This window comes from uncultured Neptuniibacter sp., assembly GCF_947498015.1.
Classification (GTDB): Bacteria; Pseudomonadota; Gammaproteobacteria; order Pseudomonadales; family Balneatricaceae; genus Neptuniibacter.
The window spans coordinates 286,621-344,291 of record NZ_CANMIR010000003.1; the positions used below are offsets into that span (position 1 = coordinate 286,621).

The 57,671-nt window shown below is 47.5% G+C and carries 57 protein-coding genes (1 of these 57 running past the window's edge); 16 read left to right on the forward strand and 41 right to left on the reverse strand.

Going from position 1 to position 57,671, the window contains the following annotated elements:
* From pedF to Q0882_RS05640, 6 genes are all read right to left on the reverse strand, one after another.
* A protein-coding gene (gene pedF / locus Q0882_RS05615) for a cytochrome c-550 PedF (RefSeq protein ID WP_299178947.1) crosses the window boundary here: on the reverse strand, positions 1–278 show its 5' portion. 166 nt of this gene lie to the left of the window's left edge; the window shows 278 of its 444 coding nt (coding positions 1–278); it begins with the start codon at positions 276–278; the stop codon falls past the left edge of the window.
* A 399-nt stretch (positions 279–677) separates the two neighbouring features.
* The gene (locus tag Q0882_RS05620) at positions 678–1,088 is read right to left on the reverse strand and encodes a hypothetical protein (RefSeq protein WP_299178949.1); all 411 of its coding nucleotides are present in this window, start codon (positions 1,086–1,088) and stop codon (positions 678–680) included.
* 135 nt (positions 1,089–1,223) lie between these two features.
* Positions 1,224–1,889, reverse strand: a complete 666-nt coding sequence (locus Q0882_RS05625; RefSeq protein WP_299178951.1) for a response regulator transcription factor — start codon at positions 1,887–1,889, stop codon at positions 1,224–1,226.
* Positions 1,886–3,190: a histidine kinase gene (locus tag Q0882_RS05630; protein ID WP_299178953.1), complete on the reverse strand. Its 1,305-nt coding sequence runs from the start codon at positions 3,188–3,190 to the stop codon at positions 1,886–1,888. The genes Q0882_RS05625 and Q0882_RS05630 overlap by 4 nt, the downstream gene beginning before the upstream one ends.
* Positions 3,191–3,312: 122 nt before the next feature.
* Positions 3,313–3,960 carry a response regulator transcription factor gene (locus tag Q0882_RS05635; protein WP_299178955.1) on the reverse strand — a complete coding sequence of 216 codons (648 nt, stop codon included), beginning with the start codon at positions 3,958–3,960 and terminating at the stop codon, positions 3,313–3,315.
* A gap of 174 nt (positions 3,961–4,134) precedes the next feature.
* A complete protein-coding gene (locus Q0882_RS05640; RefSeq protein ID WP_299178957.1) occupies positions 4,135–4,572 on the reverse strand; it encodes a copper-binding protein in 438 nt (145 codons plus the stop codon).
* 169 nt (positions 4,573–4,741) lie between these two features.
* Between Q0882_RS05640 and Q0882_RS05645 the strand changes: the two genes are divergently transcribed.
* From Q0882_RS05645 to Q0882_RS05665, 5 genes are all read left to right on the forward strand, one after another.
* On the forward strand, positions 4,742–5,917 hold the full coding sequence (locus Q0882_RS05645; protein WP_299178959.1) for an ABC transporter substrate-binding protein: 1,176 nt from the start codon (positions 4,742–4,744) through the stop codon (positions 5,915–5,917).
* A 14-nt stretch (positions 5,918–5,931) separates the two neighbouring features.
* Positions 5,932–6,903, forward strand: a complete 972-nt coding sequence (locus Q0882_RS05650) for a YVTN family beta-propeller repeat protein (protein WP_299178961.1) — start codon at positions 5,932–5,934, stop codon at positions 6,901–6,903.
* 48 nt (positions 6,904–6,951) lie between these two features.
* Positions 6,952–7,689 (forward strand): ABC transporter ATP-binding protein, encoded by a 738-nt coding sequence (locus tag Q0882_RS05655; protein WP_299178963.1) that lies wholly within the window; start codon positions 6,952–6,954, stop codon positions 7,687–7,689.
* Positions 7,686–8,471 carry an ABC transporter permease gene (locus Q0882_RS05660; RefSeq protein WP_299178965.1) on the forward strand — a complete coding sequence of 262 codons (786 nt, stop codon included), beginning with the start codon at positions 7,686–7,688 and terminating at the stop codon, positions 8,469–8,471. The genes Q0882_RS05655 and Q0882_RS05660 overlap by 4 nt, the downstream gene beginning before the upstream one ends.
* Before the next feature lie 145 nt (positions 8,472–8,616).
* Positions 8,617–10,188 carry a BCCT family transporter gene (locus Q0882_RS05665; RefSeq protein WP_299178967.1) on the forward strand — a complete coding sequence of 524 codons (1,572 nt, stop codon included), beginning with the start codon at positions 8,617–8,619 and terminating at the stop codon, positions 10,186–10,188.
* 76 nt (positions 10,189–10,264) lie between these two features.
* On the opposite strand, the gene Q0882_RS05670 is transcribed toward Q0882_RS05665, so the two are convergent.
* The 6 genes from Q0882_RS05670 to Q0882_RS05695 all read right to left on the reverse strand — a co-directional run bounded on the left by Q0882_RS05670 (position 10,265) and on the right by Q0882_RS05695 (position 15,830).
* Positions 10,265–11,158: a tetratricopeptide repeat protein gene (locus Q0882_RS05670; RefSeq protein WP_299178969.1), complete on the reverse strand. Its 894-nt coding sequence runs from the start codon at positions 11,156–11,158 to the stop codon at positions 10,265–10,267.
* Positions 11,159–11,382: 224 nt separating this feature from the next.
* Positions 11,383–12,108: a DUF5610 domain-containing protein gene (locus Q0882_RS05675; RefSeq protein ID WP_299178971.1), complete on the reverse strand. Its 726-nt coding sequence runs from the start codon at positions 12,106–12,108 to the stop codon at positions 11,383–11,385.
* A 133-nt stretch (positions 12,109–12,241) separates the two neighbouring features.
* Positions 12,242–13,420: an MFS transporter gene (locus Q0882_RS05680; protein ID WP_299178973.1), complete on the reverse strand. Its 1,179-nt coding sequence runs from the start codon at positions 13,418–13,420 to the stop codon at positions 12,242–12,244.
* A gap of 43 nt (positions 13,421–13,463) precedes the next feature.
* The gene (locus Q0882_RS05685) at positions 13,464–14,102 is read right to left on the reverse strand and encodes an ABC transporter ATP-binding protein (protein ID WP_299178975.1); all 639 of its coding nucleotides are present in this window, start codon (positions 14,100–14,102) and stop codon (positions 13,464–13,466) included.
* Positions 14,095–14,868 (reverse strand): ABC transporter permease, encoded by a 774-nt coding sequence (locus tag Q0882_RS05690; RefSeq protein WP_299178977.1) that lies wholly within the window; start codon positions 14,866–14,868, stop codon positions 14,095–14,097. The genes Q0882_RS05685 and Q0882_RS05690 overlap by 8 nt, the downstream gene beginning before the upstream one ends.
* Positions 14,865–15,830 carry an ABC transporter substrate-binding protein gene (locus Q0882_RS05695; protein WP_299178979.1) on the reverse strand — a complete coding sequence of 322 codons (966 nt, stop codon included), beginning with the start codon at positions 15,828–15,830 and terminating at the stop codon, positions 14,865–14,867. Before Q0882_RS05695 ends, Q0882_RS05690 begins: the two co-directional genes overlap by 4 nt.
* A 258-nt stretch (positions 15,831–16,088) precedes the next feature.
* Between Q0882_RS05695 and Q0882_RS05700 the strand changes: the two genes are divergently transcribed.
* Both Q0882_RS05700 and Q0882_RS05705 read left to right on the forward strand, forming a co-directional pair.
* On the forward strand, positions 16,089–16,577 hold the full coding sequence (locus Q0882_RS05700; RefSeq protein WP_299178981.1) for a rhodanese-like domain-containing protein: 489 nt from the start codon (positions 16,089–16,091) through the stop codon (positions 16,575–16,577).
* A 115-nt stretch (positions 16,578–16,692) separates the two neighbouring features.
* Positions 16,693–17,361: a response regulator transcription factor gene (locus Q0882_RS05705; RefSeq protein WP_299178983.1), complete on the forward strand. Its 669-nt coding sequence runs from the start codon at positions 16,693–16,695 to the stop codon at positions 17,359–17,361.
* Between the two features lie 123 nt (positions 17,362–17,484).
* Here the strand turns inward: Q0882_RS05705 and Q0882_RS05710 are convergent, their stop codons facing one another.
* From Q0882_RS05710 to ercA, 6 genes are all read right to left on the reverse strand, one after another.
* Positions 17,485–17,889: a GFA family protein gene (locus tag Q0882_RS05710; RefSeq protein ID WP_299178985.1), complete on the reverse strand. Its 405-nt coding sequence runs from the start codon at positions 17,887–17,889 to the stop codon at positions 17,485–17,487.
* 185 nt (positions 17,890–18,074) lie between these two features.
* Positions 18,075–19,070, reverse strand: a complete 996-nt coding sequence (locus Q0882_RS05715) for a metal-dependent hydrolase (RefSeq protein ID WP_299178987.1) — start codon at positions 19,068–19,070, stop codon at positions 18,075–18,077.
* 114 nt (positions 19,071–19,184) lie between these two features.
* Complete coding sequence (locus Q0882_RS05720; protein ID WP_299178989.1) at positions 19,185–21,773, reverse strand: PAS domain-containing hybrid sensor histidine kinase/response regulator; 2,589 nt, start codon at positions 21,771–21,773, stop codon at positions 19,185–19,187.
* Positions 21,766–22,914: a nitric oxide-sensing protein NosP gene (gene nosP / locus Q0882_RS05725; RefSeq protein WP_299178991.1), complete on the reverse strand. Its 1,149-nt coding sequence runs from the start codon at positions 22,912–22,914 to the stop codon at positions 21,766–21,768. The genes Q0882_RS05720 and nosP overlap by 8 nt, the downstream gene beginning before the upstream one ends.
* 174 nt (positions 22,915–23,088) lie before the next feature.
* A complete protein-coding gene (locus Q0882_RS05730) occupies positions 23,089–24,822 on the reverse strand; it encodes a NahK/ErcS family hybrid sensor histidine kinase/response regulator (RefSeq protein WP_299178993.1) in 1,734 nt (577 codons plus the stop codon).
* Positions 24,806–25,972 (reverse strand): alcohol dehydrogenase-like regulatory protein ErcA, encoded by a 1,167-nt coding sequence (gene ercA, locus Q0882_RS05735; RefSeq protein ID WP_299178995.1) that lies wholly within the window; start codon positions 25,970–25,972, stop codon positions 24,806–24,808. Before ercA ends, Q0882_RS05730 begins: the two co-directional genes overlap by 17 nt.
* A 375-nt stretch (positions 25,973–26,347) precedes the next feature.
* Here ercA and Q0882_RS05740 point away from each other — a divergent pair, with 375 nt between their 5' ends.
* Positions 26,348–27,406: a porin gene (locus Q0882_RS05740; protein WP_299178998.1), complete on the forward strand. Its 1,059-nt coding sequence runs from the start codon at positions 26,348–26,350 to the stop codon at positions 27,404–27,406.
* Positions 27,407–27,579: 173 nt separating this feature from the next.
* Here the strand turns inward: Q0882_RS05740 and Q0882_RS05745 are convergent, their stop codons facing one another.
* The 11 genes from Q0882_RS05745 to pqqA form a co-directional block, all read right to left on the reverse strand.
* Complete coding sequence (locus Q0882_RS05745) at positions 27,580–28,470, reverse strand: LysR substrate-binding domain-containing protein (protein WP_299179000.1); 891 nt, start codon at positions 28,468–28,470, stop codon at positions 27,580–27,582.
* A gap of 26 nt (positions 28,471–28,496) precedes the next feature.
* Positions 28,497–28,937, reverse strand: coding sequence for a phosphate-starvation-inducible PsiE family protein (locus Q0882_RS05750; protein ID WP_299179002.1), 441 nt, complete (start codon positions 28,935–28,937; stop codon positions 28,497–28,499).
* A 99-nt stretch (positions 28,938–29,036) separates the two neighbouring features.
* Positions 29,037–29,966 carry a universal stress protein gene (locus Q0882_RS05755; protein WP_299179004.1) on the reverse strand — a complete coding sequence of 310 codons (930 nt, stop codon included), beginning with the start codon at positions 29,964–29,966 and terminating at the stop codon, positions 29,037–29,039.
* A gap of 504 nt (positions 29,967–30,470) precedes the next feature.
* Positions 30,471–31,169: an energy transducer TonB gene (locus Q0882_RS05760; RefSeq protein ID WP_299179007.1), complete on the reverse strand. Its 699-nt coding sequence runs from the start codon at positions 31,167–31,169 to the stop codon at positions 30,471–30,473.
* Between the two features lie 63 nt (positions 31,170–31,232).
* Positions 31,233–33,611, reverse strand: coding sequence for a TonB-dependent receptor (locus tag Q0882_RS05765; RefSeq protein WP_299179009.1), 2,379 nt, complete (start codon positions 33,609–33,611; stop codon positions 31,233–31,235).
* A 156-nt stretch (positions 33,612–33,767) separates the two neighbouring features.
* Positions 33,768–35,639, reverse strand: coding sequence for a prolyl oligopeptidase family serine peptidase (locus tag Q0882_RS05770; protein ID WP_299179011.1), 1,872 nt, complete (start codon positions 35,637–35,639; stop codon positions 33,768–33,770).
* A gap of 8 nt (positions 35,640–35,647) precedes the next feature.
* Positions 35,648–36,826, reverse strand: a complete 1,179-nt coding sequence (gene pqqE / locus Q0882_RS05775; protein WP_299179013.1) for a pyrroloquinoline quinone biosynthesis protein PqqE — start codon at positions 36,824–36,826, stop codon at positions 35,648–35,650.
* Positions 36,827–36,947: 121 nt separating this feature from the next.
* Positions 36,948–37,232 (reverse strand): pyrroloquinoline quinone biosynthesis peptide chaperone PqqD, encoded by a 285-nt coding sequence (gene pqqD / locus Q0882_RS05780; RefSeq protein ID WP_299179014.1) that lies wholly within the window; start codon positions 37,230–37,232, stop codon positions 36,948–36,950.
* Entirely contained in the window at positions 37,225–37,995 is a 771-nt protein-coding gene (pqqC, locus tag Q0882_RS05785) for a pyrroloquinoline-quinone synthase PqqC (RefSeq protein WP_299179016.1), read from the reverse strand. The genes pqqD and pqqC overlap by 8 nt, the downstream gene beginning before the upstream one ends.
* Before the next feature lie 32 nt (positions 37,996–38,027).
* Positions 38,028–38,948, reverse strand: a complete 921-nt coding sequence (gene pqqB, locus Q0882_RS05790; RefSeq protein ID WP_299179018.1) for a pyrroloquinoline quinone biosynthesis protein PqqB — start codon at positions 38,946–38,948, stop codon at positions 38,028–38,030.
* A gap of 173 nt (positions 38,949–39,121) precedes the next feature.
* A complete protein-coding gene (gene pqqA, locus Q0882_RS05795; RefSeq protein ID WP_003243383.1) occupies positions 39,122–39,193 on the reverse strand; it encodes a pyrroloquinoline quinone precursor peptide PqqA in 72 nt (23 codons plus the stop codon).
* Between the two features lie 243 nt (positions 39,194–39,436).
* On the opposite strand from pqqA, the gene Q0882_RS05800 reads away from it, so the two are divergent.
* Positions 39,437–40,285: an SDR family oxidoreductase gene (locus tag Q0882_RS05800; protein WP_299179020.1), complete on the forward strand. Its 849-nt coding sequence runs from the start codon at positions 39,437–39,439 to the stop codon at positions 40,283–40,285.
* Between the two features lie 77 nt (positions 40,286–40,362).
* The gene (locus tag Q0882_RS05805) at positions 40,363–41,142 is read left to right on the forward strand and encodes an enoyl-CoA hydratase (protein ID WP_299179022.1); all 780 of its coding nucleotides are present in this window, start codon (positions 40,363–40,365) and stop codon (positions 41,140–41,142) included.
* Between the two features lie 138 nt (positions 41,143–41,280).
* Here the strand turns inward: Q0882_RS05805 and Q0882_RS05810 are convergent, their stop codons facing one another.
* The 9 genes from Q0882_RS05810 to Q0882_RS05850 form a co-directional block, all read right to left on the reverse strand.
* On the reverse strand, positions 41,281–43,173 hold the full coding sequence (locus tag Q0882_RS05810) for a propionyl-CoA synthetase (RefSeq protein WP_299179024.1): 1,893 nt from the start codon (positions 43,171–43,173) through the stop codon (positions 41,281–41,283).
* Between the two features lie 370 nt (positions 43,174–43,543).
* Positions 43,544–44,572, reverse strand: a complete 1,029-nt coding sequence (gene murB / locus Q0882_RS05815; RefSeq protein ID WP_299179026.1) for a UDP-N-acetylmuramate dehydrogenase — start codon at positions 44,570–44,572, stop codon at positions 43,544–43,546.
* 2 nt (positions 44,573–44,574) lie between these two features.
* Complete coding sequence (locus Q0882_RS05820; RefSeq protein ID WP_299179118.1) at positions 44,575–45,042, reverse strand: low molecular weight protein-tyrosine-phosphatase; 468 nt, start codon at positions 45,040–45,042, stop codon at positions 44,575–44,577.
* Positions 45,043–45,047: 5 nt separating this feature from the next.
* Positions 45,048–45,818, reverse strand: coding sequence for a 3-deoxy-manno-octulosonate cytidylyltransferase (kdsB, locus tag Q0882_RS05825; protein WP_299179028.1), 771 nt, complete (start codon positions 45,816–45,818; stop codon positions 45,048–45,050).
* Positions 45,819–45,827: 9 nt separating this feature from the next.
* Entirely contained in the window at positions 45,828–46,013 is a 186-nt protein-coding gene (locus tag Q0882_RS05830; RefSeq protein WP_299179030.1) for a Trm112 family protein, read from the reverse strand.
* Positions 46,006–47,019: a tetraacyldisaccharide 4'-kinase gene (gene lpxK, locus Q0882_RS05835; protein ID WP_299179032.1), complete on the reverse strand. Its 1,014-nt coding sequence runs from the start codon at positions 47,017–47,019 to the stop codon at positions 46,006–46,008. Before lpxK ends, Q0882_RS05830 begins: the two co-directional genes overlap by 8 nt.
* Positions 47,016–47,435: a biopolymer transporter ExbD gene (locus Q0882_RS05840; RefSeq protein ID WP_299179034.1), complete on the reverse strand. Its 420-nt coding sequence runs from the start codon at positions 47,433–47,435 to the stop codon at positions 47,016–47,018. The genes lpxK and Q0882_RS05840 overlap by 4 nt, the downstream gene beginning before the upstream one ends.
* Positions 47,436–47,447: 12 nt before the next feature.
* Complete coding sequence (locus tag Q0882_RS05845; protein ID WP_299179036.1) at positions 47,448–48,068, reverse strand: MotA/TolQ/ExbB proton channel family protein; 621 nt, start codon at positions 48,066–48,068, stop codon at positions 47,448–47,450.
* 32 nt (positions 48,069–48,100) lie between these two features.
* Positions 48,101–50,365 carry a DNA internalization-related competence protein ComEC/Rec2 gene (locus Q0882_RS05850; RefSeq protein ID WP_299179038.1) on the reverse strand — a complete coding sequence of 755 codons (2,265 nt, stop codon included), beginning with the start codon at positions 50,363–50,365 and terminating at the stop codon, positions 48,101–48,103.
* A gap of 85 nt (positions 50,366–50,450) precedes the next feature.
* Between Q0882_RS05850 and Q0882_RS05855 the strand changes: the two genes are divergently transcribed.
* Positions 50,451–50,969, forward strand: coding sequence for a DUF2062 domain-containing protein (locus tag Q0882_RS05855; RefSeq protein WP_299179040.1), 519 nt, complete (start codon positions 50,451–50,453; stop codon positions 50,967–50,969).
* A gap of 10 nt (positions 50,970–50,979) precedes the next feature.
* On the opposite strand, the gene Q0882_RS05860 is transcribed toward Q0882_RS05855, so the two are convergent.
* Entirely contained in the window at positions 50,980–51,666 is a 687-nt protein-coding gene (locus Q0882_RS05860) for an ABC transporter ATP-binding protein (RefSeq protein ID WP_299179042.1), read from the reverse strand.
* Positions 51,659–52,903 carry a lipoprotein-releasing ABC transporter permease subunit gene (locus tag Q0882_RS05865; protein ID WP_299179044.1) on the reverse strand — a complete coding sequence of 415 codons (1,245 nt, stop codon included), beginning with the start codon at positions 52,901–52,903 and terminating at the stop codon, positions 51,659–51,661. Before Q0882_RS05865 ends, Q0882_RS05860 begins: the two co-directional genes overlap by 8 nt.
* A gap of 214 nt (positions 52,904–53,117) precedes the next feature.
* Between Q0882_RS05865 and Q0882_RS05870 the strand changes: the two genes are divergently transcribed.
* From Q0882_RS05870 to Q0882_RS05890, 5 genes are all read left to right on the forward strand, one after another.
* A complete protein-coding gene (locus Q0882_RS05870; protein WP_299179046.1) occupies positions 53,118–53,702 on the forward strand; it encodes a PilZ domain-containing protein in 585 nt (194 codons plus the stop codon).
* Positions 53,703–54,554: a hypothetical protein gene (locus Q0882_RS05875; protein WP_299179048.1), complete on the forward strand. Its 852-nt coding sequence runs from the start codon at positions 53,703–53,705 to the stop codon at positions 54,552–54,554. It begins immediately after the preceding gene.
* Entirely contained in the window at positions 54,547–54,864 is a 318-nt protein-coding gene (locus Q0882_RS05880) for a hypothetical protein (RefSeq protein WP_299179050.1), read from the forward strand. The genes Q0882_RS05875 and Q0882_RS05880 overlap by 8 nt, the downstream gene beginning before the upstream one ends.
* A gap of 204 nt (positions 54,865–55,068) precedes the next feature.
* Complete coding sequence (locus Q0882_RS05885) at positions 55,069–56,319, forward strand: L,D-transpeptidase family protein (RefSeq protein WP_299179052.1); 1,251 nt, start codon at positions 55,069–55,071, stop codon at positions 56,317–56,319.
* 106 nt (positions 56,320–56,425) lie between these two features.
* A complete protein-coding gene (locus Q0882_RS05890) occupies positions 56,426–57,004 on the forward strand; it encodes a DUF882 domain-containing protein (protein ID WP_299179054.1) in 579 nt (192 codons plus the stop codon).
* Here the strand turns inward: Q0882_RS05890 and Q0882_RS05895 are convergent.
* On the reverse strand, positions 57,001–57,552 hold the full coding sequence (locus Q0882_RS05895; RefSeq protein ID WP_299179055.1) for a DUF4124 domain-containing protein: 552 nt from the start codon (positions 57,550–57,552) through the stop codon (positions 57,001–57,003). The two genes, Q0882_RS05890 and Q0882_RS05895, sit on opposite strands and share 4 nt — an antisense overlap.
* Positions 57,553–57,671: the final 119 nt, after the last annotated feature.

A 57,671-nucleotide genomic window follows, 5' to 3' on the forward strand; every position in this document is an offset into this window, starting at 1 on the left:
CGAAGATCTGGCGCGATACCTCCAGAGATTGCATCAAGACCGTGGCAGCGTGCACAGTTCTGTGTGTACGCAGAGGTACCGATCTGTACGGCAAGTTCACGGTTCTCATACTCTTCGTTATATGGATTCTGTTCCAACCACTCTTCGCCAAGTGGTGTCAGACCAGCGACATCAACGTTCTGTGGAGTAACATCACCATGCGCCATGATCTGGCCGGAAAGGACAGCAGTAAACATACCTGCCGCAGTTAAACCCAATAGCTTTTTATTGATAGACATCTTAATTTCACCACTTAGTTTTTATACTTTTCGCCACCCGAGAAAACGCTCTAATAACAGATCGGGTTTTTCGCTCTTAACGAAACAGGTGCGAATCTCGTTTCTAAAGCGGAAGCCACACACCTCCGCAGTGATGTCTATATGATATTGCGAGGGCAAAATGGCTCAGAATTGTACTTTGGGTTTCAAAAACTACTCCCTTGGTAGGAATTGCCACCCTTGAGGGCACTTTAGGTGTAGAAACGGGCCTCAAAAACAGTACCTAGGGTGTAGATCACCTTAGATGCAAACTTGCCGATATCCACTTAACGGAGAGATTGGGGAAAATTGCAGGACACAAAGAAACGGTGCCCTGCTGATAAATATCAGGGAGATGAGATACCAAACCTAATGCATAACTTACGCAGGTCTGGCGATATGTCTGATAAATTTGGTAATACGAATATGATCAAGTTTAACGTTCAGATAACCGATCAAAGCAAAACTGGCAATCACCCCAGCCGCGTAATCAAAGTTTCCGGAGAAGAAAAGAAACGCAAGGGGAACTCCAATGACCATTCCTGTGAGAGTAGATTTGGCTGGGGAGTTGTAGTCACCCACTACGTAGGTTTTCCCATCGATCTCCTGCACAAACCCTGTAAACTCACCATTCCCAGGCCAATTCCCTTTCGCGTGGAGCTTAATCTTGCTCTCATACACTTCCCCTTTCAGATGGGGAAACTGTTTTTTAACTCCGTTAAAGACCAAAATCTGTTTGGCCTTCTCGACAATATCGCATTTAGAAACGCACGTTCTGTATCTGAAATTCATGACAACAAATCCATTTTTAAGTCATTACTGCTGGTTTAACGATCACGCATTAAACTACATCAGCGACAACTAATAAAGGGTTGCTGTAGCTACAAAAAGAGAGGTCTGAAACCACTCATTTATTAAACAGATCAATTAGTGTTGGAGGGTCTCAGGCACTGCCTTGTTACAGCCAAACTTCAAAACTCCAGCCTGAATTGCATAGTGTACAAATTCAGCTGTTGAGCCGATATTAAGTTTGTTTTTCAGTATAGCCGTGTAATTGGAAACTGTCTTAGTACTGATATTTAAATTGCGTGCAATTTCATGGCTACTATCACCCTTCACAAGCGCAGCAAAAATGGCATATTCCCTTGTTGTCATTGAATCGATACGAGATTGCGCCTGCTCAGAGATAGAACCTGCTAATCGCTCCATCAACTCATCCTCAATGTAGGGTTCTCCAGCGGTTATTTTCTTGACCGCCTCGATCAACACCTCTGGCGGGGAACGCTTCGTGATATACCCTTTGACCCCCACAGCCAGTGACGCTTCCAGAATAGGCAGTTCATCATGCATGGAGAACATCAGTATTTTTGCGTCTGGCTGATCCTGTAACATCTCCCTGGCGATATCGACACCGTTAACCCCATGGATATTCATATCCAGTATGATGATATCAGGGCATTGCCTTCGATTAATTTTGATCGCCTCCTCAGCCGTACCCGCATCAGCAACCTCACAAGGCGCAAAAATGGTTGAAAGTAAGCTGGTATAGCCTCGCCGAACAACGGCATGATCATCTGCAATTAAAATTTTCACACGCACTCCTTTACGCATACTGGGAAACTTAGTTTCACGCTGCACCCTTCAGACTCAGTCGTCTTAATATCAAGCGCTCCATGCAGGAAATGCGCGCGCTCCTTCATTGAACGAATGCCAAGCCCTGACATTGCAGGACTACACATCCCCTGACCATCATCTTTAACCAGCACCGTACAGTTATCTGACCGGTCAAGCGCAACCCCCAGATAAACCGCCGTCGCACCGGCATGTTTTGCAATATTTGTCAGCGCTTCCTGCAAGATCCTGTAGACGTGGGTTTTACGCTCATCTTCCAGCTCTGGCAGGTGCATAGGAAGATCCAACTGTACGTGGATCTTATGGGTAGTCTGCCACTGTGAAACCAGCAACCTGATCGCTTCAAGCACACTCACTCGCTCAAGGGCTACGGGGTGTAAATTCTGAATCAGTTTGCGGAAGCTCGTCTGCATAGAGTCACAGTGTTGTGAGATCTGCTCACCCACGTGCCCTATCAGGGAGGGATTATCTTTGGATGCGGCTACCAGATAGGCTTGTGCACGTATCCCTGTCAGGTATTGGCCAAGGTCATCATGAAGCTCTCTGGCAAGATAGGCTCGCTCAGCCTCCTGTACGCGGATCAGTTCCTGCGTTAATGCCCGGTTCTCACCCTCTGCCTTTTCCAAAGAATGAGCCATCGCATTAAAATACCCTGATAACTCGTTGATTTCACGAATGGAATAACTTTCCATTCTGGCGCAATATTGCCCATTTTTGATAGCACCTAGAGCATTCACAAAGTCTGAAACAGGCTTGATCCCACGCTTAACACCCCAGGAGATCGCAAGATTGGAGATCACTGCACTCAGTAAAAACAGCAGTAAAACCAACTGCACCGACTCCCAGACCTCCTCTAACTCATCCTCGATATTGCCCCTGAGATGCAACACTCTCCCATCTGGCAGATAGCGGAAGTAATGCTTCTCCTCTAACTTTTGTAGACCGGGTATCAGATCCGTAAACCAAGCAGGTATATCACTGGGCTCTTTATGAGCATCCAGTAACTTTTGAGAGAGTGGAGAGATATTGCCATCAGACATTTTCAGAACAACATGACGAACGCTACCGCCATCAACCAGTTGCGCAAGCAGGATCTCATCATTGGCAGCAGCGCTCATCAGGCGATGGGTAAAACTGACACCTGCCGTCACTTCCCGGGAGATATCTTTGCTCGCCTGCAGCAATATTGCGTAAAGCGTAATCAGTGACGCGACCAGAAAGACCAAAGCCACCAGCAGGTTTAATCGAAATACAGCACCCATCTGCATACCTATCTAGTTTGATAGCTTTAGTATGCAAATGAGTACTGTCTTAGAAGAATGCCCCGAACGGGCTAAATACGTATGAACTTAAGTAGTAAATCCTACCCGGCAGATGTATTGAGCTACTCTGATGGTCCTGGCGCAAACTTAACAACGCCAGCCTCTACCGCCATATGAACGAGCTCCGCTGTCGATGAGAGACTGAGCTTACTTTTCAGTGTTGTGACGTAGTTAGACACGGTTTTGATACTGATGTTGAGGGTATCAGCGATATGCTGGTTGCTCTGGCCACGAGCCAGCATGACAAAAACTTCAAACTCACGCTGAGTCAGTTCTCTTAAGCGCTCGTCGGCAACATCCTGAGTGTTGAGGGCCAACTTCATCACCAGATCATATTCGATAAAGATCTCGCCACGATTGATCTTAGTTACGGCTTCTAGCAGCACCTTGGGTGAACCCGATTTGGTGATGTAGCCCATGGCACCAGCATCAAGCGCCTGTTTTACGATGGGAGCTTCGTCATACATGCTGAAAAATAGAATTTTAGCGTCAGGTTGATCTTTAAGGATCTGAGTTGCCGCTTCAATACCGCTCACACCCGGCAGGTTTACATCCATGATAAGGAGATCAGGTGAGTGGCTGGTAAACTTTTCGATCGCCTCTTCACCACTGGAAGCCTCAATGATTTCACAGGGCTCAATAACCGTCGGTAAAAGGCTAGCATAGCCCTGACGGACAACTGAGTGATCATCGGTAATTAAAATTTTCATGCCATCTCCACAACGCTATTCCCGGCCAATCCTACTTGAAAGGCAGGACTGTTAACAGCATAGGCGCTTATGAGTTGTTTATATAGGGAGATGTGAAAATTTCAGGAAGGAAATCAAGAGGTAAGGCTGATCAGGAAGGAAAGGATCTGACCAGCCCCAGAGGAACAGCTGGGTTTATTGAACGTTAAAAACGCCCTCCATCCCTTTGATCTCAAGCCCCTCAGAGTAGAACTCAAATTTACCGGGTTTTATCGGCACGAAATAGATCTCCGCTTCGCCTTCCTGCTCGAACTCAAGCTCTGTCAGGCCGACCGCTTTAATCTCCATATCACCCGCTTCTACTTTACGTAAGAAGATCGATGTAAAAAACTCAGGGGCCTGCAGCGCGTACTCAGTCTGACCGCTGGAGATGATCTTCAGTTTGTACGACTTACCCGTCTCCAGGTTGTACTCTTTTTCTGACAGGTAGTAACGGTTGTCTTCAGTCCCTAAAACAAGATCCGGAAGTTTTGTCGGACGGCGTGTAAGATCTCCCTTAGCAACCGCTACACTACTGGAAACAGCTATTGCAGCGGCCATACCTGTCACCATTATTGTTTTAATTAAGCGCATAGTTCTTATTCCTAATCGGGTTGTCTTAGATACTTGTGCTTTATGCTAAAGATCGTATTGGGTAAAAGAATGCTACTTCGGTACTAATTGATTTCTACTTTCTTCATATTCCGAGATCACGAATTCCCACTTATGCTGACTGTAATCATAATAACGACAGTGACTTACTATGCGTTTACGACAGTCATCTCTATCTGCAATCACGCTTACGGCTGCAATCAGTTTCGTACCACAGTGCCTTGCTAATCTGGAGATCAGTATCGGCTACCTTCATCAGGAGATTGATCAGGGCCCCGTTTTATCTAATATCCTGCCGGAGCCCGAAGATTCAGGTTTGAAGGGGACGGAGTTAGCTATTAACGATAGCAATACCACTGGCCGTTTTCTCAAACATCACTATCAGTTACAACCGGTCCGTGATGATGACCCTGATCGCCTGATCCAGAAAACAGATCAGCTCTACCAGAGCGGCGTTCGTTTTTTTGTTACCAATACCCCGGCAGATACCCTTCTCAAATTGCAATCACATCTGCCCGATGATGCAGTTCTGTTCAATGCCGGCAGCCCAGCTGATGCTTTGAGATCTGACCGCTGCATTGCTAACGTTCTCCATACCCTACCCAGTCGGGCGATGCTGACAGATGCGCTGGCCCAGTGGTTAAAGGCCAAACGCTTAAACAAAGTTCTGATCATCAGCGGAAATAACAGAGATGACAAAGCGTATACTGCTGCGTTTAAGCGGGCAGCCAAACGCTTCGGGATCAAAGTTGTGGCTGAGAAAGCGTGGTCTTTTGATAGCGATCTTCGTCGCACAGCACAACGGGAGATGCCACTGTTCACTCAGACGAAAGAGTACGATGTGGTCTTTGTAGCCGATGAACGAGGTGATTTCGGCGAATATGTACTCTTTAACACCTGGTACCCTCGGCCGGTGATCGGCACACAGGGGCTGACGCCGGTCGCCTGGCACCGGGTCGTCGAACAGTGGGGAGCCGCGCAGCTGCAAAGCCGGTTCGATAAACTCACGGGCCGCTGGATGACCAGCAAAGATTATGCAGCCTGGGCCGCTGTCCGCAGTATCGCGGAAGCAGTGACCCGGACCCGTTCCGATGACACCGGAATGATCTATAACTACATCCGTTCTGATCAATTTGAATTGGCTGGTTTTAAAGGTCGTAAACTCAATTATCGCGACTGGAATGGACAGCTGCGCCAACCGATCCCGCTGGTGCATCCACGTTCGCTGGTGTCTCAGTCACCTCAGGAAGGCTTCCTTCACCCGACTAATGAACTCGACACCCTTGGCTTCGACAGAGCTGAAGTTAACTGTAGTAACCCATCGTAGATACTGGAGCAACCATGAAACTTAAACATCTGTTAACCCCCTTAGCTTCAGCTATTTTGCTGGCGACCACCTGCGCACAGGCTGAACTTGCGTACGTATCTAACGAGAAAGATGACACTATCTCCATCATCGATCTAGAAACCATGGATGTCACTGAAACACTCGATGTCGGTGAACGCCCTCGCGGTATTCTGTTTTCGAAAGACTACAGCAAGCTTTATATCTGCGCTTCAGATTCCGACACTGTTCAGGTGATGGATCTGGCGACCAAAACGATCATTAAAGAGCTTCCATCCGGTGAAGACCCGGAGCAGTTTGCGCTGCACCCAAATGACAGACATCTCTACATCTCCAATGAAGATGATGCGCTGGTGACCATCGTTGATACAGAAACCAGTGAAGTGCTGGCCCAGATCGATGTGGGCGTAGAACCGGAAGGGATGGCGGTCAGCCCTGATGGTAAGATTGCGGTCAACACCAGTGAAACCACCAATATGGTTCACTGGATCGATACAACGACCTATCAGCTGGTCGATAACACATTGGTTGATCAGCGCCCTCGCCACGTTGAGTTCAGTAAAGATAGCAGTGTGCTATGGGCCAGCTCTGAGATTGGCGGCACCGTATCTGTCATTGATGTTGCCAGTCGCCAGATCATGAAAAAGATCAGTTTCGAGATCAAAGGTGTTCACCGCGATAAGATCCAGCCAGTTGGCGTGAAACTCTCTGACAACGGTAAATATGCGTTTGTTGCACTAGGCCCCGCCAACCATGTAGCGGTTATAGATGCTAAGACCCATGAGGTGGTCGACTATATTCTGGTTGGTCGGCGCGTTTGGCATATGGATTTCAATCATGATCAGAGTCTTCTACTCACCACCAACGGTATCAGTGGAGATGTATCGGTAATCGACATGGATAAGATGAAAGCCGTTAAGAGTATCAAGGTGGGGCGCTACCCATGGGGCGTAAAAGTTAAACCATAGCTCTCTCCCCTTTGCTGTTAACCGAATTTAACCGACGATGAGAACCTAATGAGTATTAGCGTAGATTCAATCAGCTTTCGCTACGGTCCAAGGCAGGCATTACAAGATATCAGCTTCACCCTCAACCGGGGTGGCTTTCACGGACTGCTAGGCCCTAACGGGGCGGGTAAATCTACGCTCTTTTCGCTGATCACACGTTTAAATGCCCTACAGCAAGGGGATATTCGGATCGATGACGCCAGTATCCGGCGACAACCTGCCAGCCTGATGCGCCGCATCGGCGTGGTTTTCCAGCAGAGTACGCTGGATCTTGATCTGACTGTTGCGCAGAACTTGCTCTACCACGCATCTCTCCACGGTATATCCAGTCGGGATGCTCGCCAGCGGATCGATACAGAACTACAACGAATGGAGATGTCCGACCGGGCGCATGACAAAGTCCGTGCGCTGAACGGGGGTCACAGGCGCCGTGTTGAAATTGCACGTGCCCTCCTGCATCGCCCCGAAATTCTCCTGCTGGATGAACCCACCGTCGGACTCGACCCGCAAACACGCCGCTCCCTGAATCATCACGTGCGTAAACTCTGTGAGGAGGAGAACCTGACCGTACTCTGGGCAACCCATCTGATGGAGGAGATCAACGAGGATGATTCGATCATTCTGCTCCATAAGGGCTGCTTGCTGGTTGATGATAGGGCAGCAACGCTACTCTCACTTTCAGGGCAAAATACGATCTCGGATGCATTCCACCACCTAACCACCCTTCCCCAACAGGAGTCAGTATGAACCTCATCAGTAGCTGGCACTGCTTTAAAGGGATTCTGGTCCGTGAGTTTCTGCGGTTTGTTCAGCAGCGATCCCGTTTTCTGAGCGCGCTGGTCAGGCCGTTATTATGGCTGGTTGTGTTTGCAGCGGGATTCAGGGCTGCGCTGGGTATCTCAATTATCCAGCCCTACGACACTTACATCACCTATGAAACCTATATCGCACCGGGTCTGTGCTGCATGATTTTACTGTTCAATGGGATGCAGAGTAGTCTTTCCATGGTGTATGACCGGGAGATGGGCAGTATGCGTGTGCTCCTGATGAGCCCGCTCCCCCGCCCCTATCTGCTGCTGTGCAAGATGACTGCCACCGCCCTGATCTCTCTGACTCAGGTCTATGCATTTCTCGCCATCGCACTCTTAGTCGAGGTGGAACCCCCGCTGCTGGGGTACCTGTATGTGTTACCAGCTCTGCTATTGGTTGCCCTGCTCCTCAGCTCGCTGGGACTTTTCCTCTCCACACGTATTAGGCAACTGGAAAATTTTGCCGGAGTGATGAACTTTGTGATCTTCCCGATGTTTTTCCTATCTTCAGCACTCTACCCGCTGTGGAAGATGCAGGAGGCCAGTGAATGGCTCTACTGGATCTGCATGATCAATCCCTTTACCCATGCGGTTGAACTGGTGCGCTATGCGCTCTATCTGAAACTGAATAGTGATGCGCTGATCATTACCGCTGGGACTACCCTGCTCTTTACCCTGCTTGCTGTAACAGGATTCAGGCCACAGAAAAATAGCAGGTAACCCCCCATGATCTCACTTACTGAGAGCAAGCATCCGTTCACGGTGGATGCTTAGTTCTTGGTTACTGCCAAGGTTCGCAGCCATGCCGATCTATATCTATGCTAAGGTTTAATACTTAGTATGTTTAATCTGGCAGGGAGGATGAATGCTTGAACAGCAAGATATATACAGTATTGAAAATACCGACTACGAAGTAGGTCAACACAATATTCAGAAATGGGGATTTGATATACATAACCCTGTTTTTGTAATCAGTACTGGGCTGATTCTTCTATTTTTGGTTGCTGTCTTAGTAACCGATCCAGCGATCTCTAAACCCGCACTTGACGGCCTTAAGTGGGACATCATCAAAAACTTTGATGTTCTGTTTATCTGGGCTGGAAATATCTTTGTACTGTTCTGTTTGGCACTGGTGATTTCACCTTTCGGTAAGATTCGATTGGGTGGAGCCGAGGCTGTGGCTGAACACTCGACCCTATCCTGGCTGGCGATGCTCTTCGCTGCAGGTATGGGTATCGGCCTGATGTTCTGGAGTGTTGCCGAACCGGTAGCCTACCTCACAGGCTGGTATGAAACGCCTTTAGGGGTTGAGGCGAATACGCCTGAAGCTGCCAGTATGGCCATGGGCGCTACCATGTACCACTGGGGATTACATCCGTGGGCGATCTATGCAGTTGTCGCACTCTCCCTTGCTTTTTTCACTTACAACAAGGGCCTTCCACTATCGATACGTTCAATTTTCTACCCGCTGCTTGGTGATCGTGCCTGGGGGTGGGCTGGACATCTCATCGATATTCTTGCGGTACTTGCAACACTCTTTGGCTTAGCGACTTCATTAGGTTTAGGCGCTCAACAGGCGGCATCCGGCCTTAAACATATCTTCGGCCTTGAAGGCGGGCTGGAGTTGCAGATCATGATTATCATCGGGGTGACTGCACTAGCGATCTTCTCCGTGATACGTGGCATAGAGGGCGGCGTTAAGCTATTGAGTAACATCAATATGATCATCGCATTCCTGCTCTTGATCGCAGTTGCGCTGATCGGTTTTTCTGTAGCGGTAGGCAACCTGGGTACAACCATCAGCGCTTATATACAGAATATTATCCCGCTCAGTAATCCTCATGGGCGCGAAGATGAAGCCTGGTTCCAGGGCTGGACTGTGTTCTACTGGGCCTGGTGGATCTCCTGGTCACCCTTTGTAGGAATGTTTATCGCACGTGTTTCTAAAGGGCGAACCATACGTGAGTTTATTATTGCGGTCTTACTGGTTCCGACCGCGGTCACGATTTTATGGATGTCTATCTATGGCGGTATTGCGATCGATCAGGTTATCAACTCGGTTGGAGCCCTGGGTAAAGATGGATTAACCGATGTCCCTCTTGCAATGTTCCAGATGTTTGATGAACTGCCCTGGGGTAATTTCCTATCGATCACTGCCATCATTCTGGTGCTGGTCTTCTTTATCACCTCATCCGACTCCGGCTCGCTCGTAATCGACAGTATTACAGCAGGTGGTAAGATCGATGCCCCGGTTCCTCAGCGAATTTTCTGGGCAACGATTGAAGGCGCTATTGCGGCGGCTCTCCTCTGGATCGGTGGCACTGAGGCGATTCAGGCGCTGCAAGCCGGAGCGATCTCAACAGGATTGCCTTTTACAATTGTACTGTTATTGATGTGCGTCAGTCTGGTCATGGGGTTGCGTACTGAAAGACATTAGTGACAAACGACAGCAACAAAAAACCGCCAAGAACTCAGGCGGTTTTTTTCTATCTCTAAACATGACGATCAACCGATTATGATTCAGCTTCACTCTTCTGCTCGTTAATCCCCGCCAAAACCTGAAATGCCTCATTGTCTTGCAGACTTTCAAAGAAGCGTTCGCCAACGAGCTCATCTTTGAGACTAGCAGACAATGACAGCGCCGTTTCTATATCTGTCAACGCATCCTCATGCTGCCCGAGCTTTGCGTTAGCACAAGCTCTCTGCCAGTACGCTAAGGCGTAGTTACTATCTAACTCAAGGGCCTGGTTAACCAGAGACATCGCCCAGGAATCCTCATCAATATCCAGCAGTGTATCCGCTTTATAGGTTAGGGCTTCAACATCATCTGAGTTGATCTCAAGGATCTGATCGTAAATTTTGATTTTTTCCTGATCACTTTTTTCCAGACCGGCTCTCATCCACAGAGAGTGAACCACATTACTATCCGCCAACACTTTCTGAGCTGTGACAATCTGGTTAGATCGCTCCTTCAAAGTGGACTCAAGCTTATTGAGTCGCTCCTCATACTCTGTGGTCAGCTCCTCTACTCGCTTGGTTGTGGTCGATTCCACACTGTTTTTAATATCGGTGATCGACTTCCATCCCAGTAGCACAAGAAGTGAGGCCGCAGCGGTGATGATGTAAAAGATATTATTTGTCGTATCGGCGGTATACCTGATCGCCCTGTCTGACGCGTCCAATCGGGCATGAGCGACTTTTTCACTGACCTCTGCCTTGGTTGCCTGAAGGTCTTGTCTTAATGATTTAAGTTCATCGAGAACATAGCGCTCGATAAAAGGGTTATACAGCGGCTTATTAAACTCGGAGTCTTCAGTCGGTGCTGCAGAACTTTCCTGAGCGTGCACAAAACCACTCACAAGCGTGAACAGTAGAAAAGTGGGTATAAAATTCAAGAGCCTACTCATATTGAAATGCCATCAAAAGATATGGGTTCACCGGATACGACAGTTAATGGCTAAAAGGCATTGCCTATAGCACTACTCAATATGAGACGCGTTCCCCATAAACGCAAGCAGAGCAGGTACCGTAAAGATAATAACCAATGTGTAAGTAAACGCTTTGTGTACACAAGAGCATATCGCTATAAACGCAAAAAAGCCGCGACTGCGGCTTTTTATCTGATCACTCTTTATGCTTCTGAAGAGGTGAGGATAGTGTCGCCTGAAGCCGGATCGGTTGGCGTTGAGGTGTCCACCGTAGCCTCTACAGCTTCGCCTTCAGATGGGTCAGTAGAAGACGGTGTGCCGCCGTTATCAACGCGGAACTTTTCCAGACCTTGCTGTACCAGCTCAAAGGTCAGATCGATATTGGAGGCGATATCACCCTCTAATACGTTAAGACCATCCAGAATGGTACGCGCTTCATTGAACCCCTGCTCTATTCCGCCACCAATAACATCGACAAACTGGTCGACCAGTGCAGCCCCCTCAAGATCTGGGTTGGCTGCCTGATAGGCTGAAAACATCGCAGTGGTCAGGGATACAATGCGATCGGCGGTTGCTTCAGGTGAAACATCAATCCCCGCTTCAACGCTCTCTTCAATTGTGCCCATCTCAGGGGGCAATTGCTCGTTGATATTGGCAATAACCGCATTCAACGTGAGTACCAAAGGCTCACTAGCGGCATTTGAACTACCCGCTTCAAAATTGGATTCGATTATTGCCTGATCCTGTTGTACATCAGCAGGGGCTTCTGTGATCTCAGTGGCACTTTCCGTTCGCTCAGTTTTTCGGATAGCGTTTTTTTCATGCGCAGCAGCAGACACCTGTTTACCAAATGGCTGATCTGCCTCTTTGTTGGGTTTCAATTCATTGTTTACGTAACCACCAAAGTTACTGTAATCACCGATTGCCATGGTATGAGTCCTGCTGTTTGTTGTCTGTATTAAAGACGTTATCGGCCGAATAGACAAAATACTGAGTATTTTTTATACACCTGTTTTAGGCGAGTGACAATCAACTAATTATTAACCAGCCGTATAGGTAATCTCAGAGCGCAGGAACCAACCTCTTCAACCGGATCAAGCTTATAGCCCCAAGTACAGGGCCAGGGAATAGCAGAACCATAATCCACTCGACGGGCAGGTGTTCCAGAAGCATTGCGGTGATCTGGACAGCAATGATCGTGATCGTGAATCCAATCGCATTGATCATGGTTAACGCGCTCCCGACCACTTTTTTCGGTGCTGTTTGCGCCGAAAGTGCCGAGAATTGCGGTGAATCAGTCACCACTGCGATCCCCCAGATACTCCAGAAAAGAAGCATCAACTCAAATGAAAGATCGATGATCATCGGGGAGAGCAGACAGCAACTTCCAGAAATAACCAGCATCCACAGCGCCACCCTCCGACTACCAACAAACCTCGATGCATACCCACCAGCAACACAACCTAATCCTCCAATGGCGATGATATAGAATGACCAGAAAGGAATGTTAATGTCACTGCCCGATAGCTCCTCCCAGGCTTTGAGCCAGTACGGCAGCAACGCCCAAACCGCATACAACTCCCACATGTGACCAAAATAACCACCCGCAGAGGCCTGTAGCGATTTAGAGCGTACCGCCTGCCAAAGGTCAGTGAGTTTTAACGCGCCCCCCTTATGCAGAGCAGGCCCATCGGGGACAAACAACAGGATGATTATTCCACCCAAGATGGCGCATCCACTGGAGAGGTAGATCACTGGCTCCCAACTCTCGAAGGAGAAAGATGAGAAGAAATGCGCAGATGAGGTCCCCACGGACAGCGCACCGACCAGATACCCTAATGCGACCCCGAGCCCTTCAGGATACCACCCGGTTGCGATTTTCATGCCGACTGGATACACACCCGCCAGCATCATACCGCCCATAAACCTCAACAAAAGCACCTGATTTAAATCATCAGCCCAGAACGCGATCAACAGGTTAAATACGGCGGTACCACAGGCACAGATAAAAAAGAGTATGCGAGGAGAGAGACGATCAGCGAGGGCCAGCACAGAAAAGAGTAATGCTCCCACGATAAAGCCAAACTGCACCGAGTTTGTCAGGGGAGCCACAGCTGAATCAGGTAAGCCCCACTGCTGTTGAAGGATTGGAAGGATTGCGTTACCAGCGAACCAGGTCGAAGAGCCCAGAAGCTGGGCCAGGACTATACAGGGTAATATATATAACGGCCTGGAAATCATATATCTCCAATAGTTTCAAATAGTTAAGAACAATATATGATTCCTATCTTAACATTGACTCAAGCATTGCCAAATCTAGCTCTTTCGCTTCACCATAAAAAAACAGGGACGCAGGCGAACCTTTTAATACGGCAATCTGATCTCCGATCGCCAACGCTTCATCCGGATCATGTGTCACATAGATCATACTGCGCCGGGGATCCTTCCCCACCAGATCACTGATCAATACCAACATCTCATGAGCTGTTTGCATATCCAGCGATGCAAGCGGCTCATCCATCAGCACGATATCTGGCTCACACAGTAAGCAGCGTGCTAGTGCAGCTCTTCGCGCCATACCTAATGAGATTTGGGAGGGATAATAATCGGCATACCGCTCCAGCTTAACACTCTTCAGTATCGACATAACCCTCTCCCCATCGGGATGCACAATCATAAGATTCTGCTTAAGGGTGCGCCAGGGAAGCAACCTTGGTTCCTGAAACAGATAACCAACCTCCGGCTGATTATTTTGCCAGGGAGCGGTGACACCTAATCCTGCAAGTTCATTGAGTATTGTGGTTTTACCGCAACCCGATGGTCCCAAAATACATAGTACCTCCCCTTCACACAATGACAGATTTAGCCGACTCAGGATCGCACGAGAGCCTAAAACAATCTCATCCAGCTGCATCTCATACATAACTATTTCCCCCTTTCCAGCAGGAAGCATGACGATCTAAAGGCTGCAAAATAAACCACTCAATCATCTGCACGATGAGGATAAATGCGAAGCTGTACGCCAGGATCGTAGCAACATCAAAGAGCTGAAAAGCGAGATGAAGCTGAAAACCAACACCATCCGAACGCCCCAGAAGCTCAACAACCAACACAATTTTCCAGATTAGTGCTAATCCTCCCCGCGTTGCCACCATGATGTAGGGGAATAGCTGAGGCCACCACAGCTCAGTAATTGTCTGGCGCATATTAAAACGGTAGAGCTTTGCCATCTGCTCTAACTTGGGATCAAACATACGCCCACCCTCACGTAAGGTAACCGCAACATTGGGTAGTTTGTTGATGATCACTGCCGCGACAGCGGCCACCTCTACCAGTCCAAACCAGACATAGAGAAGAATAATCACAACCAGTGCCGGTATGTTGAGAAGAATGATCAGCAGTGGGTCAAGTATTCGATTCATCCGCGGAATGCGTGCCATTAAGACACCAAGCACACCACCTATTAACATGGCAAAAAGAAAGCTGACCAATACTCGCTGGAGGGTGATCCACAAATGGTGAAGAAGTCGTCCCTGTTCATATTCAAGCATCATCTTAGCCACGACGATGCCTGGCTCAGGAAGCAGTGGATCCTGGAGATAATAAGCGATGCCCCACCAGCAGGCTATCAGGGCTGTTAGCGTTATCAGTTGATCACTTAATCTGGATTGCGAACTTTTCGCGTTCATAAAGGCAACCTGATGAACAGAGATTCATCCAAAGTGTGACCCGTTGGATAGGTCTTTAACTGATCAATCAATCTGTAGAAGCGCTGAGCATCTTCAATATGATGAGGGGTAAGAGGTGACGGTACACCCTGGCGATACCCTTTAACTAATGCCTTGAACTCCTGGTCATTCGAAACACGCATCAACGGGCGCAGTTTTTTCCATGGACGATCACTCTCTTGTAACTGCTTCTTAGCCTCTGAAACTGCAATGGCAAAACCCCTGATCCGCTCTGGATCAGCATCAATAAATGGCTGTTTGAAAAGGTAACCTAACATCGGAAGATCACTTTTAAGCCCAAGTTTAGCCATTAAATCGGACAACCTTCCATAGCGTTCAAACCCTTCTGCCTCTAATTTGGCGCCAAAATGCCAGAAGGTAACTAACAGATCGATCTGTTTTTTTCTCAATCCCTGCGATAGTAATGGAGGCGCAGCAAACTGTACTGTAGCCTCTTTGTGCAGATCGATCCCTTCCGCCTTTGCACTGGCTTGCAACAGCACCCAACCTTTATTCATCGGTCCGCCTGCGACCCCTATACGCTTTCCTATCAGATCTTTAAAATCTGCGATTAAGCTGCCATCTGCTTTGATAAGCACCCCAATTTGACGGGAAAATGGCAAAAATCGAAGTCCCTCTCCCTGTCTGTTACGCTCATTCGCCCAGAGCCAGTCGGATACGATGGTATCAACCGTACCGCCAGCCAAAGCCAACCTCGAAGCCGACATGCTGGCTACTTGCGTTACAACCAATTCGAAACCATTTTTCCTATCGAGCTGCTGACCTTTTATGTATTGCAGCTCCCAATTCACTGTCCCATTTGCCAGGGCCGCTACTTTAATTTGTGGTAGTCCTGCAGGCTGGGCATAGCCACTTACCGATAAAAAACTTAGGAAAAACAGCAAGATAATTTTAAAAAACATAGTATTCTCACACTAAGGATTAGTGTTACATAGGCTCTTTTTCAAAATAAGCTGCACACCTGTGAGCCAAAATAGTACTTTCGTACCTGTTTTTTTGCTCGATGGTAGAATTTTGACTGGCACTTTCGCAGGGTGTAATAGAGGCATACAAAGCATCAAGAGTAATTAGCCATCTCAAACCTACTGCGTATCTTCGCCCTCTGCCTGATGCTGCTATGCTCAAGTGGATTTGCTCAGGAGCATTCGCCCCAGGTAGATTTGGATGACTTTGATCTGTTCACCCTGGATGGATACAGGCTCTATCGTTACCGGAGCCCCACCCCGCTAAGCAGTGAACATGCAGTAACGATCTCCACTGATGAAGTGGTCAGGATGCTTGAACAGGAGAGCAATATCATTCTACTGGATGTACAACCCGTACAATGGAATCGGGTTTTCATCCAGAAAGAACCCAGACTAAACATTCCTGGGAGTACATGGCTTCCCAATGTAGGTCTCGGTGAGCTTGATAATGAATGGATGAGGTATTACCGTTCGCACCTCTTACGCTTAACCTCGGGTGATAAAGAGGCGGCGATCATTATCTACTGTCGTGCAGACTGCTGGATGTCATGGAACGCACTTAAACGCGCCTCCGAATGGGGCTACAAAAAATTATTCTGGTACCGGGATGGCACTGATGGGTGGATCGAAAATGATCTTGAAACGACCCTTGCCGTTCCAGAACCTTTCCCAGGGAAAGAGTAAGTCTACGAATAAAGATTATACTCAAACATGATGCAGCTTAAGTACTCAGGATGAGTCACTAAAAATTACACTCAGGTGTATTGATAATAAATATAAAGATACTGGAGAGTTTGTTGTGTACAAAATCCTGATTGCAGATGATCATCCCCTTTTCCGCGAAGCGATCATCAATGTTATTGAGAACAGCTTCACTGGATGCCAGACCCTGGAAACGGAAGATCTGGAGAGTGCACTGGATATCGCTCAGAACGAGGATGATCTCGACCTGATTCTCCTTGATCTCAATATGCCAGGCATGAACGGGCTCAACGGCCTGATCACACTAAGAAATGACCTGCCTACTGTCCCGGTGGTGATTGTATCCGCTGAGGAGGATAAACAGATCGTGCTTCAGGCAATCACCTATGGAGCGGTAGGCTTTATTACTAAGTCCTCTCCGCGTGATCAGATGACTCAGGCACTTGAACAGATTCTTGCAGGGAACGTCTACCTGCCGTCTGACATCATCCGCTCAAGTCAGCCTGACAACCGACGCAACCATCGGAAAGATGACAATCAGATCCCTCCTGAACTGCTCTCCTCCCTCACGAGAAGACAGCTGCTGGTATTGGAAAGGATGTCAAAAGGTGAGTCTAACAAACAGATCGCTTACAACCTGAATATTGCAGAAACCACCGTAAAAGCACACGTCTCTGCAATATTACGCAAGCTGGGTGTACACAACCGAATTCAGGCAGTTCTTTCGGCAGGTAACATCGACTTTAACGAGTATCTGAAGCGCTAGTACTCAGGCTCAAACTGAAAAACCCAGCAGATGCTGGGTTTTCTATTTCTGAACTCCACGAAATGCCTGACAGGTAAGCGCGCTAAGCTTCCAGAGACAGACTCCCTTCAACAACAGATAAGCCTACTTAACAGGGCCCTCTTCAAACTGAGTCAGATCATCGTTGATCTCATTCCAAGGTGCTTTAGAGCCGGTAAAAATATGAAAGCTCGGTTTGTGAGATGGGGCATCATCAAGAATGCCCAGACGAATGTTATGTTTACCCGTTTTTAGCTTTCTCGAAAACAAACTCGATCCGCAACACTGACAAAACGCTAACTCTGTTTCAGCACTCTTGCTATACACGGTCACAAACTCTTCACCTGAAGTGTAACGAAACTTATCGGAACTTATTCCCCCAACAGATGAATAATCAGACCCAGTAAACTTTCTGCACTCGGAGCAATGGCAATTACCCATATACTCAAAATCATCAGGCACCTCTATCTGCACTCTCTTACAAAGGCACGAGCCAACTAGCTTTCTCATTATTCATCTCCGCTGTAGCAGTTCCCACCCAAAACAGATGAGGATATTTGGATTAACTATAGATGTCAGTCGTGTACTTATCTTGAATATTCTTGCTCTGTCATTAGCGCTTAAGTGAGTGCTCCAGACTTATTCATTGCCATTTAGGCCGCTTACATTTGGCTGTAAACCATCTTTATCAGTGACTAAAGCGCACCTCTGCTGACAATCCTGGCTAACAGATTTGGTACCAGCTCTTCACTACGTACCTCCTCTATACGCTGATCTTCTGAAGGAATCACCCTACCGTTGTCGATCTCTGCAACCTTAAATGTGAATACATAGAAAGGCTCTGCCCCCATCCGTAGGTCAGACAGCAGCAACTCCCTGTTCTGCTCTTTTACCTTAAGAAAACCTTTACTGAACCACTGCAATCTCTGAACAGGCCAGTGCTGTTCAATCTCACCAAGCTGACTGATCTGATTAGGGTACTCTTTAAAGTGGATCTGACGATCTGGATCGAGTAAGGAATAAAATCCCTCCTCATAGCTATGCTCCTTCATAACCAGCACTCGCCATAATAGAGTATTGAAAGGCGCAGCAGAGACCAGGACTTGGCTTTGGCTCTGCTTTTCAGCAAGGTTCTCTTTAGCGATCTCGGTCACCCAATTCTGAGCAATCACACCCCAGGCCAGATAGAGACAGCTTATCGCTATACCCAACTGATTCGCTCGCAGCCCCCATTTCGCTTGCCTTGCGCTCAACGCCAACAGCGTACCCAAAAGCAGAGGCAGGGTATAAAGTGGATCTATGATGAAGATACTGCCTATCCCTACAGGCTCTACAGAAAGTGGCCAGAATAGCTGCGTACCGTAGATAGTAAAGCTATCCAGTATCGGGTGTGTTACCAGCGCCAGCCACACCAGCATAAACCAGTGTTTAGATAACCCCTCATACTGACCGTGAAACCGATTGATTAACCAGGCTAATAAAGGTGCTAGCAGAGATAGGACAAACAGGGAGTGACTGAAACTACGATGATAAGTGAAATCTGCAACCGCGCCCCCCATTGAGATAAAAACGTCCAGGTCCGGAATTGTCGCAACAATACCTCCCCAAAGTGCGGCCCTGTAGCCAACCTTTTGACCAAGCACCGCCTGCCCTACGGCCGCTCCAAGTGCGATCTGAGTAACCGAATCCATAACCTCATCCCAACTGAACCATCAGCGCCTGATAGTATGCGGCAATCAGCAATAGAACAAATGGATTTACACAACGTTACAGTGGCAGATCCAGGCTGCAATGAAGAGGGTAGATCAGGCTGTCTCGATACAACTGTCCAGCATATGAATCAACGTTGTTTTTAGCTTCAGGGGCTTAACCGGTTTATTGATCAACATATAACCAAGATTACGCACCTCATGGTTAAGCTCTTTACTGTAATTAGCCGTGATCATCAGAACCGGTAGTGGCGCAGCGACACGAGCCGTCACCTCCCTAGCTGCATCAATGCCGGTCTCGCCATTATCCAGGTGATAATCTGCAATCAAGATATCAACAGGATCTTGCTCAAAATCGACTTTATTGCCAAGGTCATCATAGGACAATCCAGTCACCAGATTGCAGCCCCAGCCAGAGAGGAGCGTCTCCATCCCCTGGCAGATCGCCTCATCATTATCGATCAACCAGATATTTGCACCCGACAACCGATCTGTGAGAAGCGGCTGACTTGGTCCGGTCATCACATCGAGTACGGGCTGGCCTTTTGGCACCTTCACCGCAAAGAGCGAGCCTTTACCCTCAACAGAATCAACGCGTATCTGATGACCCAGTACGCGTGAGATCTTATCGACGATCGCCAATCCCAGCCCCAGCCCCTTTTCACACCCAGGACTGTCATGATCGAGACGTTTAAACTCTTCAAAAATCTCATGAAGCTTATTCGCAGGGATCCCTTTACCGGTATCAAGCACCTCAATCCAGAGATCATCGCCCTGATGCCGGCACCCAAGCAACAGTTTACCTCCCGAGGTATAGCGGATCGCATTGGTCAGGAAGTTTCGCAGTATTCTGGCAAGCAGTTGTGAGTCTGACCTCACTGTCGCACTGCTTTTTACATAGCGGAATCCCAACCCCTCAGCATCTGCAAGCTGACTGAACTCTGCAGCTAATGTGTCCAACAACCCCTGAATCCCAAAACTCACAATATCGGCGGTGACTACGCCGGCATCCAGTTTTGAGATATCAACCAGAGTGCGCAGTAGCGATTCCACATCATCCAGAGAGTTAGAGACTGAGTGTGCTAATGTACAGTTTTTCGGATCCTGGATCTGTTCAGACAATGCGCCTGAGAAGAGGCGTGCCGCATTCAAAGGCTGCAGCAGGTCATGACTGACAGCAGCGAGGAATTTTGTTTTGGATAGGTTGGCCTGCTCCGCCTCCATCTTGGCATCCAGAAGCCGTGATTCAACCTCAACACGCTCCTGTATCTCAGATCGAAGCTGTTCATTCACCTGAGTCAGCTCAGATGTACGCTCTTTAACACGCTGTTCAAGCAACTGGTGCGACAGCTCCAGTGCCTCAGCTGAACGACGGCGCTCAGTGATATCGCGGATCATGACAAAGAAACCATCGGGGTTGCCATGCTTATCGATATTAGCGACGTATGATTTCAGCATATAGCGATCTTCACCGCGCGCATTACGCTGCCAGGTTTCAAAGGTGACATTCTCGCCCGATAAGGCACGGTCTATATAGGGTTTCAGGTGGAGGTACTGTTCTTCGGTGTATACCTCAAAGATATTCTCACCGTTGAGTGCTCCATCCTCTTTACCAAACCATTGGTTATACACCTTATTGGCAAAACGGTAGTTAAGCTCCTGATCCAGATAGGCGATCAACGCCGGAACATTATCAGTAATCAACCTAATCCACTGCTCGCTCTGACGTAGCGATTCAGCATATTTATGACGTTCGGTAATATCCGTATAGGTATTAACAAACCCACCCTGTGGCATCGGATGGGTTCTGACCTCTATCACCTGCCCCTTGGACCCTCGCTGCTCGGAGGCTAACACCTCCCCTTGCTGAGCAGCCGTGAGTGCATGCTGCAGTATTGAATGGTTATCCAGCATTAGCGCAGCAAAGGGCGGGTATGACTCAACCTGCGAACCATCGACTCCTGTAAGATCAAGGAAACGATCATTCCACAGCTCAACACGCCCTTCTGGTGTGACCAGTACAACCCCTTGGGAAAGGTTATCAACCGTGTTCTGAAGGAGTTTCGTTTTCTGTGCCAGTGCATGTTCGCGATCAGCCGTTTCCCGCTCTTTCAGCGCAGTTATATCCGTGTACAGAATAACCAGACCACCGTCCTGAGTAGGACGCTCAGACATCTGTACCCAGCGACCATCATTGAGCCGGTAGACCTTACTTCCGGTATTGGTCGCGGGATACTCCTCATCAATTAAGCCACTCTCTTTGGCAAGGCGGCTTATATCCTGAATGGTGATGCCGGTTCTGATCTTTAACCCGGTTGAAGCCCATACCTGACAAAACTTGCTATTAAACAGGACAATTTTGCGCTGATCATCAAACAGCACAAATGCATCGGAGATACTCTCAATCGCATCAATCAGCCGCTGGTTTGCCAGAGCCGCTTCATTGTTAGCATCTTTCAGGGCGCGGTGGCTTATTTTCAGCTCTGACAACACTCGATTAAGCGCCTCAGTGCGTTCGCGCACCTGCTCCGCTAACACAACTGAATGCTCAAACGCCGAGTAGGGATTCGCCCCCTGACACCCTCCTGCTTCAACACGTTCAATCAGTACACTGTTGATCTTCCTTAACTTTCGGTTTTCTTCCTCAAGCTGTTCGATACGGACGTTTAGGGTCTGATCAACCATCTTGATGGCTCCCTATGGCGACTGCCGTAAAGGTCTGGTTGATATGCATCCCCTCCTTCTGTTCTCCGTAGGTGTTAAATCCGATCACATTATTCTTTCTCAATAGCTCAGATACAGAGTGAGAGTAACCCAGCCGCTCACACTCAAGTCGGCGTAAGAAGCAGTCACAGCCGATGATAAGTTGCGGCTTGCCAATCTCCTGCTGGATCATATCCAGCTTTTTGATCAGATCAGATGCCATATCACCCGGCTGCATCACTGTAAGGACAATGCCGTTTTCAACCGCGCAGTAGAATCGCAAACTCAGGTCTTCATTCACCTGCTGGATAGACCTGACAAAAAACTCATCACCCAGCTTTACCGCGATCGGATTGAGCGCAAATACTTCATGATTCAAACGCTCAACCGGCACACCTATGACGCGCGCATACTCTACCGCTGCGGGCTCTGCGTTTAGCTCATAAACAGTACGACTATCAGCATCGGCTGCTGTGACCACCAGCTTCTCATCTTTATTGCGCATATGATGGGTACTGAACACCTCAAACTCATAAAGGGTGTTTACCAACATGACAACAGCAGCCCCCGTATGGAACTCGCCGTTGTAATAGACATGTGTCTTTGCCAGATGGATATCATCACCAGCAGAGCCACCAAAACTGGGGATACTGCCCAGTGCGGAGTTCAGCGTAACCAGTACATTCTCCTCCTGGATCGAAAGCCCATCGAGCAAGGTCAACGCAAAAGTGTTTCCTTTGATGGGGGCGATCTCATGCTTACGGCATCCCGAGATCAATTGATCCACCAGCCTCTGCGCATCGGTCAGACTAAAATCATCAAGGCACTCAATAGAAGCCGCTTCTATAGCAAAACCTGAGCGCTCAAACCCGATCGCCGTTATACAGCCCTGCCCATAGCCCTGAGGGGTAATTTCACCTGCCGTTGTACAACCAACAACCTGAACATCTGGAAACGCCAAATTGATCGCGATCGCCAACTGGTCGAGCGGATATTCAGCAGAACAGAAAAAGATGATGAAGTTGATTTCAGACGAGGTTAACTGCTGCTGCAGTTCGTTTGCGGCTGCGTAAGGGTCTGCACTGAAAGACGCGGCTGTAGTAAAGGCGTTTTTTTGGCTCAAGGTAGAGTCCCCGGAACTTGGGTAGTTCAACCATTCTAGGCCCTGTGAGCCAATACCAAAATACTACTTGCGAACCTTTTTTAAAGCATAAAAAGAGGAATATAACCTATTAATATATATGAATATTTTAAACAAAAAATGGAAAAGCGGTACTAAAGAACTACACGATCTTATTCACGCCAGATGAGTCAGAAGCGCACGCAGCTTACCCGGTTTAACCGGTTTATTTAATACTGGAAAACCCAGCTGTCGAAACATCTGACGACACTCCGTACTTCTGTCAGCGGTCAGCATCACAGCGGGTATATCCAACCCGAATGATTCGCGTAAATTAAGCACCGCATCGGTCCCTAGTTTATCGTCATCGAGATGAAAATCGGCAAGAATGACTTCAGGTACAAACTTCTCATCCTGACAGAGCTCTCGCGCCTCAACTTCACTGAGCGCAGTGATCACCTGACATCCCCACTGCTCAAGCAGGGCCTGCATACTGACCAGAATGTTCTCTTCATTATCGATAACCAGAACGGCCAGACGATTCAACTGATCAGGGATCGGCTGATGAAACTTAGTGACGGTATGCACGCTCACTGGGTTTTTGACCAGAGGCACCTCCACCGAAAACATCGATCCTTTGCCCGGTATTGAGGAGACTTTTAACTGATGCCCCAGCATATTGGAGATCCGTTCAACAATGGCCAGCCCCAGACCTACACCCTGCCGCCCCTGAGATGCATGACAGTCCAGTTGCTGAAACTCTTTAAAGATCTCCTGCTGTTTATTCTCAGGAATTCCAGTGCCTGTATCCCACACCTGGATACTGAGTTTATCGCCCTTGCGACGACACCCCACCAGCACCTTGCCATCACCGGTATACCGGATCGCATTACTGATGAAGTTTCGGATAATACGGAGCAGAAGGCGGGAGTCACTCTTAACGACCGCAGAGCTGAAGCTTGCCTTGATATGTAAACCTTTGCTCTCAGCAACCGGTTGAAACTCTCCCACCATCGATGCCAGCAGTTGATAGACGCGAAATTCGCTAATATCGGGATTAACCGCTTTTTGATCAAGTTTGGAGATATCCAGCAAGTCTGTCAGCAGGTCTTCTGCATTTTCCAGTGCAAGGTGAACGCGCTCAATCAGATGTGCATCCTGCTCATGGAGCTCGCGCTCGCGCAAAGCAGCGATCAACAGTCGAGCTGCATTCATCGGTTGCAACAGATCATGACTTGCCGCAGCCAAATATTTATCTTTGCTCTTGTTCGCCTCCTCTGCGACCTCCTTGGCAACCTTGAGCTCTTTCTGAATCTGCTCCCTTTCAGAGATCTCTTTCCAAAGCTTGTCGTTCAGCGCAACCAATTCATGAGTACGGCTCTCAACACGACTCTCAAGATCCTCATTCAGCTGCTTCAGGCGCTCCTGTGTTTTCTTACGCTCAGTAATATCCTGAACAAACGCTTCAACAGTGGTTGCTTCGCCTTCAACTGTCTTCAGTAGCGCATTGATAGAGACATGAACACACTGACCATCAGCACGTCTGAACAGGGTTTCAAATCCAAATACCCGTCCATAGTCAATCAGGTTACGCCTGAAAACGCTGTAGGAGTCATGGCAACAGAAGAGCGAGGATTCAACAGTCTCAACCCTGTGACAGAAGTCATCGGAGGAGAGATAGCCACAGATCTTCACGATAGCGGGATTAGCTGTGGAAATCCCCCCATCTAAACTCGCCTGAAAAATTCCATGCTGAGCATTCTCGAAGAGCCATTTATAACGGTTCTTCTCCTGCTCCAGCTCATCCAGTTTGCTGACTAGCTCCGGATAGTAACTTTTCCTTGCGGAGTGATTACCCAGCCCGATCAGGCTGGTAACGGTTTGATCCTGATTATCAGAGCGCTTCTTCATAGACGGCTTCTACATCACGCTTATTAGATTTCCGTGGATTGGTCAGTATGCATGGATCCAGCAGAGCATGATCAGATAGCACGGGGATATCCGTGACATGTACACCGCTCTCGGCCAGTTTTTGTGTCAGGCCTACATCCTTTTTCAGATTGATAACCCGATTCATCAACTGTTTCTGAATCTGCACGGTGTTCAATCCACGCGTATCGATCCCCATCGTTTCCGCCACTACTTTGAAGCGCTCATTCGCTTCTTTGTAGTTGAAATCGATCACATGCTCCAACAACATCGCATTACATAAACCATGGGGCAGATCCAGATATCCACCCAGGCTATGAGACATCGCATGAACCGCACCCAGAATCGCATTTGAGAAGGCAAGTCCCGCTTTCATCGATCCGAGCATCACCTGTTCACGCTTATGAATATCGAGTGGATTCTCAACCAACTGAACAATATTCTCATTAATCAGTCGCATCGCATCGAGCGCATGCATATCGGTTAAAGGACCGGCCCCCGTTGATACAAACGCTTCGATCGCGTGCACCAAGGCATCAATCCCGGTACAGGCACTGAGAAATGGATCCATCGTCATGGTGGTTTCAGGGTCGATCAGCGCGACATCAGGTACTACCGCTTTACTGACAATCGATATCTTAATTTTCTCAACCGGATCAGAGATGATCGCAAATTGAGAAACATCCGCTGAGGTGCCTGCTGTGGTGGGGATGAACACAAGCGGTGGAATCGGCAGATCAATCGTATCGATCCCTTCGTAATCAAGTATGTGCCTGCCGTTAGCAGACACAATACCGATACCTTTTGCACAATCCATCGGGCTGCCACCACCGATGGCAACGATCACATTACAGTTGTGCTCCTGATAATAACGTGCACCTTCCATCACCTCTTCCGCTCTTGGATTGGCGGAGACGTTAGTAAAAGTGACGTGTTCAACTTGCTCTTCCGTGAGTAGATCAGAAATATCTTTTAGCCAGCCCGCGGCTTCAACACCCGGATCTGATACCACCAGAACTTTGCGAGCGCCAAAGGTCTTCGCATAATTAGCGACCGACTTCCGTGCCCCGACCCCGAAAATAATTTCGGGTGAGACGAACTTACGCAAATTAGAAATGTCATTACTGCTCATCGACTGTACTCACGAGGCGGCAGATCTTAAAATCAACGCCTTTATTATTGTTGTTATACAAACTTGTCCCGAAGTGTACCCTAAGCCATTAGGCTACCCAAGCGGGACGAAACGCTTTTGTCATATATAAGAAGCATAATTCACTTTTAAACAAATTGTGCGTCTGCGAAAGCTTTTAGTTCTTCGGTAGCAATCCCAGCACTACCTCCTTTGACGCAGCCTCTTATCAACTATTGCCCCTGTACAGTATTCATACAGTCGTACCGATCCCAAGGTTATAGAACAAACATTCCATTGCCCGATATGCCCCCCTTCATCAGTTTCCGATAATCGCTTCATCGTTAAACAAACTAATTTCCGTAATTCGGGGGCGACATGAAAAATAACAAGGCCAAGCTGTTAGCAGTAGCAGTTGCAATGGGAATCAGCGCACAGGCAAGCGCTGCGATTGAACTGTATAACCAGGATGGCACGACTTTCTCTGCTGATGGTCACTTCAACGCTTTCTACGTACAGACAGATGACGACGCTACTGGCGATCAGTCTCGTGTACGCATGGGCTTCCTTCCTAACTGGATTGGTTTCAACGTTTCTAAACAGATTGATGATCTGACTGTAGGCGGTCGCTCCTCTTTCTGGGTTACCATCAACGATGGTACTAACAGCGTTACAGACACTGCGATCGATGTTCGTCAGTTCTACGGTACTGTAGACGGTGAATTTGGTCAGGTTCTGTTCGGTAAAGATTTCGGCCTGTATGCACGCTCTAACATCTTCAACGATGAACTGTTGCTGGGTACTGGTCTACCAATGATCAACACAGGTGGCGTAACCTTCGGTAACATCTCTGTTGGCTACCCATACACGACTCCTAATGCTCAGATCACTTACCGCTCTCCAGTAACTAATGGTTTCCAGGTTGCTGTAGGCGTTATGGATCCAGACAGTGGTGAAGACGGTACTGGTGCTGGCGATGATGCTCGCTTTGAAGCAGAAGGTACTTTCAACACTGATTTTGACGGCGGCAAATTCTCTGCATGGCTGAGCGCTGCAACCGGCGAATCTAACGTTGATGGTGGCAGCGTTGAGGGTATCGCTTACGGTGCACGTATCGCAATGGGCGGCTTCCAGTTCACTGCATCTGGCTTCGATCAGGAAGGTATCAGCGTAGCTCTGGCTGACCGTACTGTTGCCAGCAATGTTGATTCTGATGGCTACCTGCTACAGGCTTCTTACGGTGCAAACGGCCACCGTATCGTACTCTCCCACGGCGAGTCAGAAGTTAGCGGTGCGGATTCTATGGAGCTGGATTCAATCGCCTACTTCTATGACATCAACAGCAACCTGAAACTGATTGCTGAATACGATATGGCTGAAGACGGTTCCGGTAACGAAACTGACCAGTTTGCAATCGGTGCTGCTCTAAGCTGGTAATCCCGGTTTTATAGCAAGAACCCTTGGCCGCGCCTCTGATCCCCCCTTCTCCAGAGCCGCGGCCTTCTTTCTTTACGTTGTACAACCCTAAACCTAAACGCTTTCTCAAATTCAAATTAACATATCTGAATAGCCATACCTGGACCCGTCACAGCAGATCACAACAAAGTAATTTACTGATCGATTTTGACTCTTAATAACGCCTCTACAATTGGATTGATAGCACCACTGTACCGGTAGATGGCATACAGCTCCTCTCTTACCTCGGGCACAGATCCTATGACATCGACTGAGTATTGATTACATATCTCTGACTGAATATAGGTGGGTGCTGAAAAGATACCAGCTCCTGATTCCCCTATAACCTTCAATAAAGCACTATCATCAATTTCAGCAAATATATTCACCTCTAGGCGGTGATCACGTAGCCAATCTCTTAATTTTTGTAGATAAGGTGTATTTCGGCCGTAACTTATAAAATTCTGATTTGAAAGGGATTGAGGGAAGTTTTCATCCAAGGCTCTCGCTCTACCCCCCTTACAAAAAAAAGACATAGATGTAGACCCCATACTTTCAACAACCAACCCTTCCTGCTCTAAGTCTGGTGGTATGTAGTCCGTAATTACAACATCGACCTTTTTCTGTTTGAGGTCCAGCAGCAGCTCACTTGCATGCGCAGTACGACAGACAAGGTGTATTTTTTGACTTAATTCAGTAGCTGGCCTGATCACTTTCCAAGCCAAAATTTTATGAACGGTTGACGCAATACCCACCGAGAAGTCAATGACACGATTTTTACCTGAGTTTTTGACCATCTCCTCAAGTTGTGATGTCACCTCAAAGATACGGTCTGCATAGGTAAACACCTCCTTCCCAGTAGGAGTGAGAACCAGACTGCGCCCTTCTCGCTTAAAGAGCATTAACTCTATATTTGACTCTAATGTAGATATCTGTGAACTAAGCGTCTGCGGGGTTAACCCTAAAATATCACACGCTTTAGTGATGGAGCCCTCTCTAGCTGTCAGCCAGAAATAATACAGATGCTTTAAATTGATCGAATTCATCCTGAAACCCCGCTCCGACACCCAGGTCAGTCAATGTGGGATGTCACTGGTAATTTGTGAATGAGCCAATAGCCAATACTCATACTTAGCGCAACAGCAGCAAGGCCATAGATATAACCCGGCGTAACTTCACCAAAATCAAGAACTATTACTTTACGTGCAATAGCCATGAGCGCAGTAGCCATTACTATTTTTACATGTATAACATCATCTCTCAGATAAATTGTAATATTTATAAGAATTTCTATCGCGATAAGAACCGCCATAAAAGCACCAAATGTAGCCAGCATGTCTGATATTGTTAAGATAAAAATCGGGGGCTTATTCATCTTTTCATAAATTGTCCAACCGACATCCACCACCCCCATGATAATCACGAACACCATCAAAATAGCAAGCAAGCGAACACTCAATCTGACTAATCGATATAGATGTGTAATTAATGGTTCATCAACATTAGGTTTCATAGATTCACCTCACAGAACTCAATTCTTTTGGGTGATTAAAGTACATAATCAGTCAATAACCACTAAGAAAAATCAACGTAAATAGTTTCTGTAACTTCCTTATAGATCGACCATGACTGGCGATTTAAAACCCTTTGGTTTTATTGCAACAACAGATGATGCAATAGACTGCAAAATATTTTCAGCCGTATTTCCTATGATGTAACCTGAAATACCCGTTCTTGCCACAGTACCCATCACTACAATATCGAAACCTACAGAATTAACGTAGCGAGGTATTTCTGTTTCTGCTTCACCTCTAACCAGTACACATTCAATATCTTCGCCATATTTATTTTTAAAACCTTCCATCAACTTTTGATATTTAATCTCTTTTTTATTAATTAAATCCAGATAGTTATCATCAGAATCTAGGAATGGATTTTTACTGAGTAAAGATTCACCGTAAAAAGACCAACAGCTAATCACATGGACTTTAACATTTAGAATTTTCGAAAATCTTCGTGCGGCGAACATAATCCTTCTGTTGAGCTCTTCCCCTTCATCATTTTCTTCAAGCTTCAAATCAATTGATATAACCATCCTACTATATCCACCACCATGCTGATGACGCATTATCCAGACAGGTAGTGTTGACTTCCTTAATAGATGAAAATCGGAACTACACAAAAAATCACGTTTGAAATCTTCTACCTTTGCAACCAGGTCGTAATTTCCCGAGTCAGCCTTTTTGATTATTTCTATAAAATCAATCCCGCAAACTACACAGACATCTATTTTTTCACCAATATCAAGTCCGTTAATCATATTAACCAACCTTATTCGATTGTACTCTATTGTTTTATTTTCAATATCCTTGAATTCAGCAGCACTACAAATATCCGGCTCAGGGAGTAATTCACTAGTGATCACTTTAAATACAGTGATTCTTCCCTTTGTCTCCCTAATAAAATCGAGGCATTTATTAAAGGCCGGATCATCAGTTAAAACTATTTCTTTATGAGCTATAAATAAAATATCATTAAACATAAGTAACTCCAGAAATGACGATAAAACAACCCTAACAACTATCGGGAACAACTAAAACTGAGCAAACCTGAATTAATATTCGATTTTTTCGAAGTATTTTTTTTCGTTTAATCTACATTTCGGACTTATATGCAAGTTTTAACTAGACGTAATTTGATTTACAGAGGCATAAACCGTTGCAATATTGGCAGCACATCCCATATAAAATACGGGACGTTCTCTGGTGACACATATAGGGACAAAACCTTCAGAGAAGAGAGGGCGCTTGGGACAAAAAAAAGCCTGCTATAAAGCAGGCGAAGTACGACGGTTAGAGCTCTTAGAAAGAAAACTCAAAGCCAGAGAGTGGATGTAAAGAACATGACAAAACTTAGTCATGCTTATTATCCATCTACAACACACATCTGGCTGTTCTGCATCGGAACGAATTCATCTAATACTTTGGTCCATCGCCATAAGACATAGCCAAGATGCACGTAATAGCTAGATAAGGTTAGAGCCAGATTACCTTAGCTTGAATGCAACAGGCACCTCGACCCACGCTGAAGCGTATCCTCCCCCCAAGACGGCCGGCTCAAACTCCCAGGCAACAACAGCTTTACGCGCCGCTTCATCTAACAGTTCATAGCCGCTACTCTTATAGATAATGATTTCACGATTTTCTCCAGTTGCACTCACCAGTACACGAACAATGACAGTCCCCTCCTGACGCTTCCTTTTAGCTTTCCCTGGGTACTTAGGTGCTGCAGGGGATTGCCTGAAACCGGGCTTTTTAATCACCTTCAGCAAAACCCCGTTTTGATCGAGTTGAGGTTTTGTTGCCTGGGGGAGCTGGGCCAACTCCGAAACCACAGGCTCTGGTTTAGGTTCTTGTTCAGGCTCTGGTTCAGGCTCTGGTTTGGACTCTGGTTTGGGCTCTGGTTTGGGCTCTGGTTTAGGCTCTGGTTTGGGCTCTGGTTTGGGCTCTGGTTTGGGCTCTGGTTTGGGCTCTGGTTTGGGCTCTGGTTTGTGTTCTGGTTTGGGCTGCAACCTAGCGACCATATTGATATGGACTGTGCTAATCGAATCTTGCGAAGCAGCTTCGGCCTGGCTAAAGAGCGTGATCGGTTCTTTTGATAAAAACCAAAGCAGTAAAACGACATGTGCCAGCAGTGAAAGAATCACTGCCGGCAACATATTAGAACGGTTGTTAGACCCGCTCATTTCGGGCTCCGCAAATCAGCCTTGCAGAGCCCACCGATACTATCTGCCCTGAGATGATTCATATTAGAATCGAGCTCGGATTCCGATCACTGCAGAGCGTGGTTTGCCCGGACCTACGAAGCGGTGGTCATCAATACCCTGATCTTCCAGTACCTCATCGGACTCGCCATAGACCCCAAAGGTTTCGTACTCCTTATCAAAGAGATTATCGATACGCCCAAACACCTCGATATTATTTTTCAACTTGTAGACACCGCGCAGATTGAGTAGCGCAAAGCCATCCACTTTCTCATTTTCGTTCGCTTCATCACCCCGGTAGTACTGGCTGCTCTGGTAGGAAACTTCCGCTCCCAGATCCAGTTTTGGTGTCACAGCCCAATCAGCAACCAGCTTTAGGTTGTGATTTGGCAATCCAGGGATTGAATCGCCCCTCTCTACTGAACGGGTATCACCCAGCGGATTGTTATTGCTGACTGAATCAAATGCTGTTTGGAATGTTGCATCCATATAGGTGTAGGACAGGCCAAGATTCAGGTTTTCATACCGTTTTGATGCAGCAAGCTCTATACCCTGACGACGTGTTTTGCCAACATTGTCAAAGTAGCCCTCTGAGGCCAGCCCCCCGGCATTCTGGAAGATGATGTCATCATGATTGGTTGTGTGAAAGACACCTGCTGACCACTGATAACCCGCTCGCTGACCTCGAACACCCGCTTCAAAGCTCTTTGCTACAACCTGTTCTAGCGGCGGATCAGATACAAAACCATTGGGTAGTTTGCATGGATCGTCCGGATCAGCACAGCTCAGCTCTGCAGGCGTCGGTGCGCGAGAGGACTCACTGTAGCTAGCGTAGACGTTTAGGTTATCCGTTGCCTGATATGCCAAACCAACAGCTGGATTAAAGCGCTTAAATGTATGCTTGCCGGTCAGATCTTCATTCTCTTCACCAATACCCAGCATATCGATTCGGGTGTAGTTGTAGCGCCCGGAAAGGGTCAGATCCAGCTTTTCATTCAATGCCAGCGTATCAGTAATGTAGAGGCCCACGTGTGTCACATCAGTTTCTAAGCGCACACTGGATTCATTATCAAACAGACCAATGCCGGATACACCGCGATCTTCGCCCTCTTCATTATTCAGCTCAGCGAACTGAGTATCTGATTGAAAGTCGATCTCTGCATACTCAAGGCTTCCGCCCACCGTCAATTGATTCTCTTTACCCTGTAGATCATCAAGGAAGGTAACCTGTGAGCCCAGACCAAAGCTTTCCATCTTCGTTTCAGAGGTATTTAACGTACCATCAAACAGCTCATCATCCGCCACCAGATCAGCAGCCAACGCTGGATCAATTGATGCTAATGAGTCCTCATCATCAAAGCCTCTAAACTCGACTGCTTCCAAACCATCTTCAGCTTCACATAGTGATGCATTTACACTGCCGCCTGCCGGTGCAGCCAGAGGGTTTTCATTATCGCCATCGACATAACATAAGCCGTAATCGCTGTCGTCTCCATTCAGAGTTTTAACCCTGTTTCGACGGTAGAACAGGTTACCCGCGAGCTGTGTATTATCATCGATCCAGGTATCACCATTCAGGGCAAACAGTGCCAGATTGGTTTCTGTCTGATCAGGTTGTGTGTAGATCGCTTCACGCCCTTCAAGCGCAAACAGATCAATCGGTGCCGCACCGTTACCGATCATCGTGTTGTTGTTTGCAGCGGCAGTCAGCTCGATGTTGTTATCACCATTTCTCCAGGTGAGGGTCGCTAATCCCTGCTGCACCTCAGTCGGGGAATGATCCCGCCAGCCATCCTCTTCGAAATAGTTACCGATCAGGTAATAACCGAATTCACCATCATTCCCTCCGGTCTGTACTTCAAAATTGAAGCGACCATCTTCACCGATTGAACTTTCAGTCTGTGAACCGGGGTTATCAAAGCCGTTCTTGAGTTTAATGGAGAGTGCACCACCCAGTGTGTTCTGACCAAATACAGGATTAGAACCGGCGAATAGATTTATCGATTCTATCGCCCCTTCAGGCAGCAGATCCCAATTGACGGTATCGCCAAAAGGCTCATTGAAGCGGATCCCGTTCACATAAACCGAAAGACCCTGTGGTAGACCCAGTAATGGGGATGCGGTAAAGCCGCGGTACTGCACATCAGGCTGATACGGGTTATTAACCGCTTCATTGATGGTCACACTACTGAAGTTATAACGTAGATGCTCAGCCACATTCAGCGCCTGAGACCTCTCAATCTCCTGACTATTTGCAGATTGAACCGCAGCGGCAATTCTGCTCTTTTCGATACCTACACCGTGAATCGGTGTGTTACCAATAACTGTTACACCCTGCAGCTGAGTAACATCTTCGGCGTGGACTACACCCGTTAAAGCGACCCCTGCAATCAAAGGAACCCAGCATCTCTCTTGTCGGCTCATTTTTAATGACTCTATTGTTATTAGATTGTTAATCTAATCTTCACACAGTCATAAAGTTGCAACATTTATGCAACGGAGGTATCAACCCAGTCAATTACGATTACTACTATTGACCCCCCAATTTCCCGAATCAGTGAAGTCCATCTTCCTTTGGGGTTAAAGCTGCGCTCGGTAGAAAGAAAGCTCTGATTTCAAGACAAGTTCAGCGTTACCCGCCTGCCTGAATCCATGCCCCTCATCACTGAAGTAATGGGCTTCCACCGATATACCTCGTACCTGGAGTTGTTTCACCATCATCCGGGTTTGATCGGGAAGCACGACTCGATCTTTTTCACCCTGAAAGAAGATCACCGGCGCTGTTATCTGATTAGCTTTATGGATCGGTGCATAGGCTCGATAACGATCACGATTCCTAACCGGATCACCGATCAACCAGTGCAGATAGTATGATTCAAATTTATGAGTGCACTGATCCAGCACCTCCGGATCTGTGACACCGTACAAACTTGCACCCGCAGCGAAACAATCAAGTTCACACAACGCATTCAGAGCTGTGTACCCTCCAGAACTATTCCCACGTATAAAGATTGCAGATGGATTGATTGTTCTGGAGGCTATCAGCTCTGTCACAGCCTGACGGATATCTTCGATCTCAACCTCACCCCATCGCCCTTTCAGTTGTGACCGGTAGTTTCGACCGTAGTTACTACTGCCACGGTAGTTGAGATCGAGAACTGAAAACCCACGTTGGGTCCAGTACTGGATTTTCAGGTTAAGAATGGGATAGGTGGCCGCAGTCGGCCCACCATGAAGGAAGATCACCAGTGGCGGGCGTTCATTCAGCCCAAGCTCATAGGCACAGTTCGCTGGCGGGTAGAGATACCCATAACACTGAGTTTCACCGGAACCGAACTGTTTTGCTTCAGGCTTGGAACAATCACGCTCTGCTAAGGGCGACTCCCCGCCGACGACAATACGAAAATTTTGTTGAAGCTCCTTAAATAAGACAGCGGGCAATCGGTCCGGTGAAGCGGCGACGAGCGCTAACTTATTTTTTCTTATCGCCAGTGATTTGAAGTGATTAAATCCGCTCTCTACAGCGGAGCAACCGATCATCAACTGAGCACCTTCATGTAGCAGGGAGATCACCACAAGTTGATCGTCCATAAACCCGTAATGGCGGATGCCGCACTGCCAGGGCGAAGGAATAAGATCGGTCCGGGTTGCAGAAACGGCTGTCAGTTGACCGCTTACCGCATCAACCTGATAGATATTCCAGTAATCATCGCGATCACTGACAACATATAACTCATCTTTCTCTGTATACAGTGGCTGAGATAGAGATTCCGGCTCTTGTTCACCTGCGACCACACTGGCGGATTCAACCTCTCCATCTTCTGTAAATCTGAGCGTTAACAGCTGCGTAGATGTCCAGGGTTGATGAGGATGGCTCCAGGCAATAAATGCCAACGAAGAGGCATCAGACGAGAGTGTCGGGTATGCGTAGAAATCATAGCCCTGATGCAGAACCACAATATCTTCATCCTTTAAGGAGATTGCAACCAGCCTATTTTCAACCCCATCAGGTCGGTGGATCTCCTCTACCGCAAGTACCCGATTGCGTAGCTGATCCCAGACCGGCTCAATATATCGTCGATCATTATGGGACGTTAAGGGAGTGATCTGTTCAGGATTATCAAGTGATTGCAGATAGAGCTGCTGATCATCAGCATTAACAAAAATGAGCTGCTCGCTTATTAAACACCAACTCATACCTCCATATTCATGGACTCGGCTCTGAACACTGTAATCTTCAGGCGTTAGTAATTCGACTGTTCCCGGCCGGTTAGCTGGTTCACGACAGATCAGGCTGCGCCCCTTTCTATCGGGGCTATATTCAACCCAGTAAAGTCCACCCTGATTGTGAATCTGCAGCTGACTAAACTCCCTGCCCGCTGCAACGGCTGAAGCCTCATCCAAAGCAGACTCCCAGAAACCAGGCTTTTGGGCAGATTCCGGCTCAGCCATTAACAAAACTACCCTTTTGCAAACACTCGGGAGTTACGCTCATTGCGGTACACAAACTCATCTGGACGATTCACAACCTCTTCCGCTCTGTTTCGGGCCGTGACTATCTTGTCATGATGGGGAGACTTTCCGCAAACTGGATCAGCATTGTGCATATCACCTGTCAGCATATACGCCTGACAGTGGCAGCCGCCAAAGTCCTTATCCTTCTCATCACAACTACGGCAAGGCTCCTTCATCCAGTCATCACCGCGGAAATAGTTGAAGCCAGGGCTCTGATCCCAGATCTGTTGAAGACTCATCTCTTTAACATTCGGAAATTCAATCGGTAACATCCGAGCGCTGTGACACGGAAGCGCTTTTCCATCAGGTGTCACCGTCAAAAACACCTGCCCCCAGCCATTCATGCAACCTTTCGGACGCTCTTCATAGTAGTCTGGCGTGACAAAGATCAGCTTGATCGGATTACCCTCAGCGGCTAATTTCTTCCGGTATTGATTAGTGACCGCCTCGGCATGTTCCAACTGCGCTCTTGTCGGTAGTAGTTGCTCTACATTCTCAAACGCCCAGCCGTAATACTGACAGGTGGCCAGTTCAACATAGTCAGCCTCAAGCTCAACACAGAGCTCAATGATACGGTCGATCCGATCGATATTATGACGATGAGTCACAAAGTTCAGCACCATCGGGTAACCCTGAGCCTTAACTTCACGGGCCATTTTCAGTTTTTGTTCGAACGCTTTTTTTGATCCTGCCAACATATTGTTAACGGACTCATCGCTCGCCTGAAAGCTGACCTGAATATGGTCGAGACCCGCCTTATGGAACTCAGCCATCTTGCGCTCATTCAACCCGACCCCCGAAGTGATCAGGTTAGTGTAGTACCCCATCTCATGGGCACCTCCGATCAACTCAATCAGATCCTGACGAACCAGCGGCTCGCCACCAGAGAAACCAAGCTGAACAGCTCCCAGTTCACGCCCCTGCTGGAACAGATCCAGCCACTGTTGCGTGGTCAGTTCACCACCAAAATCTGAAAAATCGAGCGGGTTAGAACAGTAGGGGCACTGCAGAGGACATTTGTAGGTTAATTCAGCCAACAGCCAGAGAGGCTGACCGTGAGCTTTGGGCGTTGAGCCTCCCAGATTTGGCTGGGAGGGTGAACCATTACAAGGGGAAGCACTCATAGCATCAATCATCATTTATTATTATGAATTGACTCTATAATCACTCCTTTGATGAGGGAAGTGCAGCCTAAGATAGTAGCAATGAACTACTACTGAAGTACCATCAGGCTACACAGATCAATTAAAGGCTAATCCACCCCTGAGTATTTGCTTCCTGCATAAATTCCAGCACATCGGAGTCAAGCTCACCTGCATCCGGGAATTTTTCCTGAAGCTCACCAATAATAAGATCCACCGTACGCTCGCCATCAACCAGCGCCAGGATCTCTCCGGCAGGTCCATTCAGCTGAATCATCCCTTCTGGATAGAGTAGAACATAAGAGTTCTGAGCCTTCTCCCACTGGAAACGAAACATCTTATTCAGAGCAGGTTTTGTCGCCCTATCGATCATTGCATCCTCACTCATTAAACAGACCCCGGTGATATACCTTCTTCTCAGTCACCGTATGATAAGGTGCCCGATCAAGCTCATACGCCATGGTCATAGCATCCAACATCGTCCAGAGCACATCCAGCTTAAACTGAAGAATCTCCAGCATCCGATCCTGCTGTTCACGGGTGGTGTAGTGATCCAGTGTAATTTCAAGACCATGCACGACATCACGACGCGCCTCTGTTAGGCGATTACGGAAATACTGATACCCGTCAGATTTTATCCATGGGTAGTGATCTGGCCAGGTATCTAATCGGTTCTGATGGATCGTTGGGGCAAATAACTCTGTCAGGGAGGAACTGGCTGCTTCCTGCCAGGTCGCACGTCGAGCAAAATTAATATACGCATCAACAGCAAAACGTACACCCGGCAATACATGCTCACCGGAAAGGATCTCTTCTCGCGTCAGACCTACGGCCTCACCCAGACGTAACCAGGCTTCAATGCCACCCTCTGCTCCCTCATAGCCATCGTGATCAAGCACACGCTGAACCCAGTGGCGGCGCACATCACGATCTGGACAGTTAGCCATTATCGCTGCATCTTTGACGGGTATACTGATCTGATAGTAGAACCGATTTGCAACCCAGCCCCGGATCTGTTCAGGCGTACTTTTACCCTCATACATCGCAATATGATAAGGATGTTTCGTATGGTACAGGTCACCTTTTGCCCGCAGCGCCTGCTCAAACTCTTCGCGGCTCATCGGCAGTTTATCGTTCGCTTTGCTGTTCATTATTGTTCTGGCCTCTACACTATTCTGGATCTTTACAACTCGATAGACATCCCATCATATGAGACTTCGATGTTGTGCGACTCAACCTCAGCCCGCTCAGGGGAGTCTTCATCCAGTATTGGGTTGGTATTATTGATATGAATAAGCACCTTGCGCGGTTTTTCCAACGTATCAAGGTATTCAATCATGCCACCCTCACCTGACTGCGGCAGATGCCCCATCGCAACCCCCAGTTTATCGCCAACGCCACTGACAATCAGTTCATCTTCCTGCCATATCGTGCCATCAACCAGAAGGACATCAGAGCCCTCCATCACTGGGCGTAAATGGGGTTCAATCTGGCCTAAGCCTGGTGCATAGAACAATTTTTTCCCGCTGCGTGTGTCTTCGATTTGGATACCGATATTATCACCTGGATGTGGATCATCCCGATGCGGGGAGTATGGTGGTGCACTGCTCAGTAGCGGTACAGCCGTCAGTTTTAACTCAGGAACCTGAGGGATGACGAAACTATTACCACCCTCTCCCACCGGAATACGGTTCACGTGGTTACCACCATTCCAGTGTTTCAGCATATTAAAGACAGGGAACCCACTGCTCAGGTCCTGTTCAACCATCTCTGTACACCAGATATTGTGAGGACAACCCTCACGTAACATCAGCAAGCCGGTAGTATGGTCGATCTGACTGTCCATGAAGACTATGGCTGAGATCCCAGTATCACGGATCGCACGATTAGGCTGCATTGGAGCAAAGTTAGCCAACTGCTCACGAATATCAGGCGATGTATTAAATAAGATCCAATGCTCACCATCCGCACTGACTGCGATAGATGACTGTGTGCGCGTTTTTGCATTGATCGTACCGGCACGAACACCAGCACAGTTTTTACAGTTACAGTTCCACTGTGGGAATCCACCCCCGGCGGCTGAACCTAGGACTTGTACTTTCATTGTTATTCTTCTGTCATTAACCGTCGTTTTTCCCGTCATACTTTGATTATGTATTGGGACGGAAATAAATTGATATGCGTGTTGCTGAATCCGCTATGGGATGAGGGTCCTTCCAAGATAAATTACCCCGACAAAGGCCGGGGTAATCACAGAACTCACAGATAGGAAACCTATTAGCGGTTCGCGAAGTACATGGTTACTTCGAATCCGATACGCAGATCAGTGTAAGCTGGCTTAGTCCACATTATGCTTATCCTCTGTTTTTTGTTATTGAAAGGTATGTACAGACTGATAATAGGAAGGCTGGCTGGTTGCAGATATGGTACTTTGGAACGAAAAAAGACCTCATTTCGGTCAAACGCCTCGACCAACATCATTCTCTATATTTCCTAACCCCCCCATTCTCTTTATATTTCAGATAGTTAATACGGGCCTGAAGTATTATCATTTAAGGCTCTCAGTTAACTTCTGACTCACCTGGTCTAATAATGAATACCATTCTGATCACAGGCTGCTCTTCAGGCATTGGCTATTATTGTGCTAAAGCACTCAAAGAAGAGGGCTACAAAGTCTTTGCGACTGCTAAGAAAGCAGAAGATGTTGCCAGACTGACAAATGAGGGCTTTTTAAGTACCCAGTTAGATCTGGATAGCAGCCGCTCAATTCATGCTGCGATTAACTGGGTGTTATCACAGACAGATGGACGCCTAGATGCACTCTTCAATAATGGTGCCTACGGGCAGCCCGGTGCGGTCGAAGATCTCAGCCGTGAGGTACTCACAAAGCAATTTGAAACTAACCTGTTCGGTACCCACGAGCTTACCTGTGAAGTCATCAAGATCATGCGTGCACAGGGCCATGGAAGAATTATCCAAAACAGCTCGGTACTCGGACTGATCACTTTAAAATACCGTGGTGCGTACAACGCTTCCAAATTTGCTTTAGAGGGCTTAACTGACACGCTGCGTCAGGAGCTAACTGGCAGTAACATCTTTGTCAGCCTGATAGAACCCGGCCCGATTGAAAGTGATTTTCGTAAAAATGCGTACAATGCTTTTCTCACCCATATCCCACAACAGGAAAGCTTCCACCGTCCGGTCTATGAAGCGGTCGAAAAGCGTTTAGCTAAACAGAGCGCTGAACGTAAAAATGATCCCTTTACCCTGGGACCCGAAGCCGTACTGAAACCGCTAAAGCATGCGTTGACCCACCCCCGCCCCAAGGCTCGCTACTATGTGACAACACCAACCTGGATCTTCGCCCTGCTTAGGCGGATTCTACCCACCTGTCTGTTAGATAAAATCTTGCTCAAAATTTCTGATGACGAGAATAAGTAGCCTCAACCAAAAATAAGGGTATTCACTTATATCGTAATAACCTGTAGTCTGACCCAAAAAGAATAAGAAGGTTAATTATGAGCGAAGCACTCCTGTTACGATCTGATAGCCAGGGTATCTGCACCCTGACACTTAATCGCAGCGATGCGTACAACGCCCTTTCAATGGAGTTGATGCAAGCCATCTCTACCGAACTTGATCAGATCAAAGATGATATCGAAGTTCGCACCGTCATTATCAAAGGAGGTGGTAAGGGGTTCTGTGCTGGACACGACCTCAAGCAGATGATGGATGCTGGCGAAGAAGCCTACTACCAATCCACATTTGAAACCTGCTCCGAGATGATGCAACGGATCATCAACCTTCCGATTCCCGTTATCGCCCAAGTACATGGTGTTGCGACTGCCGCGGGCTGCCAACTGGTTGCCAGTTGTGACATGGCGGTCTGTGCTGATAACGCTCGCTTTGCTACCCCCGGTGTGAATATTGGCCTGTTCTGCTCTACACCCATGGTTGCGCTGACCCGAGCCCTTGCTCCTAAGCATGCTATGGAACTGCTGTTGACGGGAGATCTGATGAGCGCTGAACGGGCCACCGAGATCGGACTGGTGAATTGGTCGGTTGCAGCTGCAAAACTGGATCAGTTAACTCTTGAACTTGCAGAAAAAATTGCCAGCAAATCGCGTAAAACCCTATCAATTGGTAAGCAGGCGTTCTATCAGCAGACTCAGCAACCCTTAAGCGATGCTTATCAATACTGCAGCAAAGTGATGACAGATAATATGATGGAGAATGATGCTCAGGAAGGCATCGATGCATTTATAGGTAAACGCAAACCGGTATGGTCGCACCGCTGAAATAGATCAAACAACTAGACAAAAGAAAACCGCCTCATTTGAGGCGGTTTTTTTATGGGTTAACCCAAAGCTTGAAAAAAAGGGCGACCCGAAGATCGCCTGCACAGAGCTAAGGGTAATACACCGTTTCTGAGCTCGTTATTCAGAGATCAGACCATTACGGGACATTACGTCCTCCATAACGGATAAACTTGTTGGATCATCGATAGTCGATGGTACGCTGTAATCCTGACCGTCAGCGATCTGACGCATCAGCTTACGCAGAATCTTACCGGAGCGAGTCTTCGGCAGACGATCGACAACGACCGCTTTCTTGAAGCATGCAACAGCACCAATCTCTTTACGTACCAGCGCTACCAGCTCAGATTCCAGCTGAGAATCTTCAATCTCGACACCGTTCTTCAACAGTACAAAACCAATCGGTTGCTGCCCCTTCAGAGGATCATTGATACCGATCACGGCACACTCTGCAACCGCATCATGTCCTGCAACAATCTCTTCCATCTCACCAGTGGAGAGACGGTGACCTGCTACGTTGATCACATCATCGGTACGGCCCATGATGAATACGTAACCGTCTTCATCTTTGTAACCACCGTCACCAGAGCAGTAGTAACCGGGGAAGTCAGACAGGTAACCCGTACGGAAGCGTTCGAAATCACCCCAGACTGTTGGTAGGCAGCTTGGAGGCAGTGGCAGCTTGATCGCAATAGAGCCCTGCTCACCAGCTGGCACTTCATTACCTTCAGGGTCCAGAATCTGAACATTGAAGCCAGAGATTGGAACTGTCGCAGAACCGGCTTTCGGCTCCAGAGTCTCGATACCAGTCATGTTACCGCAGATAGCCCAACCGGTTTCAGTCTGCCACCAGTGGTCGATAACTGGCTTGCCAGTCGTTTCCATAGTCCAGTGGTAAGTTGGGGGATCAAGGCGTTCACCCGCCATAAAGATCGCCTGCAGATTAGACAGGTCATAGTTCTTCAGCAGCTCGCCATTTGGATCTTCTTTCTTGATCGCACGGAACGCAGTTGGAGCAGAGAACAGCACTTTTGCATTGTACTCTTCACATACACGCCAGAACGCACCCGCATCAGGTGTGCGAACAGGCTTGCCTTCATAAACAATCGTAGTGCAGCCGGCCAGCAATGGTCCGTAAACAATATAGGAGTGGCCTACAACCCAACCTACATCAGAGGCTGCCCAGAAAACATCACCAGGCTTAACGTTGTATACAGACTTCATGGAGTATTTCATCGCAACAGCGTGACCGCCGTTATCACGAACAACACCCTTCGGCTTACCTGTCGTACCAGAAGTGTACAGAATATAAAGAGGATCAGTACCTTTAACAGGCACACAATCCGCAGGTTCCGCTGTCGCCATCGCTTCAACCCAATCGATATCACGACCGTCGATCATGCTCGCTTTTGCTTCAGGACGCTGGAAAACTACGCAAGCAGATGGTTTGTGCGCAGACTTTTCAATCGCCTGGTCAAGCATTGGCTTGTACTCAATCACTTTCGCAATCTCAATGCCGCAAGAAGCCGAAACAATCACTTTAGGCTCAGCATCATCAATACGTACAGCCAGCTCATGCGGTGCGAAACCACCAAATACAACAGAATGGATCGCCCCCAGACGAGCAACCGCCAACATAGCAACCAGAGCTTCAGGAATCATCGGCATGTAGATGACAACACGGTCGCCCTTTTCAACGCCCTGCGCTTTCAAAACACCTGCAAACTTTGCAACATCATCACGCAGTTCACGGTAGGTAATTTTACGCTTCTGGTTAGTAACAGGAGAGTCGTAGATGATGGCATCGTTATCTGCCAAACCATTTTCAACATGGTAATCGAGCGCCAGGTAAGCGGTGTTCAGCTCACCGTCAGCAAACCAACGATCAATCCCATTCTCATCTTTAGATAGGATATTTTCTGGCTTCTTGAACCACTGCAGATCTTGAGCTTTCTCACCCCAGAACTGTTCTGGTGTTTCAATCGATTTAGAATACTCTGCTTGATAGGACATGTGCTTAGGCCCTTTGCTTGTAAGTTAACGGTCGGTTGTCCCAAGGGAAAGTTTATTATTATTGTAGACACTTTCCTCAATGTGTTGACACACTCTAACCGACTTAAAAGCAGATTTATCTACTACAAAAGGTTTATATGCAACTGCAACAAGCCCTTAAGCATGATTAAAACCCTCTTTAAACTACTGTATTTACACGCCCTCCAGACAAGATTGTCGACAATCCTAAGGTTTTCTTATTAAACCAAAGAATAATTCAAAGCTGATTTAGATCATTATTTCAGAGAACATGAAGGGGTAAATAACTCGAAGGGAGGAGATGGCAACGCACAAAGCGCTGCCAAAAAGAGGGATGATAAAACGAAACCAATCAGCGATGAGGGTAGATGCGGGGCTCCATCTCTAAACTGACATTGAATTTTTCAGACACTGAAGCCTTGATGCGATCGGCTAGCGCTAACAGCTCAGTCGCACTCCCAGCACCAAAATGAACCAGTACCAGCGCCTGTTTTTCATACACACCTACAGCACCGTCACGATAACCTTTCCAACCAGCTTTATCGATCATCCAGCCCGCTGCAAGTTTAAAATGACCGGGTTTATCAGCGTATGCGACTAAATCAGGAAATGACGCCTTGAGCGCTTGGAACTGCGCTTCCGGCACCACTGGGTTTTCAAAAAAACTGCCTGCGTTCCCGAGCTCACTCGGTACTGGTAACTTCTGTTTCCTAACCTCACAGACCGCCGTATAGACCTGATGGGCTGTAGGGTGTTCTACGCCCTGATCTGACAGATAATCCGTCAGTCCCTTATAACTAAGGTTTGGTGTAAAAATGGAGCTCAAGTTAAACCGCACACGCCAGATGATATAACGACCCTTTTCAGAACTCTTAAATATGCTGTTACGGTAGCTAAACTGACACTGCTCGGCACTAATCTGGACCAACTCGCCTGTTTCGCGGTCATAGGCGGTCAGGCTATGGAAGCAATCAGCCAGCTCAACACCATAGGCACCAATATTCTGGACAGGTGCAGCGCCCACGGAGCCGGGAATCAACGCGAGATTTTCCAGTCCATGCAGCCCCATCTCCAGCAGATGACTCACAAACCCATGCCAATTCTCACCAGCTCCCACTTCAACAATCGCCTGATCTTCATCATCAGCCAGGACATTGATTCCGCTAGTAGCAACATTGATCACTGCACCAGGCAGTTCATCATGAAGCACCAAGTTGCTTCCACCACCAATAATAAGCAGAGGCCATTTATTCTCGACAACCTCATTTAGTGCATCATGTAGCTGACCAACCTCAGTCACCTGCAAGAAACGTTCTGCAGTCACTTTGAATCCGAGACTGTTATAGGCTGAAAGATCAGCATTTCTATTCCATGCAACCAATGCTAAAGCCCTTTTTTTATATGCTGGAGCAAGCCAAAAGATGCTGATTCGACCAGATCTAAAACATGCTCAAATCCTGCTGCCCCACCATAATAGGGATCAGGCACTTCATCTTCCTGCATCTCTGAAAAATCCAGAAACAGGCCTAGATGGCCCTGGTAACCAGCCGGTTGAATCGCTTTAAGATTTGAAAGATTTTCAAAGTCCATCGCCAGAATATAATCAAACTCTGAGAAATCAGCGATGATCGCCTGGCGTGCCCTGAGCACACTTAGATCATACTCCCGCTGCTTTGCCGCTTCGGTTGAACGACGATCCGGCGGATTGCCTACATGATAAGCAGCGGTGCCAGCCGAATCGACGACAATATGATCCTCCAACCCCTGCTGCTCAACCATTTTCTGAAACACGCCATGTGCGGTTGGAGAGCGACAGATGTTACCAAGACAGACAAACAGTACTTTTACCATCTGACTCAACTACCCTGCTCTAAAAATGCCCGCAGACGTTCAAGATCTTCTGGCGTATCAACACCTGCAGGCGGTTGTTCGTCAGCCTCAGCCACATGGATGCGAGCACCGTTCCACATCGCTCTTAACTGTTCAAGACATTCTGTTTCTTCAATCGGGGCGGGTGGCCATTTCACAAAATCGTTTAACAGTTTAACCCGGTATGCATAGATACCGATGTGCCGCTGCCAGCTATACCCTTCAGGCATCACAGACTGACCCTGCTCAGCTGAAAAACTATTTCGCGGCCATGGGATCGGAGCACGGCTGAAGTACAGTGCCATACCACGGGTATCATTAACCACTTTTACAACGTTAGGGTTGAGCAAGCTCTCGATATCATTAATAGGCTCACTGAGGGTCGAGATACTCGCTTCCGGTTCTGCGATCAGGTTATGCGCAACCTGATTGATAATCCTTGCCGGTACAAGGGGTTCATCACCTTGTACATTGACAACGATATCATCAGCATAATACCCTAGATCACTGACAACCTGCTGTAAACGGTCAGTTCCAGAGGGGTGGTCAGAGGAGGTCATGCAGACCTCTGCACCAAACTGCTGCGCTACCTCGGCGATCCGTTCATCATCAGTGGCGATCAACACTCGATCAGCCTCGCTTTCACAGGCTCGTTCATAAACATGCTGAACCATAGGCTTGCCCTGAAGGTCCGCCAACGGCTTACCCGGAAAACGTGTTGAAGCGTATCGCGCGGGGATAATGACAGAAAAACCCATAATAGCCTCTTACTTCTTCTCTCGTTCTTCAGCTGTCAGTTCTCGCGCTTCAGTTTCCAGAAGTACGGGAATATCATCACGGATCGGGTAGGCCAAGCCACTCGCTGTAGAGATAAGTTCATTGGTCTCTTCATTAAGCTCCAGCGGCGTTTTCGTCACAGGACACACCAGGATATCCAATAATTTCTTATCCATTTTGTTTCATACCTTTTTGTTTATATATATCCGCCAGCTTAGCTAAAAGCTGCCGTTCAAAATCTTCAGGAAGCTGTGCTTCAACTTCCAGATACCATGCATTCTTCAACGCGGGTTCTGTGATTTTAACAGCGTCTTTCTCTGTCATCAGTACCGGTAGGTTATCATCAAACCTAAAATCCTCTTCACTGTAGTGATAATGATCAGGTTTAGCGTGTTCAATCACCTTGATCGAAAATTGCATTTTCAGCAGATCGAAAAAACGCTGCGGATTGCCTATCCCGGCAACCGCATGAGCCGAGGTGTTGTTAAATGCGTTTAGCGATTTGGTCTCGGGACCGGTACAAGATTTAAATACAGAGGGCACTAACTGCATCACCGCCACCTCCTCCACCGGAAACGGAAGATTATATCCATCACCATTGACGACCACATAATCTACCTGAGCCAGTCGATCTGGCCCTTCACGCAGCGGTCCTGCAGGCATAATAGCCCCATTTCCCAGCCCTCGACGGGCATCGATCAGGCTGATTTCAATATCCCGCCCTAACCTATAATGCTGTAATCCATCATCGCTGATAATCAGATCACAATCATAATGTGACAGCAGATATTGCGCTGCAAAAACTCGATCTGATCCGATGATCACCGGACAGTGACAACGCTTATACAACAGGTAAGGTTCATCACCTGCTTCTATCGGACTCTCAGCTTTTGAGACATCAAAGGGATAATGTGGCGCCTGACTTTTATACCCTCTGCTGATAATTCCAGGCTTGTACCCTTGTGATATTAAAAGGGGGATCAGATAGGTGGTAAAAGGGGTTTTCCCTGTCCCTCCCACGCTGATATTACCAACGATAATGACGGGTACAGGAGCACACCACTGCTGTTTAAGGTCTTTCCTCTGCTTTCGTTGTGAGAGGAAACGGTAGAGCGCGGCGAGCGGTTTCAGATAACAGGGCGCAGGTCGATCAGCATACCAGCGCCGCTCAAGCCAGTTCATTCAGCATCCGGTTCCTGAGTGGTGATACTCAGCTTATCGAACCCCAACTTACCAGAAACATCCATAGCCGTTACAACCGCCTGATGAGGGGTTTTTGCATCAGCCGTGATAATCAATGGCAGATCTCGTTTTTCCCCTGCCAACTCTTTCAGAGCTCGACGTAAAGTTTCAGCCTGACTATTAACCAGAGGCTTACCGTTAACGCTGTAATTGCCCTCATCGGAGATGACAATTTCGAGAATAAGTTCATCTGTTACTGTAGTCGATCCTGACGCTTCCGGCAGATCGACCTCAAGATGCGTCTCTTTGGTAAACGTAGTCGATACCATGAAGAAGATAAGCAGCAAAAACACCACATCGATTAGTGGTGTCAGATTAACATTGACCTCTTCCTGACGCTGACGGGGAAAATTCACAATGAGACTCCGTTATTCAACGTCAATATCACGTTCGCCATGCATAACTTCGATCAACTTCACGGTTTCCTGCTCCATCGTCACGACCAAAGAATCGATGCGGCGCTGGAAGAAACGGTGAAAAATTAAAGCGGGGATCGCCACGGTCAGGCCAGCAGCCGTTGTTATCAGGGCTTCAGATATACCACCTGCCAACACGTTCGCGTTTCCAGTTCCCTGAATCATGATCTCATTAAACACTTTGATCATGCCGATCACAGTGCCCAGCAAACCCAGGAGTGGTGTGATCGCAGCGATTGTTCCCAGAGGATTAAGAAAACGTTCCAGATCATGAACCACCTGCCCTGCAGTTTCCTGAATACTCTCTTTCATGATCTCTCGACCATGCGATGCATTATTCAAACCTGCAACCAGGATCTGGCCCAGAGGGCTCCCTCTCTTTAGATCACTTAAGCGTTCAGCCGTAATGTTTCTCTGTTTGATCAGCGTCCACACTTCAGCTAATAAGCCCGGAGGCGCTATTCTGCTTGGGCGAAGCGTCCAAAGGCGCTCAAGACAGATCGCCATAACCAATACAGAACAAGCTACGATTGGAATCATTAACCAACCGCCGGATTGTAAAAGCTCAAACACAGTAATTTCTCCTTTAACTGCGCGGTACTCTATCACATAGAAATAAACGATCTCCAGAATCGTTTAACATCCTTTCGCATTGTTTTTGTAATACAACCGTTTTCTTTTGTAGCTTTCAAGATGATTGCCCCCTCATTTCCGGTATGAAAGATCTTTGCTCCGGTATTTCTAACCCTTTCAACGACTTCCGAGTGTGGGTGACCATAATGGTTGACATAACCCGAACTAAAAATCACAGCTGCAGGCCTAAATGCCTCTAAAAAATCTCCTGAGGTGGAACTTCGGCTACCATGATGAGAAGCAACCAACCAGTGGATCTGTTGCTCTGTATTCCGTGATATCTGCTTCTCTTTATAAGCACTGATATCACCAGGCAGTAATAACCGACAACCGTTAGCTTCAATCTGCAGGACACAGGAACGATCATTATCTTCACGTCCTATCGAACCGTCGAGCATACTGAAGTTTACGCCATGAACTTGCCAGGACTGCCCCGCTCTGCACCGGCGAGAAGCGATACCCTCCTCCCTGTAAGATGCATGAATATTACCAACATCCACTATCTTTCGGAGTGAATCAAAACCACCCACATGATCATTATCTGAGTGACTTAAAATGAGATCATCAACAAACTGAATATCCAGTGCTTGTAGATGTGGTTTCATACTGCGATCAAATGCACTGCTTCCGGATCTGTACTTTGGCCCAAGGTCATATATTAGTGTGTAATCCTGCACTTTAACGAGTACACCAAGGCCCTGCCCCACATCATATACCCAAGCTTCCATTACATCGGAGCTCGTTGAAATCACTCTGACACCTAAAATCACAGGAAGTATCAGTACTCCGACGAGGACAAAGGAGAAAGTCTTAATCCTCAGCACTACCAGCAACGACGCAACCCCCACACAAATAAGCCCCAACAGATCAGGCGATCTAACGCTGAGAAATACCCATTCGAGTTCAGAACAATAATTCACCAACCACCAGAAGAGATCCCCCATCCCTATCAAGACAGGCTGCAATAAAGAAATATCAAATTGGGATAACAGTAGCTGAAGGAAGATCAGTGGCACCATAATCGAAAAGAGAGGGATCACCAGTAAGTTGATCAGCGGTGCAACAAGGGAAATTCCTGAGAAAAAGAGCAGGTAAAGCGGCAGCATCCCTATCAATAACCACACCTGCAGTTTTACCAGACTCATCCAGCCCGAGTTATGCTCTGAAAGATAGATTAACAAAGCGACCGCCGTAAACGATAACCAGAAACCTGATTCAAAGATCGCCAAAGGAGAGATCAGCATCACTGCGACTATAGCCATCCACCAACGCGTCCATTTATCGACGAAGAAGGTTCGCCAACCTGACAACATCAGTACTGATATCATTATAAAAGCACGTTGTGCGGGCAGGTCTGCACCAGAGATAAACAGATAGCTACCCGAGAAGACTATGGAGAGCAGAAAAGGTAACTCATAACTAAACGGCTGGATTATCAATCCCATTATCCGCCCCAGCCACCAGCCCACCAGTGCAACAAAACCGATATGCAACCCGCTGATCACAGCCAGATGAATTGTTCCACTACGGCGCAGGCTTTCCCACTGCTGCTCTGTCAGCTGATCTTTATCACCCGTAATCACAGCATTAAATAACTGAGTATTCTTCTCATCTAAATGCCAGCTACTGATCGTTGCCCGACTACTATTTCTGACAGAAGAGACCAGTCCGGTACCGCGTTCCTGCTGGCCAATAAACCGGCGTATATACCCAGTGGCATCAACACCTTGATTGAGCAAGCGACGTTCATAATCAAATCCAGAGGGGTTCATCAGTCCATGCGGCGGCTTCAATCGGCTGACAGCAGTAATCCAGTCACCCTCTTTCAAGTGTAAGAGTTGAGCCGGATCCGGCTTATACCAGTTAAGAAGCAAACGGTTAACCTGTATAGAGCTGGACTTTGAGGGGGACAGAGGCTCTATTTCTTCAACAGCCAGTTGCAGACTGATATTTCCTGACGTTCTAACTGTTATTTTTTCAATCTGACCCTGTACTGTCCAATCCGTGCGCGCCAACTCGTGTGGCAGACGCTCAGACAGATTCCAGTGACCCCAGATGCTCAGATAGAGAAATCCGAAGGAGAAGCAGAAAAGCGAAGATAATCGCGTCAAACCCCATTTGATACTGCAAAGGGAGAGTATTACTGCAATCAAAGCGCAACCTGAGAGTGGTATAAGTGCAGGCAGCAATGAAGCAGAAACAATCCCGGCAGCAATATAGATCATCCTTGATCTCATGCTTAAGTTTCCTTGGCTTAGCCGTTGGCAGGGGGCATAATAAAACTCCACCCCGTTTGCTAGCCCATAATAAGTAAATTAGAAGATGCCACGCAAACTTATAAAGAAGTACATGCCGAATGAAGAGAAGCTCAAGCAAAATAAACACTTGAGTTGGCTGGGCAGTCATATACATGAGCCTAACCTCTGGCACCTGAACCGCAAATCTGTATCACGTGCATTTTTGGTGGGACTGTTTTGTGCGTTTCTCCCAATACCCCTACAGATGCTGGTTGCCGCAATTCTGGCGATTGTTATCCGAAGTAATTTACCGATATCCGTTGGGCTTGTCTGGATTACTAACCCGTTGACCATGCCTCCAATCTTTTACTTCACCTACGTCGTGGGTGACTTTCTGATCGGAGAACCGGGTCAGTCTATTGAGTTTGAGATGACTATGGAGTGGTTACAGAACAGCATCTCCACTATCTGGTGGCCTTTACTATTCGGTTCGATAATTTGCGGGATCTTCTTTGGTCTGCTGGGCTACTTTTCCGTGCAGGGGTTCTGGGCCTGGCATGTTGGTCGCAGCTGGAAGCAGCGTGGCGATAAGCGGGAACCCTAATTAAACAGGCTTAACGCTCCTGAAGCCGCCCGTCTAGTAGTTCAAGTACACGCCCGGTGCGTTGCGCAAGCTCAGGATCATGGGTAACCAGCGCAAAGGCAATACTGAACTCTTCATTCAGCTTATCGATCAGTGCCTGGATACTGGCAGCAGTATTCCGATCCAGATTTCCGGTTGGCTCATCCATCAACACCACCGCAGGTTTACCGATCAATGCTCTGGCGATGGCAACGCGCTGACGCTCACCTCCACTGAGTTGTGCTGGTTTGTGTGTCAATCTCTCACCGAGCCCTACCGCCTCAAGCACCAAGGCTGCTTCTCGCTTGACCTCAGCCAGAGGAAGGTTTCTCATCAACAGAGGCATCGCTGCATTCTCCAGTGCGCTGAACTCAGGAAGGAGGTGGTGAAACTGATACACAAAACCTAATGTTTCATTCCTCACCTTCGCACGTTGAGACTCACTCCCCGCATGCAGATCTCGCCCATTAATCTGAACAACACCAGAGCTGGGTTTATCCAGACCACCCAGAATATTCAATAAGGTACTCTTTCCCGAACCCGAAGAGCCTATGATTGCGAGTTGTTCACCACGATGCAGTTCAAAATCAAGACCCGATAACACCTCAACGGTGCTACCCGCATCACTATATTGCTTACTGACAGCACTCGCCTGAAGCACGATTGATTGCTCACTCATATCTTAATGCCTCAGCCGGGTCAGTTTTAGCGGCTCGCCATGCTGGATAGATTGTTGCCAGAAAGCTAATCCCCAATGCAGTCAATGTGATGATACCAACATCATGCCATTGCAGGTCTGATGGGAATTTGCTGATGAAGTATACATTAGGGTCGAGGAACTGAATCTGAAACGTAGATTCAACCCAGGCGATAATCTCAGCCACATTTAATGCCAGTAGCACGCCTAAAAGGGTTCCCATCAAGGTCCCCATCAGACCAATCACAGTCCCCTGCACCATAAAGATCCGCATGATGCGCCCCGGTGAGGCTCCCAGAGTTCTCAGGATTGCAACATCCGCTTTTTTATCTGTAACAACCATGACCAGCGTAGAGACAATATTAAATGCAGCAACCAGCACTATCAGAAACAGCAAGAGTCCTATCATACGTTTCTCCAGCTGAATCGCCTGGAATAGATTCCCATGGGTACGGGTCCAGTCACTGGCACTGTAGTAACCTTCCAGACTGGCAGCCAGTTCACGTACCTTTTTGGGTGCACTGAACAGGTCATCAAATTTCAACCGAATGCCGTCAACACCCTCACCCAGCCGCTTAATCGTGGCAGCATCCTTAAGGTTGATATAGGCCAGGTTAGCATCCAGTTCAGCACCGACTTCAAAAATACCCACCACGGTAAAACGTTTGAGTCGAGGAACCACACCGGCAACACTGACAGAAGCCTCTGGTAACACTAACGTGACCTTGTCACCGACACGGGCACCCAGATATCGCGCCAGCAGATCACCCAACACAATGCCAAAGCGCTGACTATTAAGATCAGAGAGCGTGCCAGATGTCATATGATTACCCAGAATGGAAACCTTTGACTCCGCATCGACATCGATGCCATTGATCAAGGCCCCTCTGACAACCCCACGATTGGTTAACATCGCCTGCGCTTGTATAAAGGGCGCAGCAGACAACACTTCAGGGTGGCTTTCCAACTGGCGGACCATCTCGGGCCAGTTTTCAAGAGGCTGGTTATAACCACTCACCGACGCATGAGGCACCATACCGAGAATCCGCTGCTTCAGTTCACGATCAAAACCGTTCATAACCGAAAGCACGACAATGAGCGCAGCAACACCCAGCATCAACCCCAGCATCGACGCCAGAGAGATAAATGAGATGAAGTGATTATTACGCTTTGCTGCGGTATAGCGTAATCCGATGAAGATCGACAAGGGCTTAAACATTGCGCGATTAAACCATAGAAACCTGACAGAGTAAAAACAGAGAAATGATTAAAAGATTAACTCCAGGAACCAGCTAACTGACTGATTCTGAAATATTACTCATCGTGCAAATCTCTTTACCTACGCTTAATTTATAGCTCTGACAGGGTGCTTTTCTTATTTAATCTTCATATACTCCGGTGAAGGATTACCAAGTCATTTATGAGGACTGAACATGCAGGAAGAAGACCGTCGCCAGTATTTCAGAATAGAGCAGCGTGTTTCCTTAGAACTGAAAGTTGTTTCCGATGATGAAATTAGCACTCATCCGACACCTACCCAGTTTGATGTATCACCCAACTTCCTGCTACTGAGTCAGTTGCAAGAGATGGATGCCGAAAGTAATCACCTCCTACGGAAAATTGCTGAAAAAGACAACAATACCGCCTCTTTCCTCAGAATCGTTCACGATAAAATTGAACGGATCGCACAGGCGATCGCTTCAAGTGAAATGACGATCAGCAACGCAGCCATTCAGGAAGTAAACATCTCTGAAGGCGGCCTGCAATTCCGTCACAGCGAAGAGTTTGAACAGGGTACCAATCTGTCAATTAAACTGATTTTCCCTGAATCCTGCATCGGACTTCTGCTCTATGCTCAGTGCTGCCGCAGTGATCTTATGGGGGATGGTAGCTATCTGACCGGTGTTGAATTTATAAAAATGCCTGAAAGCTGCCGTATGATTCTGGCCCGCCAGATTTTTGAAAGTCAGGCACGACAACGTCAGCGTGAAGCGGACGAAAACAGCACTGATAGCTAAATGAGCGTTACAGAACTACAGCTGGAGGAGGACTTTATGCAACTCCAGCAGGGGTTGGAACAGTTCAAATCGCTATTATCCTCACACACAACGCAGTTCTGGCTACTCGGTGAACCCGAACAGTCTATTCCCCTTCAATCCGCTTCAGAGCTGATCACCAACCTATGGCATCAGTCTGAAGGAGATGGCCGCAGAACCGACAACATCTATGGATTGATCGGGGTTTCATCCAGATTAATCCCTGTTATTCAGCAGTTAAACCAGATCAAACAGCGCTTCCAGTCCACCGTCAAAGCCTTTCGTGAGTCAGAAGGAAATCCGCTTGAAGTGCTCCACCATCGCTCAGAAGCCTTGAATAAAGCGTTACAGCAACAGGGGCTTGCACGCCTCCACCTAAAACAGTGCTATCGCCAGATTCCATTACTTGAACAAACACCGGATAAAGTCACTTTTAGCTGGTATAGCAGCGGCCGCAGCCTGAGGAAAATCACAATTGCCGAAGCCGAAAAAAGACTGCTGCAGATGGATCAGTCACAACTGCATATTCAGATGCAATTAAAAGCTCTGGGAAAACTCACACCAGAGGAAGCTCTGGTCCAGATTCAGCCGCAAGTCCCAGTGATGCGTGCAAATATTCGCTGGAAAAAGGGTGACAGCTACCAACGAAAAGCACGCAACTGCCCACTTCCGCTTTTTTTCCCACTGGATGCAGGCAAATCATTTCCAGAATATAATGTGCCTCCGCTTACACCACCGGAGACACGACAGCGACAATTACGCAGCGATCTGGTCATTGATAGTGAACCCTATCTGCCCAGTTTGAGAGTACATCGCTATACAGACCATGACTAACGATAAACGTACAAAACTTCTCCATCACTGTGCTGCAGGCGCAGGCTTTGCAGGCCTGATTCTCTGGTATTACGCTGGCTATAAGCTGGGGTTTCTTGATTGGATTATTCAGCAGGTACCGCCCCGTTTTGCCGGATCAGGCATGATGATTGGTGTTATGATCATGATGACTCCTGGTTTTTTTATATGGTCACGCTATAACCGCTGGGTAGAAAAAAAGCTCAAAGTAACCGGCATCTATTATGAAGATGAATTTTACAAAGAGAATGAAGCATTAAAAGATAATGCCCGCCAGAATAAAGGCAATTAACCGGTTTATACCAATTTGCATCTGCCAATTTGGGCAGATGCAACAAATCCTTCAGTTAAAGTTCATCAAGCTGCGTTACACTATCCTGTCAGGCGGTTAATTGAAAAAGCTTCACGATATGAAACTTGATCAATATGGTATTTGAGCCTGTACTTAAAAGACACACTGCATCAGACCAGAATCACGGATATGAGGGAGGTAACGATGCGTTTTAAAATAGCTCAGCCTCTGCTTTTCTGTCTGATCTTCTCGCCACTAAGTGCACAAGCACTAGAGTTGGCGACTGCAAGAGATATCCAGTCCCCTCTGGAATCAAATACTGTCACCGACATTACCCTCCCCCATGAAACAGCGCCAATCGCACCGTCCCTTCTGCAACAACAAGTATTAAGGATGCACGAAGAGCTGACCTACTATCTAAATCTGGCAGAAACCGCTCAGTGGGATAGGATTGGGCACGGCCCCCTGCTTAAAGAGGGAGACAAACACCCCCAGGTCATACAACTGAGAGAGCGGCTTTTGCAGTTGGGGGATCTGGATAATGGTCAGAACTGCCAAGTTAACCGAGATAGCACGTTTGATTCACACTTAACGCAGGCTCTACAACGCTTCCAACTACGTCATGGTGCAAAAATAGATGGTGTTCTTGGCCCCCAGACCCGGCGACTTCTAAACATACGGCCTGAAAAACGAGCGGAACAGATCGGTGTTAATCTATCGAGAATAGAAGCCTTTCAACCCAACACGGATCGCTACATTCTGGTAAATATACCTGAATATAAGTTGCGTCTATTTGAACAGGGCCGCTCTATACTCAAGATGAAGACGATTGTCGGACGGAAGAAGCGTAAAACCCCTGTGTTTGATACCCAGATCAATCGTATTGTCGTAAACCCCTCCTGGCATGTTCCGAAGAGTATTGCCTACAAAGATATCATTCCGGCGCTGAAAGAAGACCCTGATTACCTGAAGAAAACAAACCTTCAGATCGTGACAGGCTGGGGTAAAGGTAAAAAGTTTATCCCTACCGAAGAACTCGATTATGATAAATTCTATAAAGGCAGCAACTATCAGCGAATCTGGGGCCCACCAAGCAAAAGCAATGCCCTGGGCAGTGTTAAGTTCCTAACGGATGATCATCGCTCTATCTACCTACATGATACCAATGCAAAAGGCCTGTTCGAAAAAAATAACCGTGCTTTCAGTTCCGGTTGTATCCGTGTCGAACAACCCAGAAAACTGGCTGACGAACTGATGCGGATGACGCGTGGATGGGATGAACTTAAGCTGGATCCTATCTTCGAACGCTCAGAGACTCATCAGATCAACCTCCCGGATCCTATCCCCCTGCATGTAACCTACTGGACCGCTTTTGTTGATGAGGAGGGGTTCATGAATTTCCGAAATGACCCTTACCGCTTCGATAGCTATGAGCTATCCAAATTAAAACAGTAATTAACATAAGAAATATTCAAGCAGCCCACCTGTACAATTTATGTACAAAGCGAGAGAGTTTCGGCATAATCGAAACACCTGTTTTATATAGTATGTAGAGTTATAGATGATTGATCAGCTTGATTCACTGGAACGACCGATATGCTCAACCCGACGCAAACTTCTCAAAGCCATCGGTGGGTTTTCAGCCCTCGCAGCCCTACCCAATTCAAGCTTTGCCAAACTCCATGACCGTAAGGATCAATCACTCTCCCTTCTGAATCTTCATACCGGGGAGTCAATCAAGAGCACCTTTATCGCAAATGGTGATTTCCAGCGCTCCAGTCTCACAGAGCTTGATTACCTATTACGTGACCACCGCAATGATCAGATTCATCAGATGGACACCTCTCTATTGATGCTTCTGCATGAACTGCAAGATACCTTTGGTCAGCATAAACCGATCCATGTTATCTCTGCATACCGCTCTCCTGCGACCAATGCCATGCTGAGCCAGAAAAGCAACAAGGTTGCGAAGAAAAGCTACCATATGAAAGGTATGGCGATCGATATCCGTATTCCTGGTGTACCGCTTCGCGAGCTTCATAAAGCCTCGCTGGCAATGAAGTCAGGCGGAGTCGGACTATATACGCGAAGTAACTTCGTCCATCTGGATGTAGGACGTGTACGTCGCTGGGGCGCTTAACTCCCCACGCCACCTTTTGATTGATTGTATTTTTTCAGCTTTTTATTCAACGTCTGGGGCTTAGACCGATCTTTTGTCTTGCCCCCCTCCTGAATCGCCCTCTTATCAGCCCGCTCCTGCGCTTTCCGCGCTTTGATATCAGAGATACGCTCCTGCTTACTATAGCCATCAAGCCGATCCCGCCGACGGATCAGTTCATCAGATGTTTCATGTCGATCATGGCGTGCCTGACCAACTGTAGATGAGTCTTCCTCTGGTGCCACACGCTCATTCTTTAGCTCAACTTTAGCCCCTACTGAGACGGCACCAGGCTCCGGGTCAACACTTGTGGATGCTTTAGATTTTATAGGCTGCATACTGTTTATCTGATCAGGATGATAATCACCCTTGCGCACCAGCCCGTTCAGATCCGCCTTCTCGGCCTTAGTGGGAGGTTGATCACTGTAATGTTTGACGCCCCCTTTATCGACCCAGATATATACCCCCGCAGCGCTGGCACTCCCTACAATGCTGATAGCAACCAATAAAAAACCTAGTATATATCTCATCACAGACCCTCCTCTGGACTGAAATTTTAAAACAGCATACCTATGAGACCGACTAAGCGAGTCACAATTCCATGTCTGTTTAGATCAATGGATAACAGACATAAAAAAACACGCCCGAA

Bases quoted from the DNA above. Each gene is read 5' to 3' on its own strand.
- pqqB (WP_299179018.1), bottom strand. From the start codon at position 38,948: ATGAAAGTACAAGTCCTAGGTTCAGCCGCCGGGGGTGGATTCCCACAG.
- ercA (WP_299178995.1), bottom strand. From the start codon at position 25,972: ATGAGCAGTAATGACATTTCTAATTTGCGTAAGTTCGTCTCACCCGAA.
- pqqD (WP_299179014.1), bottom strand. From the start codon at position 37,232: ATGAGTGAGGATGCAATGATCGATAGGGCGACAAAACCTGCTCTGAAT.
- Q0882_RS05750 (WP_299179002.1), bottom strand. From the start codon at position 28,937: ATGAAACCTAATGTTGATGAACCATTAATTACACATCTATATCGATTA.
- Q0882_RS05720 (WP_299178989.1), bottom strand. From the start codon at position 21,773: ATGGTTGATCAGACCCTAAACGTCCGTATCGAACAGCTTGAGGAAGAA.
- Q0882_RS05860 (WP_299179042.1), bottom strand. From the start codon at position 51,666: ATGAGTGAGCAATCAATCGTGCTTCAGGCGAGTGCTGTCAGTAAGCAA.
- pqqE (WP_299179013.1), bottom strand. From the start codon at position 36,826: ATGAGTGCTTCCCCTTGTAATGGTTCACCCTCCCAGCCAAATCTGGGA.
- Q0882_RS05690 (WP_299178977.1), bottom strand. From the start codon at position 14,868: ATGAACGCGAAAAGTTCGCAATCCAGATTAAGTGATCAACTGATAACG.
- Q0882_RS05635 (WP_299178955.1), bottom strand. From the start codon at position 3,960: ATGAAAATTTTAATTACCGATGATCACTCAGTTGTCCGTCAGGGCTAT.
- Q0882_RS05640 (WP_299178957.1), bottom strand. From the start codon at position 4,572: ATGCGCTTAATTAAAACAATAATGGTGACAGGTATGGCCGCTGCAATA.
- Q0882_RS05805 (WP_299179022.1), top strand. From the start codon at position 40,363: ATGAGCGAAGCACTCCTGTTACGATCTGATAGCCAGGGTATCTGCACC.
- kdsB (WP_299179028.1), bottom strand. From the start codon at position 45,818: ATGGGTTTTTCTGTCATTATCCCCGCGCGATACGCTTCAACACGTTTT.
- Q0882_RS05665 (WP_299178967.1), top strand. From the start codon at position 8,617: ATGCTTGAACAGCAAGATATATACAGTATTGAAAATACCGACTACGAA.
- Q0882_RS05730 (WP_299178993.1), bottom strand. From the start codon at position 24,822: ATGAAGAAGCGCTCTGATAATCAGGATCAAACCGTTACCAGCCTGATC.
- Q0882_RS05770 (WP_299179011.1), bottom strand. From the start codon at position 35,639: ATGGCTGAGCCGGAATCTGCCCAAAAGCCTGGTTTCTGGGAGTCTGCT.
- Q0882_RS05765 (WP_299179009.1), bottom strand. From the start codon at position 33,611: ATGAGCCGACAAGAGAGATGCTGGGTTCCTTTGATTGCAGGGGTCGCT.
- Q0882_RS05830 (WP_299179030.1), bottom strand. From the start codon at position 46,013: ATGGATAAGAAATTATTGGATATCCTGGTGTGTCCTGTGACGAAAACG.
- Q0882_RS05810 (WP_299179024.1), bottom strand. From the start codon at position 43,173: ATGTCCTATCAAGCAGAGTATTCTAAATCGATTGAAACACCAGAACAG.
- pqqC (WP_299179016.1), bottom strand. From the start codon at position 37,995: ATGAACAGCAAAGCGAACGATAAACTGCCGATGAGCCGCGAAGAGTTT.
- Q0882_RS05875 (WP_299179048.1), top strand. From the start codon at position 53,703: ATGAGCGTTACAGAACTACAGCTGGAGGAGGACTTTATGCAACTCCAG.
- Q0882_RS05890 (WP_299179054.1), top strand. From the start codon at position 56,426: ATGATTGATCAGCTTGATTCACTGGAACGACCGATATGCTCAACCCGA.
- Q0882_RS05755 (WP_299179004.1), bottom strand. From the start codon at position 29,966: ATGTTTAATGATATTTTATTTATAGCTCATAAAGAAATAGTTTTAACT.
- Q0882_RS05895 (WP_299179055.1), bottom strand. From the start codon at position 57,552: ATGAGATATATACTAGGTTTTTTATTGGTTGCTATCAGCATTGTAGGG.
- lpxK (WP_299179032.1), bottom strand. From the start codon at position 47,019: ATGAACTGGCTTGAGCGGCGCTGGTATGCTGATCGACCTGCGCCCTGT.
- Q0882_RS05685 (WP_299178975.1), bottom strand. From the start codon at position 14,102: ATGTATGAGATGCAGCTGGATGAGATTGTTTTAGGCTCTCGTGCGATC.
- Q0882_RS05630 (WP_299178953.1), bottom strand. From the start codon at position 3,190: ATGGGTGCTGTATTTCGATTAAACCTGCTGGTGGCTTTGGTCTTTCTG.
- Q0882_RS05655 (WP_299178963.1), top strand. From the start codon at position 6,952: ATGAGTATTAGCGTAGATTCAATCAGCTTTCGCTACGGTCCAAGGCAG.
- Q0882_RS05645 (WP_299178959.1), top strand. From the start codon at position 4,742: ATGCGTTTACGACAGTCATCTCTATCTGCAATCACGCTTACGGCTGCA.
- Q0882_RS05620 (WP_299178949.1), bottom strand. From the start codon at position 1,088: ATGAATTTCAGATACAGAACGTGCGTTTCTAAATGCGATATTGTCGAG.
- Q0882_RS05820 (WP_299179118.1), bottom strand. From the start codon at position 45,042: ATGGTAAAAGTACTGTTTGTCTGTCTTGGTAACATCTGTCGCTCTCCA.
- Q0882_RS05880 (WP_299179050.1), top strand. From the start codon at position 54,547: ATGACTAACGATAAACGTACAAAACTTCTCCATCACTGTGCTGCAGGC.
- Q0882_RS05745 (WP_299179000.1), bottom strand. From the start codon at position 28,470: ATGAATTCGATCAATTTAAAGCATCTGTATTATTTCTGGCTGACAGCT.
- Q0882_RS05715 (WP_299178987.1), bottom strand. From the start codon at position 19,070: ATGGATTCGGTTACTCAGATCGCACTTGGAGCGGCCGTAGGGCAGGCG.
- Q0882_RS05855 (WP_299179040.1), top strand. From the start codon at position 50,451: ATGCCACGCAAACTTATAAAGAAGTACATGCCGAATGAAGAGAAGCTC.
- Q0882_RS05760 (WP_299179007.1), bottom strand. From the start codon at position 31,169: ATGAGCGGGTCTAACAACCGTTCTAATATGTTGCCGGCAGTGATTCTT.
- Q0882_RS05850 (WP_299179038.1), bottom strand. From the start codon at position 50,365: ATGAGATCAAGGATGATCTATATTGCTGCCGGGATTGTTTCTGCTTCA.
- Q0882_RS05680 (WP_299178973.1), bottom strand. From the start codon at position 13,420: ATGATTTCCAGGCCGTTATATATATTACCCTGTATAGTCCTGGCCCAG.
- Q0882_RS05660 (WP_299178965.1), top strand. From the start codon at position 7,686: ATGAACCTCATCAGTAGCTGGCACTGCTTTAAAGGGATTCTGGTCCGT.
- Q0882_RS05740 (WP_299178998.1), top strand. From the start codon at position 26,348: ATGAAAAATAACAAGGCCAAGCTGTTAGCAGTAGCAGTTGCAATGGGA.
- Q0882_RS05885 (WP_299179052.1), top strand. From the start codon at position 55,069: ATGCGTTTTAAAATAGCTCAGCCTCTGCTTTTCTGTCTGATCTTCTCG.
- Q0882_RS05650 (WP_299178961.1), top strand. From the start codon at position 5,932: ATGAAACTTAAACATCTGTTAACCCCCTTAGCTTCAGCTATTTTGCTG.
- Q0882_RS05710 (WP_299178985.1), bottom strand. From the start codon at position 17,889: ATGAGAAAGCTAGTTGGCTCGTGCCTTTGTAAGAGAGTGCAGATAGAG.
- Q0882_RS05800 (WP_299179020.1), top strand. From the start codon at position 39,437: ATGAATACCATTCTGATCACAGGCTGCTCTTCAGGCATTGGCTATTAT.
- Q0882_RS05695 (WP_299178979.1), bottom strand. From the start codon at position 15,830: ATGTTTTTTAAAATTATCTTGCTGTTTTTCCTAAGTTTTTTATCGGTA.
- Q0882_RS05675 (WP_299178971.1), bottom strand. From the start codon at position 12,108: ATGGCAATCGGTGATTACAGTAACTTTGGTGGTTACGTAAACAATGAA.
- Q0882_RS05865 (WP_299179044.1), bottom strand. From the start codon at position 52,903: ATGTTTAAGCCCTTGTCGATCTTCATCGGATTACGCTATACCGCAGCA.
- Q0882_RS05670 (WP_299178969.1), bottom strand. From the start codon at position 11,158: ATGAGTAGGCTCTTGAATTTTATACCCACTTTTCTACTGTTCACGCTT.
- Q0882_RS05870 (WP_299179046.1), top strand. From the start codon at position 53,118: ATGCAGGAAGAAGACCGTCGCCAGTATTTCAGAATAGAGCAGCGTGTT.